We start from the raw sequence: 57,671 nt of genomic DNA, 5'->3' as shown, positions 1-57,671 counted from the left end.
GCTCGCAGCGGAACCTGCGCCGCCTTGATGACTTGCTGGTAGTGCTGAGACCATGGAATGGTGCCCCGTGCGTCGCCGATCTGGTCGGCCGAACGCTACTCACCTAGGAATCAACCCTCTCCACATGCTGGCAGCCGCGCGATGACCCGCCGCGCCTGGGGCGAACTCTTGCTGTTATCGGTTTTGTGGGGAGCGGTGTATCTGCTGATTGAGATCACCTTGCGGGAGCTGTCACCTGTCGTGGTGGTTCTGGGCCGTGTGGCTACTGCTGCGGCGATGCTGACCCCTTTGGCCCTGCGCTACGGAGCATTGCAGCCGCTCCTCCAGCATCCCCGTGTAGTTCTGCAGACCGTTCTTGTGCAGTCGACGATCCCGTTGGTACTGCTCACTGTTGGGCAGCAGTACGTCTCGTCGGGAACGGCCGGCATCCTCATTGGTGCGCAACCGCTGGTCGTTGCCATCCTGACGATCCGGTTCGCCGTCGATGAGCGACCTCACGGCTGGCCGGGCATCCTCGGTATCCTGCTCGGCCTGGTAGGACTACTCCTGCTGTTCGGAGTCGATCTTCGCGGTGGTGGCCTGGAGCTATTCGGCGGTTTGCTCGTCTTGGGTGCTGCGGTCTGTTATGCGGCCGGGGCGGTCATGATTCACCGCCGCCTCGCCCACGCCGCACCTCTCGGGGTGGCGACATCCTCCATGCTGGTCACAACCGCTGTGCTGCTCGTCCCCGGACTCTATGCATTGCCTACTGATACGCCAAGCCTTCCGGTGATCGGCGCTTTGCTGATCTTGGGAGTCGTCTGCACCGGTGGCACCCTGGTGCTGTTCTACGCGTTGATCAGCAAAGCCGGACCGTCTCGTGCTGCGCTGGCCTTTTATCTGTCGCCAGCATTCGCGGTAGGCTTCGGAGGCGTGCTGCTAGGGGAACCGATCTCGGCTCCTCAGATCGCTGGGCTCACGGCGATTTTAATCGGTGCCGCCCTTGCGGGAAGATCTCAAAGAGAGTCGGCGGTCTGAAGGGCAGCCATGTGCTTGTAGGACCTTGCGGGAATCGCTTGATTCCGGGTCGAGCAACGCCAGTACTTCATGGACAGGGCGCTCACGCTGTTGGTGAGAGGCCACGGAGATTCCGGACAGCCGCCCTATGGGCGTAGTCTATGCGGCTATTTGGGGTGAAAAGGGACTCGGGGAGAACCTCAGGGAGTGGCCGATAGCCGAGCGCAGAGTGCAGGCGCTACATCGGATGCGTCGTTTGGACTGGACGCTACGCCCTATCTTCCGGTGAGCAGGAGATCGATGATGATCGACGCCAAACAGGGTCTGCGAAGGCCGGTTTTGTATGTGATCGCGTGTGGTGGCCGTCCGGCGGGCGAATTGCCGGATCTGGTGAGCTCGTTGCAGGCCGAGGGCTGGATGGTATGCGTGGTCACCACGCTGTCGGGTCAGAAGTTCGTCGATGCCGACAGGCTGGCGAAGCTGACAGGCCATCCGGTCCGGCAGGACTACAAGCGGCCGGAGGAGCCAGATGTGCTGCCACCGGCCGATGCGATGGCGGTGGTTCCGGCGACGTTCAACACGATCAACAAGTGGGCGAGCGGGATTTCCGACACGCTGGCCCTTGGGTTACTGAATGAGGCGATCGGTTTGGAGTTGCCGCTGGTGGCAGTGCCGTGGCCGAACGTGGCGCTGGCCCGTCATCCCGCCTTCTCCCTCAGCGTGGAGCGGTTGACTTCCTGGGGCATCTCGATAGTGCTGGACCGGGCACGCCTGCCGCAGCCTTCCTCTGGCCTACCGGGCGCGGCCACGTTTCCTTGGGCAGAGCTGAAGGCTGAACTGTCTCGGATCTACCGCGAGTGCGCTCAGCGCATCGCGACTGGCTGACGCCGCAGGTCCGGCGGGGGGAGTGCTGGACAGACCGAGCTGCCGGGTGGGGCTCACTCTGGTTGGTGTTGGTTTTGGCGCGGGTGGCGAGCCGAGGACCAAGCTCGACGTCAGTGACGCCGAGCACTGCGGCGAGTTCGCGCCGGGCCGCCTGGGATGGTCCTCACCGGTGGGCGTCGCGGGTAGCGGTGGTTCGCGGGTCGGCCAGGATAGAGCGCGTGGTCGAGCGCGGGCCGTGTTCGCTGCCGCTGGTGAACCAGCTGACCAGTCTGCCGTGGGCGATGAGTCGGGCGTTGGGGGCGGCGATATCGCTCTCACTCCGCCAGGCGAACGGGACGAACACGCGCTCGGCCGGTCGGAGCGGGGGTCGCTAACTAAGAGGGATCGCCGGCTGACAGACGCCATTTGACATGTCCGGCTGATGGACGGGCGCAAATGGTCTGTGGTCGGTAGGGTGCCTGCACTGGTGAGCGTGGATGGGCAGAAGTTTCACCAGTTCTCATCAGCGGAAGGTGTCCGATGCCCGGCATTCAGCATGACTCGCGGCGAGTTGTTCGAGACCTGGTGCAGGCCGTTGTCCCGTATGACGATCGAGAGGCATCCGATCAGCAGTGGATGCGCGATTGGATCGATGCCGGTCATCCGCTGTTTCGCGTGGCCAAGCCGGCGACTCCGCACCGTCATCTAGCGGTGTATGCCGCGCTGTTGGATGAGGCGGAGCGAAGCCTAATGCTCGTCGATCACGCGAAGGCGAAGGCCTGGCTCATGCCCGGTGGGCATGTGGACCCTGATGAGGATCCGCGGGTCACGGTGGTACGGGAGTTGGATGAGGAGTTGAAGATCGCTCCCCCCTTCCATCCGCAGTTCGGGTCGGAGCCGTTCTTCCTGACGGTCACCGAGACTCGGCCGCCACACCCACACACCGATGTGACGCTTTGGTTCGTCTTTTCCGCCGACCAGGGCCAGGAGATCGTCCCCGATCCGGCTGAGTTCTCCGCGTGCCGCTGGTTCGGTCTGGACGACACTGAAGCGTGGGTGGGCGAGTTCGATCCACAGATGTTCCGGTTCATGGCCAAGCTCACCGGCGCGCTGGAACTGGCTCCCGTCAGCTAGTCAGCTGGCTGTGCACAGCGATGAGCGGCCCCGAAGCCCGGTCATGAAGCGGTCGGTGGCGTGAACCTCAACCCTGTCGTTGATCTTCGGGTAGTCGTCCACGTACAGGGTCCTGGTGGCGGCCAGATAGCCGAAGTAGGGCACCGTGAGGGAGCTTACGCGGGGACGCCCAAGGTAAAGGTAGCGAGCAGGGCAGCGTGGTCGGTGATGCGGCTGGTGCGGGGGGTGTGGTCGTAGGCGCAGCTCACCAGCGTGCCGGTGGCCGGGGTGGCGAACAGGTGGTCCAGGCGCTGCGCGCCGTACCGGTCGCTGATCCAGCTGTGCTCGTGCAGGGCAGGGTGGGCTTGGCGGAAGGCGTCGACCAGGCCGAGGCGCTGCAGGCCGGTGTAGAAGGCGTAGTCGTGCTCTTCGAAGGAGGCCATGGGCGGCTGGTGACCGGGCTCGACGATGTTGAGGTCTCCGGCCAGCAGGAGTTTCGGGCGGCGGATGGTGTGGAGGTATTCGAGGAACGTCTTTTGGAAGGCGCGGCGCCGGTCGCTGCTGTCGGTGGTCATGCCGTTGGTAGGCCCGTACAGGCCGACGATTCTGATCTGTTCGCCGTCGTGCTCGACGTCGACAGCGACAGCGCGGGGATCGCCTGGCCCGGCCACCGATGTCTGGGGCAGGCCACGGGTGGCCACCGCAGTGAAGTAGGACCCTCCCGCCCAGCTCGGCGGAAGGCAGACCTCGAAGCCCTCGGCGGTCAGCCCGCTGATGACGAGCTTGGTGCCGTCGGAGGGTTTGAGCTCGGTCAGAATCAGCACGTTGCTGCGGTTGGCCAGCAACCATGACAGGGTCTGCTGAGCGCGCTGCATGCTCGGGTTGTTGATGTTGAGGGCGCACACGCGCAGCTCGCCCGGTGCTGGTGCAGAGGTGGCGGGCTCGTCGTCGAGGCTGCCGAACAGCGCCTCTTGGATGAGGTCGTCGGGCATCTACTGCTCCTGGCTGTTGGTGAGGCCGGTCAGGTGCTCAACGCGGCGGATGGTGTCGGTGAGCTGGCCGGGGTGCATTTGTTTGGCCGCTCGCTGCTCGGGTGTTTCATTGGCCGCGCCGTACACCCAGAAGGAGGTTCCGTTCTCGGTGTCGAGGATGAGGAAACGGTCGCGGGTGGCAGGGCCGCGTACCAGGATGGAGATGGTGTCGGCGTCGGCTTGGACGGTGTGGACGGTGGTGTGGTCCAGGGCGTAGCTGGATCCGGGGCGTTCGCGGCGTACCAGGATCGGGGTGAGGGTGCGGGGGTCGGTGTGCTCGCCGAAGTCGGTGTCGGCTCCGAAGATCCGGTGGAGATATTGGCCTCGGTAGATGCCGGAGAAGAACGACCAGCGGTGGTGGTGTGGCCGGTCGTAGTAGCCGGGCCGGTACAGGTGCAGCCGGATTCGGATGTCGCCGTCGGCGTACAGGACGAGTTTGTCGAGGAAGTCATAGCGTTCGCACATGCCGGCCAGGGTGGGGTCGCCGGGAATCGCGTTCAACAAGGCCCCCAGCAGGCCGGGCTCGGTGGTGATGACTTCGTACACGGGCTGGCAGCCGTCCAGAATGGCGCCGGGGTCGTTCCAGTCGAGGTCGGCCAGGCCGCGAAAAATGGGGTGCGCAGTGGTGATCATCGCTGGTCTCCCGTTCCGTAGGGGGATGCGTTCATGATGCGCTTTAGGTGAGGATGCAGCCGATAGAACTGCCTGGCCAGGTGCGGGGCTTGGGGCTGGCCCTCGGGCAGGTGGCCGGTCGTAGCGGTGTGGGCGGTGATGGCAGCCAGCAGGGTGAGCTGGGTGGATTTCACCCGTTGGCGCAGGGTCGGCATCGGGACGAGGGAGACAGGTTGGGTGAGCAGGACGGGGCCGGTGTCGACGCCAACGTCTACCTGGTGAACGGTACAGATGATCGGGTCGTTGTTGAGCAAGGCCCAGGCGACGGCGTCCATGCCGCGGTAGGTGGGCAGCGCCCCGTTGTGCGCGTTGAGGGTGCCCAAAGTGGGGATGGTCAGGATCTCGCGCGGAACGATCGGCATGCCGAGCAGGATGAGCAGGTCCGGCTGCCACCGTGCCAGGACGACCGTGACGTCCTCCCAGGCGGTGACGTGCGCCTGCGTGGCCGGTAGGTTGGGGGCCGGGCTGGGTCGATGCGACGGGGCGGGCGGGTACCAGGCGCTGTCGTAGGCCGAGCTCACCGTCTGCTGGGGCGGTGAGCCGTACCAGCACACTGCGGCGGCCTCGACACCGAGGCCGCGCGCGTAGGCGAGGAAGGCCGATGGGCTACTGGAGCCGGCCCCGGCCAGGATGACGGTCTTCATCGTCCCAGCGGCCGGAACGTCGGTGGGATCAACGACCGGCGAAAAGACGGCCGGCTTGGGCTCGGCCGGTGCAGGCATGGGTGGCAGCGAGCGACGAGAGAGGCGATCGGCCAGCTCGGCGCAGGCGTCGTCAACCAGGGCGGCGGTGGCCTGGATGTTCGGCAGGAGATCCGGCGTGCTCCACCGGTCGGCGTGCCGCCGCATCCAGACGGTGCCCAGGAGCTTGCAGGCGGCGTTGAGGAAACGCAGGTCGCCGCTGGCGGCATTGACGCCGAGCCAGTGGTCGGCGAGCAGCAGCCACGCCTTCGCCATGGCGGGAGTGAGGGCATGGGTGTGGGCTTGGACCGGCGGCCGCCACAGGCGGGCGGTCTCGAAGCGGTGCAGCAGGTCGGCGTCGCAGCCGCCGGGTGATGCCACCGCCGTCTCAGCGGTCGTGTTCTCTACCGCCGCCCTATCGCCTGCCATATCGGTCGCAGTGCCGGGCGGCGCGCTGAGTGGCGTGCCGGGCGCGGCGCCGCCTGGTATGGCAGGCGGGGTGGGGCCGGGCTGCCACCAGCGGCCGGCCAGGGCCGCTTCGGCCACCTCCGCGATCGGTTCCGGCGCTAGGAAACGGACGACTCGGGGGAACCCAGCGAGAATGTGCGCGGGAGTGAAGTCGGCGTCGACCGCCTCCGGCGCCGACAGGTGGCTGCCCGTGGCGGTACCGATGCCCGTGCTGGTGCCGACTTGGGAGTGGGCGGTCATCGGGCCACGTGCTCGCTGACCTTGGCCAGCGCGGCCAGGTAACCGTCCAGCAGTTCCTCATCGCCGGAGTATCCCCAAGCTGGGATCTTGATGAAGGCGTCCTGGAAGGCGGACACGCCGGGCAAGTCGACCGGGTGAATGGGGGCGGGTGTCCAGCTGGCGTGCGGGTCTCGGCGTGCGAACAGCGGCTCGGCGGAGATGTCGCGGGTGGAGCCGGGCGCATCGACGTCCAGCGCGCCTTCGGCGACGCACAGCCGGACGAACTCATCTCGGGTCACGCTGGCTTGGTCTGGGTTGAAACGCAAGCCGAGGACGTACAGGCCGTGGGTACCACGCTCGGGCGCGACGATGGGGGCGATGACGGGGTTGCCGTCCAGCGCTTTGGTGAAGGTGTCGAGGTTGTGGCGGCGGTGGGCCTCGATATGGGCGGCGCGGGCGAGCTGGTGGACGCCGATGGCGGCGCCGAGTGTGGTCATCCGCTCTTTGAGGCCCATGCCGGTGAAGGCGAACGGGAAGTGCGCGGAGCTGGGGGCGATCTCGGCGCGGGAGCGTTTGTTGTAGTGGGCGAACAGGACGGCCAGCTCACGCAGACGCGGGTCGCGGGCCACCAACATGCCACCTTCCCCGGTGGTGATGGCCTTCTGGTTGGTGGAGAAGACCGCCAGGTCGCCCCAGGTGCCGACGGGCCGGTCGTCCCATCGGGCGAAGTGGGCGTGGGAGCAGTCCTCCAGCAGGGCCAGGTCGTGCTCGGCGCAGAAGGCGGCGATCTCGTCCATCGGGCATGGGATGCCCCACATGTGAGTGACGATCACCGCTTTCACGTTCGGCTGCATCCGATCGGCCAGGCTCTGCGCGCTCACGTTCCCGGTGGTGGGGTCTGCGTCACAGAAGACGACCTCGATGCCTTCGAAGGCGAACGGGGAAGCGGTGGCCAGGAAGGTGTAGGCGGGGGCGAGGATCGCATCGCCGGGGCGCAGGCCGAGGATGTGGCCCGTGGCGTGGATGGCGGCGGTCCCGGAGGCCATCGACACGACCTGGCCGGGCTGCAGGCCGAGAAAGGCGGCGAAGGCCTGCTCGTACTCGCCGATGATGCCGGTGGCGTCGCGATCGGACAAAGAGCGGTGAGCTTGGTCGAGGATCGCCTTTTCCAGGGAGGCGTCGATGATGGGCCACTGGTAGTGCGGCCTGGGCGCCTCCAGGGTCATGGGTCCGCCGTGTGCGGCCAGCGCGGTCATCACAGGGGCTCTCCTTCGGGTCGTCGCAGGGGGGCGATCAGGGGCCGCAGCAGGTCGAGGGTGTCGGCAACCGAGGCGGCCGCGTCCAGGTCGAGGACGGCCCAGCGGTGTTGGTCGGCGTAAGCGAGCAGGTTCTTCAGCCCGTCGTGCTGGTAGGTGATGAACGCCTGGCGGCCGTAGTCGCTGACTCCGGCGTGCATGCCCATCTCGCGAGGCTGGAAATCACCGCGCCGGTCATACAGGGCACCGAGGTCGGCGGTAAGCACGATCACCGCGTCCGGGCCCGCCACCCTGCCGAAGATCACATCGAGGTCCGGTTGAGTCCAGCCTTGCAACAGGAGCTTGGAGAAGAACTTGAACCACCAACCGTCCATGATCACGTCATGGCCGACGGCGAGGACGGGGTCAACCACGCTGGTGCGCAGCGCGCTGTACCAGGAGGCCTGCAAGTGCACCCAGAAGTCGTCGGTCAGATCGGGGGCATCGCCCGAGTGCCACAGCATGGTGGCCAGCCGGGTCATCAGAGTGCGGGCGTAGGGGGAGGTCTGGCTGATCTGCCGTCGCGGCACGAACACCAGCTGCGCCCCGACTGCGGGCGTGCCGGGGACGGCGTCGGAGTAGATCGTGTCGGCCAGGGCTTGCGCAAGGGTCGTCTTGCCGATCCCGTCTGGGCCTTCCAGGACGATCAGCCGTCCTCGCTGCGCCTGCCGTATGGCCACGGTGGTCGTGCCTCCTTCGTCCGCCGGGTCTGATGGTGCTGGCTCGATCCTCACCCGGCCCCGATGCGTTCGTCCGGCTTTTGCGGTGAGACCGACAGCCGGTCAGGCGCCGCAGGCGTCGGCGGCGTTGATGAGCCGCCAACCGGTACCGGCGAGCCAGCGCCGGTGCTCGGCACGCAAGAGCTGGGCGTTCTCGGGCGACAACAGCGGTAAAGCCTGGCTGATGGGACGGCTGAGGGCCTCTTGGAGGTGGCGCAGTTGCTCATCCATCAGCGCGCGCAGCGCCTGCTCGCTCAGCTCAGAGGAGGGGGCGGTGTGCTCGATGAGGGCGAGCATGGCGGTGAACACCGTGTAGGCGGCCGCGCGGATCGTGACCCGCGCGGCGTGCAGGACGGCCCGCTGCGTCCCGTCCACGATCTTCTCCAGGCTCTTCAGGGTGTAGTCGAGGGCGAAGGTGCGATCCACCCACATCTGCGCGTGCACCGAGCAGGCGCCGATGCGCTGATCGGCGAAGCGCGCCTCGATGCGGCCCATGCTGGGATCGATCGCGCCACTCAGCCCGTGCGCGGCGACCGCGCGGGTGTAAGCCGCCCCGATCAGGCACTCCATCGAGACCAACATGTAGGAGATACCGGCATGGAAGGGACGGCCCGACGTGTGCGCGGCGACCCAGACCGGGTCACGGACGCCGTCGACGATCTCCTCTACGCTCAGGTGCGGCTGCGGGGCCAGCAGCAGATCGGTCCGCCCCTGGAAGGCGTGCGTGGCGCGCAGCTCGGTCAAGCTCATCAGCTGGTCGAAGGTGATGTAGGTGAAGCGCGTCGGCACGCCCAGCGCACTCAGCGTGCGGATCGCCAGAGCGTTCTGCTCGCCAGTGGCGTCCTTGTTGAACCGAGTCAGGATGGAGTCGACGCCGGACTCCACGCCGAACAACATCCGGCGCAGCCCGAGCCCGTTCAGGCGCCGCCACATCCGGGCCCGCTCCACGTGCCAGTCCCGATCCTGCTCCGGACTGACGACCTGATCGACGCGGCAGGAGGACTCCCACGCGAAACCGGCGCCGTGCAGCAGGCCCGCCAGCTCCAGGCCACGGGCCACGGCGCCCTGGTCGCGGCCGAAGAACTCCTCATCCACCAGGTAGAGGGTCTTGGAGATGTCCGGGTGCCGATCGAAGGTGCGGGTGAGCTCAGGCAGCACGACGGCGAGCTGCTGGGCCGAGCCCGCAGCCCATAGCCCCTTGTGACCGCGCGGGCAGAAACCGCACGCCGAGGTACAGCCGCGCGAGGCCTCCACCTGGGCCACTCCATGGCACTCCAGAGTGCGCTCCAGCAGGTCGAGTTCAGGCAGAAAGTCAACCAGGCGGGCGTTGGGCACCTTGGCGGTGCGCCGACGCGGGTGTACCGCCATGCCGCCACCGCGCGCGGCGCCGGCGTAGCCCAGACCCGGGATCGCGGCCAGTGGCAGGTCCCCGTGATAGTGGCTGAGCGTGTCGGCGATCGTGGTCTCCCCGGCGCCACGGGCGATCAGCAGTTCGGGGTAGCTGTCGAGCAGGAGCGCTTCGTTGCGGACGGTGAGGCTGCCCCCGGCCAGAACCAGCGGCGGTGCGGGCAAAGCGTACAGGTGGTCCAGCAGGGCGATCATCAGGTCGTGCTGGCCGAACGTCGCCGACACTCCGACGATGTCGGGCTCGTCGGCGGCGACCGCCGCGAGCAGGTCGGCGAAGCTGACCTTCAGCTGCATGTCCACCAGGGTGATCTGGCCGAGCAGTGTACGGCGGGCGGCCCGCGCCAAATCGGAAATCGCCAACGGGAAGCGCGGCAGCGGGAACCACTCCGGGTGATATAGAGAGGCCAACAGCACTCGCGGCCGTTGCAGCCGCTCAGCGCCCTCCACGCTGACCTGGCCTCCGGACAGCCACTCCTCCGGCTGGTCGATCATGAGATGCCCGTTCGTCCACTCGGGCCAGTCCCGCGCGGCGTGCGGACGCCCCTCCAGATCGGCGAAGGTCCACCCGCCCAGGTTCCGCGCACGTTCGGCTACCACCAGCCGCTGCTCGAGAGTCCCGGTCACGCTGACCTTTCCCGGCATGACCCCAGTGAGGGCGTGGCACAGTACGTTCGGCTGGCCGGCCGGAATCCGCAGTAGCACCTCACGCCGGTCCTGGTTCAGCCGATGACCGGTGGCGTGCTCGACCGCGGCGATCAGCCGACTGCCCCACGCCTCGTCGACGACTGCCGTGCGCTGGTGTGCCGTGGTCGTGGTCATCGGCCTCGCTCCTGTCGCCTCGGGCTCTGAGGCCAGCACACGCGATCACAGGAAGGCCGCCAAGAGGCGCGGACGGACCCGGACTCATCCATGCCAGGTCACAGCCGCTCACCTGCGAATCAGCCCTGTGGCGAACGATCGCATCGCTACACTGCACGGACAGTTTCGGACAGCTGGACGCCGTCGATCAGGAGTCTCGTGCCGCTCCCCGAAGAACTGGATCCCACCCAGGCGCACACCGTGGCCGACCTCGCGGTATGTCTGCGCCGCGCCCAGCTTCTCGCGGGCAATCCCTCTTTGCGGGAGCTGGAACAGCGCGCCCGCCGCCAGGGACGCAGCCTTCCCCGCAGCAGCACCGGAGACATGCTCGGTGGCAAGCGCCTGCCGCGCAAGACAATGATGCTCACCTTTCTGCAGGCGTGCGGGATCAATCCCGGCGAGGACCCTCGCTGGCTGGTGGCCTGGAACCGGCTGGCCGCCTTCGCCACCGCGACACCGGATCACCGGCCGCTGAGCGAGGACATCCTGGCCGATGTTCGAACCGCCGGCCTGACCAGGATCGGCACGACCTACCTCACCGACATGCAATGGAGCGCCCTGTTCGCCGATGTCCGGGAGCTGGACATCTACATGGCCTACGGACAGACGTGGGCGCGGATGCACGCCCGCGACCTGTCCCGCCTGGCCGCGCGGCCCGGCGCTCGCATCCGCGTGGTGCTGGCCGACCCCGACGACGAGCGCACCGTCGCCGTGCTGGCCGCCCGCTTCGACCTCACCGTCGCCGAACTCCGGCGTCGCATCACCGACACCCGGGCCGACTACGCCGCGCTGCGCAGCCAGATGGGCGCGACCATCGAGATCTACTACCGGGCCGGTGATCGCATGTTCTCCTTCTACCGGCTTGATGACACCGCTGTGCTCGGCTTCTACAGCCACGCCCGCACCCGGGCCGCCAGCGTCCCCGTCTTCGTGTGCGAACGACCCGGTGAGCTGTACGACTTCATCCTCGAGGAGTGGCAGGCCGTCATCGGCGACAGCCGGCCCGCCTGAACCGGCCAGCGTCCGGGGTAAACACTGCCCTGATGCAGCTTCCAGCGCTCATGATGGGGTTCCGCCCCCAGCGAGAGGCTCCCTGGCGATGACCGCGCACCCGCTTGCCCACCGGACACTCGGACGGACCGGCATCATCGTCCCGGCCCTCGGCGTCGGCTGCTGGGCGATCGGTGGCCCCGATCACAATCTCGGCATGCCGATGGGGTGGTCCACCGGTGCCGATGAAGGGGCCGCTCGCGCCGGTCTGGAGACCGCGTGGGAGCTGGGCGTCCGGCTTTATGACACCGCCGATGTCTATGGTCATGGCCTGTCCGAACGGCGGCTGGGACATCTGCTCACCCAGGTCCCGCGCGGGCAGATCGTCGTGTCCTCCAAAGTCGGATACTTCGCCGGTACGGCCGCGCACGGCTTCGACCCTGCCCATATGCGCCGCCAGCTCGGCCAGAGTCTCGACAACCTCGGCACTGATCACCTCGACATCTATGGGCTGCACCACCATGACTTCGGCGAAGGCGACCGCTGGCTCCAGCCCGCGATCGAGGCTATGCACACCTTCAAGGCCGAAGGCCTCATCCGGGCGATCAGCCTGCGTGGCCCGCACCGCTTCGCTCCCGACCGGCTGTCGACCGTGGCCGCTCTGCGTGGTGACAAGATCGCCCGGTTCATGGCGTTGTTCGACCATGTGCGACCGGACATTCTCGCCGTGCGCGACAACCTGCTCACTCCCGCCACCAGCACCGAAGGGATCTTCGCTTTCGCCGACCAGCACGACTGCGGGGTCCTCATCAACAAGCCCTTGGGCCAGGGGCTTTTGACCCGCTCCTACCGGCCCGAGCAGCCGCCCAGCTTCACCGACGGCGACCACCGGGCCCGCAAACGATGGTTCACCGCGCCCGCGCTGGCCGTCCTCGACGAGGCTCTCGGCCACCTGCAGGACAGGATCGCCCCCGACCGTCACGATCTGCTGGCCCTCGCCTTGTGGTCCTGTCTGAATCGCACTGGCAACGGCGTCGTCCTGGCGGGCTTCACCAACCCCGATCAGGTCCGCGCGAACGTCACCGCGATCAGCCGCCGACCTTCCGCCGCGCATATCGCGCACGCTCGGACGATCATCTCCGCCGCGCAACAGCGGCTCGACGCCGACGGCCAGGTGTTCCTCGACGAATGAACCACCCAGCCTGCCGGGATCGTCATCGGGAGTCGGGCCAGAGACACCACCTGATTACGTGAGGTCATCAGGGCCGCCCCCGCTGAACGGAGGTAACGCTCGCGGCGGCTGACCGTCTATGTAGTGACACCTCGGTGGCGAGGGTGCCTGCCTGGAGCGGCTGAAGGGAAGGTGATCGATCATGAACCTGGCGATTGCCGATTCACGAACGGGCCAGTGGTGCGGGAAGGTCAGCCACCCGAGCAGATCGTCTGCCGCGCGCTCTGCCCAGAAGCACCTCGCGCGGGTGGGCGGGCGGCTGCGGGTGTACGGCTGTCCTGTCGGCAGGGGCTGGCATCTGACCTCCGTCCGCCCACACCGGGGGACGCATCCGGGAGGTCGGCGTGGACGATGAGTTAGATCCTCCTGTTGGTCTTTCGACGGTGTCGCAGGCGGTGTCCGTCGTGGACTTCTCGGAGTTCTACGACCGGGAAATGGCGTCGTTGGTGTACTTCGTCATGGCGCTGGGCGCTGATGGGGAGACCGCTGCAGACGTGGCGCAAAGCGCCTTCGTCAAGGCCTTCGGAGTATGGGACAGCCTGCGTCACCCCAAGGCGTGGTTGCGCCGGGTGGCGCAGAACGACCTCAGCGACCGATGGCGGGCCCGGCAGCGGGAAACCTTGAGCGATCAATTGCCCGAGCGGACGGATCCACTGTCAACGGCGCTGGCCGTGGAGCTGCGTGCCGAGGAGCGCGAGGTGGTCGCGGCGCTGAGGATGCTGCCTGTCAAGCAACGGCAAGCGCTGGCGTGGTGTGTGGACGGGTTCTCCCCGGCGGAGATCGCTGAGGCGCTGGGGGTGCGACCGGCAGCGGTCCGGCAGAACTTGTTCAAGGCCAAGCGCGCCCTGAAGGCGGCGTTGGAATCGACTTGGAGGCAGGCGCGATGAGCAGGCGATGGAGGGACTGGCTGAACCCTGACGACAGTGAGGGTGAGGAGGAGCTTGATGCTCTGCTGGCTCAGACCCGGGCCTCGACCGTCGCGGCGATCGAGGGCGTACTGGATCTGCGGGCTGGCAAGGAGGCCATCTTCGCGCTGCACGGCGTCACGCGGCCGGATCCTGTCGCAGCTATCACAGAGCCGCCTACGGGCGTTCTGGCCGAGGTGTGTGAGGACATCGCGATGCTGCTGGTGGTGTTGCAGGTGGAGAACGAGCCCGGTCGCAGTGTCGCCCAGACCTCCGCCATTCCTTATCTGTACACCGCCCGCCAGTTGCTGATTCAGTTGCGTGTCGGACTGCTCAAACGCGCCGTGGCCAGGGCCGAGGCCGAGCGACTGCTGGCCAGTGTCGAGCACGCCCTCACCCAAGCGCGCAAGCGGCTTCTGCAGGTGCTACCCGTGCGGCAGCAAGAGGCCGATTCCGACCCGACCGCTGACCTGTTGGAAGCGGTGCAAGATCTGCTCGGGCAGTTGCACCCCCTGGGCGAAAAGATCGTCTGGCTTTTCGATGACGCCGACCAGAGCACCTGTCCGATCCCCACTCCGCACGTGTAGCGCGCGGACGCATCCCCCCTTCGAGGAGCAGGCTATGGGAACGGCCAAGCAGACCAGAAACCAGAGGCGAAAGCAGGCGGGCGGCCCTGCAGGTGGCCGCGTCATCACCACGCTGGCCGATATCGAGCAGGCCGGGGAGGAGTTCATGAACGAGACCTCTTGCCGCCTCACCTATCTCAACGACCCGGTGATCGGTAGCGGACAGCCGGTAAGTGGCCTCGGCCCGGATGGGCAGCTGCTGATCGACGACAGCGGCACCGTCGAGCCGATCCCGGCAGTGCTGTTCGAGCCCAGCCGTGCCATCGTCAGAACCGATCGCGAGACGGGCCTGATACTGGGCGAGAACAGGACCGAGGCCATCGTGGCCAGCGGATTCCACCCTCTGCCGCCGGGGCCGATTTGGGTGGCCTGGCCCGCCTTGGGCTGGGGCGCCTACCGCACCAATGACGGAGTGGTACTGCGCGATGCCAACGGGGTGATCTGGGCCTCTGGCGCACTTACCCTGGATCCGGCGTGGGTATCGGCGGCCACCAGCTACGGGCATGTGGTGGCCTTCTACGGACCCAAGCTCGGCGTCCGGACCCCGCCTGGACTCGCCGAGCGCGCCTACACCACCGCCAAGCGGCGCGCGGAATTTCTTCAAGGCCGGGCTCAGGGTCTGACCACGGTGGCGACGGTGACCTGGCACGGCGCGGCCGAAGAGGATCTGGAATGGGTGGTGGGTGAGGCGGGCAGCTACGGCCAACCGTTGCCGGTGGTGTTCGCTCCGGCCGCCGACTTCCGGATGCACGGCGGCCCGGACATGTTCGGTCTTACCCCGGTGCAGCTGGGCGGGTCGGTGCCCACGGCCCCGACCTCGAACCTGATCGCCCATATCAGCCGTACCGACGTCGACCTGATCTGCCCCACCGAGCCGGAGGCGACCAGCTACGTCGCTGGCGTGCACTACGGGGAGGGCCTCACCCGAACCTTTCGACGCGCCGCTGCCCAGCGCGGCGCCGTGCTGCTGCTGACCGGTCCCCGGTTGCCGGGCAAACGCGGGGTCGCCCCTGAGCAGAGCTGGCAGGACGTCTGGGGCGCCGTGGTCAAAGTGGAGATGCGATGAGCACCGACCTGTGTCGCCACGCCGTTGACCGATCGGCGATCCACGACTTGGGCGGTTGTGCGCGGCTGCTCGGCCAGCCGCGGTCGCTGCTGTGGTGGCTGACCAGACGAGGACGGTTCGCCGCCCCTGTCGACCACCTGGACGGGCGGCCGCGCTGGCGGGAGCGCGAGGTCTATGAGTGGGCGGTCGCTCGCGCGCCCGACGTGCTGGCCAATCGGATTCCGCTGGCCTACTGGCCGCAGGCGACATCTCCGGCGCCCTATTGGGGAAGCCTCCGGAGCGGGCATGCCACGCTCTTGAGCTGGCAGACCCCGGTGGGCACGTTGTGGCTGGTCTGGCCCGATCCGGAATGGCCTTATGAGCGAGTGCTGGTCCGAGCCCATGAGGAACTCGGCGCCGGCCCGGCGGCGATCGTGGCCGTGGGCGGCGACTTCGGCCCCCGTGGTCCCGCTGTCCACGCGATCGTGCCCGCGACCGGTGCCACCTATGAACCGTCCTGGCCTCAGCTGGCTCGCGTGCTCGGCCAACCGGTGCCCTACTGGCCCTACAGCCTGCGCATCCCTGATCTGCTCACCGCGTGGCGGCCGGGCGCCGCCCAGGCGGTCGCGGCCACCATCCCCGATCTGGACACCGCATCGCTGCTGCGCCTGGCGGCCGTGTTCGACGACGACGTGCCCGCCCAGCAGGTACTGGTGAACCTGGCCCGGATCGCCCAGCACCGCACCACCGACTCGGCCCTCAACGACCTGAAGATCCTGGCCGATTATGTCGAGCCGGGCACCATCGAGGTCGCCGCAATACCGATGAGCATGCCCGAAGACGAACGCGGCGACCTGGATGAAGCGGTGCGCCGAGTCGGATGGCTGGAGATCCTCGGCCGCGCCGACACCCTGGCCATCAGCTGCGTGCAGGAGGCGATGAAATGGGACGGAGGTGACGACTTTCCCTACAGCAATCCCGAAGTCGTCGACACCCGCACCCCGTGCGGAGCCGAATGGGCCAAGCGCCTGCTATCCAGCAGACGCACCGCCGCCTTCGAGATCATGGACAACGGCGGCTGGCCGGACGGCGAGGCCGGATGCCTGATCGACCCGGAGACCGACGCGCCGGTCGCCACCACCGATGCCGACGACAAACTGTCCACGGCCATCCCTCGCCGCCTGCCCGCCACCAGCCCCCTGGCCGAGATCATCCTGGATCAGACCATCTGGGTGCGCACCCAAGACGGCACTCTCTACCCCGCCCCCAAGCACTCCTACTACGGGCTCAGCTGGGGGTACCCCGGGACGGGACCCGGCACACTGGCCCTTCTGATCCACCGGCTACTGGACGACATCAACGCCCCTGGAGCCGACGGCGCTACCTCTGCCCCTGAGGGATTGGAGGCCCTCACTGAAATCGACTGGCCCCATGGCACAGTGTTGAGCCGCGCCCAGCTTGAAGCCGCCCGCGAAGACCGCCCTCCTGGCGCAGGAGGGAGGTGAGCCCGCTCCGCTGCTGCTGGGCAGGTCGGTCACGATGACCGCGGCCGAGGTCGGGCAGCGACAGTGCCGCGTTCTTCGAGCCGTCCACCGCGACCGTGCTCGACAACCGCCTTACGCCCGTCATGGTCAGAAGACATGGCGGGTCGCCGGCCGGGACTGAGCCGGTGGGCGCGCACGGGGCGCTGGGTCGTGTTCGGAACCGAGCAGGGGAACCAGGAAGCGTGTTCACGCTCTGGCGACGCCGTCTGCGATCTCATCGGGGCGGCTGACAGCCTGCGAGGTAGTCGGCCAGTACCTGGGCCGAGGGCGCGCTCATCAGCACCGGCTGGCCGCCTGGACCGCCATTGTGCAGTAGTGCCCACCATTGAAGCGTCGTGCGGCCGAACCATGCGCGGATACCGGGAAAACGGCGCTGCAGATCGTGCTGATCGGCGACGATCGCGCGTTCCCAGGCGCAGCATGCCGCCGTTGCCTGGCCGGGCATCGCGGGCCAGCGCACCTCCGCCCATACGAGGCGCCCACGTGCGTCACCGGCCATGCCCGTCCGCTCCGACAGCTCCCGGACCAGGTGCAGGCCACGGCCATGCTCAGCCGTCGCATCGCTCACCAGATGCGGCACGTCGGCCGATCCACCATCGGCGATGGCGATCCGGACCACGCCGCTGCACCAGGTCACCTCGACGATGAACCAGCCTCCGTCACCACTGGCAGTGTGCGCGATGGCGTTGGCGGCGAGTTCCACTGCGATCAGCTGTGCCTCGTCGCGAGCGGGACAGGCGGGTAGGAGGGACTCCAGCCAGCGTCGCAGCGGGCGAAGTTGGGCCTGGTCGCCGGGGAACACCGCCCGCCAGCGGGCGGGGGCCAGAGGCCAGGGCGTAGAAGACGGCAGGGTGGGTGGGGCGGGTGTGCCCGATGCGATCGGCATGTTGCGTCACCTCTACGGCGGTCGGCACTGAGCGACGACGTGATCAGACCGTCAGGTTGTACAGTACAGAATCTGAAAACATCCTCAGTATGGGTCCGCACGGATCACCTGACAACCCGTTTCCGACTTTCCGTCACCTCTTCGTCACTCTTATGAACGCCGACGGGGCCGGCCCCACCTAGAGGTGGAGGCCGGCCCCGTCGTCTGAGCCGTGGCCGTTCGATGACGCAGCTTTACATCGGGTCGAAGCCGCCGTCCTTGACCCCGCCGATGAACGCCTGCCACTCGGCGGGTGCGAACTCCAGGCGCGGCCCCGAGCGGTTCTTGGAATCGCGGACGCCGACCACGCCGTCGGAGGCGAAGGCGACCTCGACGCAGTTTCCGTCACCGCCGCTGCGCGACGACGTACGCCAGGTGGTGAACTTGTCCGGGTCGGCGGGAGAGGTGTTCATAGTGTTCCCTCGTCAAATGTCGGCCAGCCGGTCGGCGGCCTGGGCGATCATATGGAGACTGTCCGGCTCCGGCAGCGCCGCAGCACGGATCCGGTCGTACATCTGCAAGTACGGCATGACCTGCTCGTCGCCGGTGAGGACCACGTCAGAGGTGACCGCCTCCACCCCGACAACCACGGGGTCGCCTGGGTCGGCGTAGCGGTAGATGGAGAAGGTGGAGGGCGCGAAGGCGTACCCCTCGATGTCGGCCTCCACCGGCAGTACCCGGACGGTGATCTTCTCCGTGCGCGCCTTGTCCACCATGTGCAGTAGCTGAGCGCGCAAGACCGCAGGCGGGGCCAGCCGCCGTAGCAACACGACCTCATCCACGATGACCTCATACATCGGGCCGCCGGGGCGGGCCAGCATGCGCTGCCGCCCGGCACGCCCCTTGACGATGCCGTCGGCGTTCATCGCGGCCTCGCCACCGACACCTACAGGACGGTGGAACCAATCGGCGGCCACTCGCACCCGGGTAAACTCCGCGGTCTGCATCAGGCCCGGAAAGAACGTCTGCTGGTACTCGCAGATCGAGGTCGCGCCAGCCTCCAGGTTGGCGAACAACGGCTGTCGCGCACCCATCGCCTTGTTGGACTCCCACCAGCCCCTCTCAGCGGCCTCGCGGGCGATCGTCAGCAACTGCGTCCATTGCTCGCCCTCGACACCGAGCGCGTCCAGGATCGTGATGATGTCGTCCTGGTCGGGAGGGACATGGCTGTTCTCAAGCCGGGAAATCTGCGCGCGTGAGGCACCGATCTTCTTGGCCAGTTGTTCATGGGTCAGCCCGGCCCTTGTACGCAGGGCGCGCAGCTCGGCCGCAAGACGCAGCCGACGTACGTAGGGGCTAATCATCCGCGATCTCCCGCAGCACAAGAACTCGTACAGTCACGGCCAGCCTACCCGTGCAAGCCGGGAAACACCTGCCGGATGCGAGCACGCCCGCCTCGCTTCAGGCAGGCCCCTTCCGCGCAAAATCGAGAGCGGCGCGAAGCTCATGGTCACGGTCCATCCTTCTACGCACACACGCCCAGTGCCAGCGCGGATACTCCCCGGTATAGCGGATCCGCTGCACTGCCCGCGCCCTTGGTCCCCGGGGCCTGCTGGATCACATCGCGCACGGTGTCCTCATGCGCGGCGACCAGCCGCGCGATCGCCAGAGCGGGAGTACCGGACGCCGACGCCATGATGATCATCGCCTGGCGCATCCGGATCGATCCGTGCTTGCCCCGCCGCACGATCTGCTGTAGCCGGCGGCCTTCGTCCTCGGTCAATCGCCGTGCCCTGACCGGCTTCGCCATTCACGCACCTCGCCCTCGACGACACAACATGTGTGCATCGAGCGTGGCCGATCACCGGGTCGTCCGTACCCGAAACGGCGCACCCCTCCGGACCCGGTGAACGCTCATGGACACCCCACTAGGCGGCATCCTGAACAACTTGCACGGTGCCCTCTACGTCAACCACCCGGCAGCGGTAACCCGCGCCGACTTCAAGCCCGCCCAATTACAGAGGTTCGCCGAGCTCGGCCTTGCGATCCCGCCGACCCTGGTCACCAACGATGTCCAGGCGGCCCGCAAGTTCGCCGCCGAACACGGCCCCATCATCTACAAGACGTTCCGTGGCCTGCCCCGGGACGAAGACGGGCATACCGGCGCGATCTGGGCCCAGCGCATTGATCCGGAGACCTTCGACGAATCTCTCGCGGTGATGCCGCACCTGTTCCAGGCCGAGATTCCCAAGACCGGGGACGTGCGGGTCACCGTGGTCGGCCGCCGTGTCTTCGCCCAGCAGATCGCCGCCCCAGACGGCGCCCTGGACTGGCGCCGCGGCAACTGGGACGACCTGATCCACGCCCCCATCACCGTGCCGGCCTCCATCCAGGCCGCGCTGCACAGCTACCTGGCCTCGTTCGGCCTGGTCTTCGGCTGCTTCGACTTCGCCCTGACCGGCGACCCAGATGCCCCGGAACACTGGACGGCGATCGAGTGCAACAGCAACGGACAGTGAGGCTGGCTGCCCGAGGCACCGGCCATCACCGAGGCGTTCGCCGACATCCTGAGCAGGAAGGAGGCAGCACTATGACGCCCGCCAACCTTGAGACCGACTCCGTCCGCCTGCGCGAGGCGATGACCAAGGGCCTGTGCGCCTACGGCGATCTCGCCGATCCGGCCTGGCGACAGGCGGTTTCGGTGGTGCCCCGGCACCGGTTCGTGCCGGGCTTCTACCTGCCCGCCGACGAGCGCGACGGGAACGGGCTGACGGTGTGGGAGCCGGTGACCGCCGAACTCGACTACGGCCGGTGGCTGGCCACGGCGTACTGCGACGCCACACTGATCACGCAGTTCGACGGCGACGAACCGGACTGGAAGCAGTCCGCCGTCCGGCACGGCGGGGCGCCGACCTCATCGTCCACGCTGCCCTCGCTCGTCGTGCGCATGTGGTCAGACGCCGAGGTCACCGAGGGGCACACGGTGCTGGAGATCGGCACCGGCTACTCGACCGCGCTCGCCTGTGAACGGCTCGGCTCCGCCGATGTCACGAGCATCGAGGTCGACCCCCACCGGCTGGAGACGGCGGCAAGCGCGCTGTACGGCTGCGGCTACACCCCGACCCTGGCCGTGGCCGACGGGCTGTACGGTTACTGGCCCGAGGCATCGTTCGACCGGATCGTGGCTGCCTGCTCGTTCCGCGCGGTGCCCTCGGCCCTGCTCGCCCAAACCCGGCCGGGCGGGAAGATCCTGCTCACCCTGTCGGGCTGGCTGTACGGATACGCCCGCGTCCTGCTGACCGTCGCCAAGGACGGCACCGCCGAGGGCCGGCTGCTTCCCGGCACGGTGTCGTTCATGTCGGCCCGCACCCACGCGGCACCGGCGTTCGGCAACCCGGCCCACTGGGCCGCGGGCCTTCCCGAGAAGGCCCGGACCACGCGGATCAGCCCCGAGCGGATCACCGCCGCGACCGAGGAAGCGTTCCACCTGCGCTTCCTCGCCCAAAGCACTGTCCCGCACGCGCAGTTGATCACCATCGACCAAGTGGTGCATCTGGTCGACGTCCACGCCGGCTCGGCCGCCACCCTCACCCCGATCGACAGCGGTTGGCAGGTGAGGGAAGGCGGCCCGGTCCGGCTGTGGGAGCGGATCGAGCGGGTCCTGGACGCCTACGACGCGGCCGGTGCCCCGGGACCGGAGACGTTCACCCTGCACGTCTACGACGGCGGGCAGCACCTGCGCCACCCGCAGATGCCCGACCTGCCCCTGCCCAGGCCCTGACAGAGCCCGTACATGCCAGGCGCCCAGGCGGGGACAGGGATGGCCCTCGCCCGGGCGCTTGCCATGTTCACCGCATCCAGCGGGCCGGGAAGCCGCTGGCCGATACCACTGGCCCATCTCCAGCACGAGGGCGTACGCGGCTGTCGGCCCGATACCGGACGCGTCCGGGCGGGGGCCGCTCCGGGGCCGTGTGGCCATTCGGGCCTTCCAGAGTGCTATCGCAGATAAGCGCCGGGAGTCGCGCCGGTACGGCTGCGCCTGCTGTCGATGATCGGCTCCCAGAGCAAGCTGCCTGCGTCCTGGTAGCAAGGCGAAGTAGGCATTTTGTACGCCTGGCAGGGTGGTACCGATCGGCGTGAAGGCGAAGCGGCCCAGGGGATACCGAGCAGCGCGACAAGGCCTGGATCGGGCCTCCGTTCGTCAGTCAACTAGGTAGTGGGCTTCGATGTAGGCGACGGTGGAATCATAAGGCTCCCCTACCGGCTTCAGCATGTAACGGCGGAAGACAGCGGCGGTGGCGCGACGGACGCCTCGATTGCGGGCGTCGGCGTTGTCCCATGACCGGGCGAGGGTGCGGGTGACCACCTGGTCGATCTCCTCGGCCAGGTTTCTCTCCGTGATTGTGAGTCCGGATGGTGCGTGGTCGTGGATGATCCGCGTCAGGACACCCACGTGATCGTCGTCCAGCACGACGGCTTCGTCGGGGTGCTTCCCGGCGTTCACGATGGCGCGAGCGATCCGGAGTGCTTCGGACAGGAACTCCAGGGCGTCCTGGGAGTTCTGGATGATCCGGTCCCGTAGCCGCCTTATCCGCTCTGCGAGGGCGGTGTACTTCGCGGACCCCGGTTCGACGCCCCTTTCGAGGGCGGCCTTGATGTGGTCCAAGATCTCCGCCGCGGACGGCGGCCTCTTGTCCTCGCTGTCGCCCTTGCCGGGCCTGGGGCGGACAAGGGCCAGCACTTCCTTGAGTATGGCGATGCCCTGGGCGTCAAGGACGAGCGCCTCCTCCTGGGAGGCGACCACGGAGAAGGAGTGGACGTGGGCATTGATGATCTCCAGGACCATCGGCCCCAGCTCACTCAGCCGTTCCTTTCTCTCGTCGTCGGATGACTTCTTGAACAGGGTCGTGTACACGGACCCGAACAGCCCGAAACCGTCTCGGTACTTGGCAACCCGCCTGTCGGTATGGATGAGCGGGTACAGGCGGGCCAGGAGCCGGTAGTCCTTGGTGAACACCTCGGCGGTGCCGGGGTTGGCGTCCAGGAAGGCATTGATAGCCCGCACGGACTCGTAGCCGTGGACCGTGAGGTCCAGGCCGTCCACATCTACAAGAAGGTCTTCGATGCGGGCGAAGGTGGTACGGAACTCGGCGACCAGTTCGGACAGGTCGGTGACGAACCCGCCGCCCTTGTCAGCCTCTGACGCGGTGGGGTCAACGACGGCCCGCTGGACCTCTTCGGCCAGGCCGATGTAGTCCACGATCACGCCGGAGGTCTTCACGAATCCGGTCGGGGACACCCAGGGGCGGTTCGGGCGGGTGATCGTCTGGAAGAGGGTGTGGGCCTTCAGTGGCTTGTCCAGGTAGAGGATGCCCTCGTTGGGGGCGTCAAACCCGGTCATCAGCTTCGCGGTTACGACCAGGAAGCAGAGTGGGTCGTCCGGGGTGAGGAACCGCCGCTTCTGGTCCTCCTCCTCGGCCTCGGAGAGCTGGAACGGTCGCATGGCGGGGTCTTCGCCCTTGGCGTCGGAGACAGAGATGTTCACCTCGGCGGTGATCCGGTCATGCTTTCCGACCTCGGCGAGCACCTGTGACGCCTCGAAGCCGGCGAGGATCTCGTTGATCTTGTCGGTGTAGGCCACGGCCAGCTCGCGGTTGTAGGCGACGACCTGGGCCTTGAGGGCGTTGCGGTAGGCGCCGGCCAGGTAGTGGTCCACGATGTCCTGGCAGACAGCGTGGATGCGCTCGGGGTTGGCGAACACCGAGGTGAGGCGCCCGAACTTGCGGGACAGGAGCTCACGGTCGGGATCGTCGAGGTCGAAGTCGTCGGCGAACTGGTCGAATTCAGCCTGCAACGCTTGGTCGTCTAAATCGAAGGCAACCGGGTGCGGGTCCAGCATGACCGGAACGGTGGCCCCGTCCAGCAGAGACCGGGAGACGGAGTACCGGTGCAGAACCCTGCCCGGGTCGGTCTCTTCGCCGAAGAGGGCGAAGGTGTCGGTGGCAAGGTTCCTGACGGGCGTGCCGGTCATGCCGAAGAACTTCGCATGCGGCAACGCTGCGCGCATCTGCCCGGCCAGGGACTTCGACCTGGCGGACTGGGTGCGGTGTGCCTCATCGACCAGCACGATGATGTTGTCCCGGCCCGATAGGTTCTTGCCGGCGTCGGCGAACTTGTGCACGGTCGTGGAGATGACGCCGCGCACGTCGTCGGCCAGCAGGGAACGCAATTCCTGACTAGTGGCGGGCTGGTGGAAGTAGGCGCTCCCCATGGCGGAGGTGAACACCCCAGAGGTCTGGCGGACGAGTTGGGTTCGGTCCGAGAGCAGGATGATCGTGGGCGACTCGGTGCGGGTGTCGGCCAGCAGCAGCGAGGCGGCGAACACCATCAGCAGCGTCTTCCCGCTGCCTTGGTGGTGCCAGATCAGACCCTTCTGGCCGCCAGCTAGGACTCGCTCGTGGATGAGGTGCGCCGCCTCCAACTGCGGGTAGCGGGGCAGGTATTTCGTGTCCACCCCACCCCCGGAGGTGTCGAACAAGGCGAAGTTCGCCAGCATGTCCAGGACCGTGGCAGGGTTGAGCAGCAATTCGATGGAGCGCTGCACCTCGGCCTGCCCGGACAGGTTCTCGTCGTCGGCAGTGGACCGGAACGGCTGCCACAGGTTCGTGGGGGCACCGGCGGCACCGAACCGCACCTTCAGGCCGTCGGACGCGACGGCGAAGACGTTGGGGGTAAAGAACCACGGGTACTCGGTGGCGTACACGTCGTTGATCTCGCGAGCGGCGTCCGCCCAACCAGAATTCGCGGTTGGCGACTTCACCTCGACCACGACCAGGGGCAGGCCGTTGACCCAGTACACGAGGTCGAACCGGCGGGAGGTCTTGCCAGGGACGGTGATGGTCACCTCGTCCGACACAACCAGCGTGTTGGCAGTCGGGTACTCGAAGTCGATGACCTTCACGGTGTGCCACACGCCATCGGTGTCCCGGAACTCCTTGTGCCCGCGTAGCAGGCGCAGCACCTGCTCGTTGGCCCGCACCAGCCCGCCTTCGACGGCGTTGACTGTGGCGACGATCTCTGCGACCACCGCGTCCACGTCGAACCCGTCGATCACCTCGGGGTTTAACCGGACGATGGCGTCCCGCAGCTGGTCTACGACCACCGTCTGTGTCGTCTCACGCGACAGCGATCTGCCCGCTGTGAAGGCCCAGCCCATAGGGAGGGACCACTGGATCATCAGGTTCTGGAACTCACGTTCTCGAATGCCCTTCACCACGGCTCAGTCCTTCAGCTCGGCGACCTCGATATCGATGGTGCGATCCAGCAGCCCCGACAGCAGCCGCGCTCGGACCTGGCGAAGCCGGGTGACTTCAGCGCGTAGAGCTCTCAGTGTCGCCTCCATCACATCAAGCTCGGCTACAACCTCGTGCTGTCGATCTATGGAAGGTAGGCGGACGGCCATGCCCTTCGAGCGTTTGGCGCTGATGTGCTTGATGCTGGTTCCGCCCGCGACGTCGAGGAACGCTCCAGACTCGTAGGCCCACATGCTCCAGTGGAACGCGAACTCAGGGATGCAGATGCCTTCGAGTGCGCGGAGCCGGAGCAGGGTCATTTGGGTGCAGACCGGCGCGGGGAGTTCGTCCCGCCACATGGCGGGCATCCCGACCGCTTTTGCGCTTGCGCTGCCCTCAGACACCACGACGTCGCCGTATCGGAGTCCGAACTTCTCGCGCTCTGCCGGGTCGTAGTTCATCTCCAACACGTCGGACAGGTCGAGCGTCCCGTATCCGACGTTTGCGGAGCGGAGGTACGGCGTCATGTATGGCCCGCTAGCACGGTCAGGGGTACGGCGAACCCCAGTCGAGAAGTCAAAAGCGTGCTCGGCTCTCACCTGCTCCACTGACTTATCGGTCATGTGGTCGGCTCGGCGACGACATAGCACCGGTGACAGCGACTCGGCCTCGGTGTTGAGTGCGGTGAGCTGGTCATCGATCGCGCTGATGACCTCAACGATCCGCTCCTGCGTATGCAGGGGTGGGAGAAGGAACTCGAAAGACGGAACCTCCCGTGTACGCAGGTGCAGCACCTTCATTCCGGGGGCGTGCTCAGCCATGAATCGTCGCGCGTTCGGCCCCTGGAGAACACAGTTGAGGAAGGCTGTAGACACTACCTCCGATCTGGGCTTGACCTTCACGAGGTCCATGCTGAAGGTCGCACCGGTTCCATCCAGCGCCTCAGGTACGAGCGCGGAAGCGCCGATGAGCGTGTAGTCTCGCGTCTGCTCAGTGACCGCAATCACCAAGTCGCCCGATGCGAGAACACGGTCAGGCTTCACTGTGCCCGTGAAAGTCTTGTACACGCCCTGAAATCCGCCGCCGGGGGCCACCGACTTCAGGCTCAGGAATGGCACCCCCTCTCCGGCTTCTCCGAGTTCGGACGATTTATAGGTGACACCGCGCACGAGTTCCGCGACGTCTCCGAGAGTCGTCTCTTCCCACTCTTCACGCTCGCGCGAGGTTGCGTCGCCTGCCTGCTGGCGTTCACTCATCGAAACCCTCGATCCCTGCAGCGGCGAGAACGTCGAGCATCTGCTGCTCGGTCTTCTGGCGCTCTGTTCGGGCGATGTTGTAGGCCGTGATAAGGGTGCCGAGGTCTTCCTGCTCGGCGACGGCCTGCTTGATGTACCGCCCAATGTTCAGGTCGTATCCGTTCGCCACGATCTCCGCGGCAGGGACGAATCGCGCCGCGAGTCCGCCGTCGCCGTCGGAGTCCACCGGTTTGCCGTCGGCATCGAATTTCGAATGGTAGGCGGTCACAATGTCAGCGATGTCGGCATCAGTGAGAATATTGCGATTCTTGGCCTTGGTGAACCGCTTGGAGGCGTCGACGAACAGCACGCCACCCTTCCGCTCCGGAGCCTTGGTGCCAGGTGCACGGAACACCAGAATCGCCGTGGGGATACTGGTGTTATAGAAGAGGTTGACAGGCAGGCCGATGACCGCTTCGAGCAGGTCGTCGTCCAGGACACGCTGGCGGATGGCTGCTTCCTGGCCGCCTCGGAAGAGGACGCCGTGCGGCAGGACGACGCCGGCGCGCCCCTTCTTCGGGCCCATGCTGGCGATCATGTGCTGCACGAACGCCCAGTCCGCCGACGACTGCGGAGCGACCCCGCCGAGGGCGCGCGGGTCCGTGGTCCAGGGCTTCCACTTCAGGCTGTAGGGCGGGTTGGCGACGATAACGTCGAACTGCGCGACGGACCCGTCAGGCTTCTTGAAGCACGGCTCCTTCAGGGTGTCGCCGACCTCGACCTTGAACTGAGTGAGGTTGTGCATGAAGAGGTTCATGCGGGCCACACCTGCGGTGTCCGGTACGGCCTCCTGCCCGTACAACTTGAGTGTGTAGCCACGCCCTCCGCGGACCTTCAGAAGGTTCGCGGAGGCGATGAGCATGCCGCCCGATCCGCAGGTCGGGTCGTACACCGACTCGTAGCCCTTGGGGTCCAGGACCTCGACGATCAGCTCGACAACCTCGCGGGAGGTGAAGAACTGGCCGGCGCGGGTACCGGACCCGTCGGAGAACCGCTTCAGCAGGTACTCGTACGCCCCACCGAGGACGTCGTGGGACATGTTGCCCTCGTGCATCTTCGGGGTGCGGTCCATCGTCTGCATGACCGCCGCCAGCACCTCCCTCGACAGCACCTCTTCGGAGGTCCAGGTCATGGACCCGAACAGACGGGAGAACTTGTCAGGGTTGGCCGTCTCGATGGCCTGCAGGGAGGCGCGGACGCGCTGGCCGAGGCCGGGCTGAGTGATGGTGGCGAGGATGGACGTCCATGAGGCGCGACGCTGCCGCACGGTACCGGGGTGGATGAACGGGATCTCGAACGACTGGTAGTCGCGATACTCGATCTCGTGGGCTTCCTCGGCGGACAGGTCGTCCAGGCCCCCGTTGTCGGCCAGGAACTCCTGGTGCTGATGCTCCCAGGTATCCGACAGGTACTTCCAAAACATCAGCGGGAAGATGACGGAGGAGTATTGCGCTTCGGCCATCGCCACGCGTAGCTCGTCGGCGGCATCCCACAAGCGGTTCTCAATCTCCTGCTGGGTCACTGCCATCAGTCGGGGTGTCCTTGCTTCGTCAAAGGTTGCGGCCCGAAGGCCGTGAAGTTCCTGCTGGTAGCCAATTTGGGGCCGCGCCCGGCATGTACACGTCGAGCGTGTCCTACAAGGTGAACACACGCGAGGCGTCGTGCCGCTGCGCGGGCGATCCACCAACGATATCCTTCCCGAGGACACAGAAGTCGGCCAATGGCCCCGAACAAACGACGCACCCAACAGTGGCCACACACGTGGTGGTTGACCTTCCGACTCCAACAGACAGCCCGCCTGAGCCGCTCCGTCGAACCTCGCTGCAACCAGCCGCTCACGCGTCAAGTTTTGGCAGGCAGATTGGGATCAAGCGAAACCAAAGTCGCCGAGTCGGCGGGCGAGTGCAGCTGCTCCCGCCGGCCGCTGGCTATCGAGGTAACGATGGAAGTTCCATAACGTTCCCCCCAAAACCTATAGAGACTAACGAGCCTCTGAATTTCCGCTGCCACTCGTTGCACTAGCATTTCGCGCAAATGAGCGCCTAGGGCCTCGGTCGGCACGCCAAGTCTCCGAAGATCGTCTTCGCGGATAGCCCACCATGAGGCAAAGACGCCAGCTAGCTGGTACCTGTCGAGAACCCCAACGGGTCGGAGATCTGCGGCGAAGTCGGCCGTGAAGCGATCCCTTTCAGCGATAAGCTTCCCTGCGGCGCACAACGAAGCCATCTGTGGTGCGATCGATTCCCACCACAGTGCGCACTGCTGCAAGAGATCCTTCTCCCGGACCAATCCAAGCGCAGGAAGTCCGACTGCTGTGGCTTCCCACCCCTCTTCCAGAAAGTCATAGTACCGCATGTCTCTTTTACGGAAGAGACCTTCGATATCGATCCCGAGGTTGTGGAAGCGCTCAGCTTCTTCCTATACTTCTCTCTTGGGGACGCCACCGGAGAGCATAGCCATGACGTCGGGCAGTGGTACTGTGAGCTTCCCCGGTTCTGCGGATACTTGATCCGAGTTAACCGTGATCAACTTGAGAAGGAAGTATCTCGTGCCAGTTCCAGGATTCGCGCATCGTTGATAGCTTTGTGTTGCTTCGTCACCGCCCCTATTGCTTCAACTCTCCGTAACCGCCGAAAGAGATCCCGTTCTTACAGTCCCAAATCCGGACCTTCAGCACCAGGCTCAGATGTCTGCTTCTCCTCTCGAGGAGCCGTACGACGATACTGCGGATGATCGAGGTCCATCTGCCGGGCGGCATGCAGGGGAGCGGGGAAGCGGGAGCGGTCAGACCAGAAGAGGGTCTGGTGGCACAACTTCGCCGTGGCGACAGCGAGGTCTTCCTCCGGGACTCCATCGGCACATGACAGGGGGTAGATCTCGCTGGCCGTCATGGAGTACCAGTTCTGGGGCATCTCGCCCTTGCGACGCTCCTCCTTCTTCTCCGAGTAGACGGATCGCTTCGCGTCCCACCGCGTGTACTTCGCTCCCAACCGGCCGGCGCCATCGCCGTCGTAGGCACGGGGCACGTTGCACAGGATCCACACCGGCGTGCCGAAGTCCGTGGCGACTTTGTAGAGGGTGCGTGCGGTCTGCAGTTCTGTCGGCTCGCTGTCCCCGTCTTTGGCGATGCGGATGGCGCTGACCGGAGGCGGTACTTCATCGTCTTCGACGTTGATGCGGATGACGGCCCGGGGCCGCTCGTCCCGAGCCAACGTCATGCCGGGGAGCCAATATCTGCTCTTTCGGCCTTCCGGAGACGCCCCCTGATGCATGTTCTGCAGCCCGTCCCACATCCTACGGGAGGCGAGTTCGTTCACCGTCACGACATATGGAAGGCCGTCCAGTTCCTCGGCGAGGTCGCCGAGGGCGCGTTCGACGTTGTCGGCTGCGTCGTCCCATCGCTGGCGGTAATTCTTCTTGTCTCCGATACCTTCGGGGTAAGCGGTGGCGTGGAAGGCGGTTTGGGCAAGACGGTAGGGCTGCCACCCAGGCCGGGTGGAACTCCAGCCGAGCATCGTCCAGGTTCCGCCAACCGCGTCCGGCGGCACGAGAGCCACCGCAGTGATGACCACCTTGGGCTGACCCGATTCACCGTTCCGGCGGTTCTGCTGCCGGATGTGGATGCCGACATGGGCTATGCGGTCAACCGGGTAACCCGTCTTCTCTGGCTGGAGCGCGTTCGCGATGCGGTCGTCGATGACGCCGAGCGAGCGGTATAGATCGAGGAGTGCCATCTCCGCAGGGTGATCCTTCGCCTTGGGCTTGACGACGCCTTCGTCGTCCTTGCCCTTGAGGTACTGGGTGGGCACGTCGAGACCCGCGAGGATTCGCCTCGTCTGTTGCTTGCCGTCGAGGCCGTCGAGACTCGCTTCACTATCGTCCCGGCTGTCCTCGGCTACGGGGACCTCGGTCTCACACCAGGCTCCGACGAGCACACCGCACTGCGAATGAAGAGATGCCTTGGCCTCCTTGGTCAGAGACTCCTTGCGGCCCTCGGGATGCCCAAGCTTGAGAAAGTCAGGGACATGGTGGAACACCGCGGTGATCTGGTCACCGTGGAGGCTGAGCTCCTGCCCCTCCTGCGGATCGAGGCCGGCGAGGTCAAGGCCGTATGTCTTGCGGAGGGTATCGAGCATCCGCAGGCGGGTCTCGTCTCGGTACCACAGACAGGCGATGCGCAACTTCTGGAAGCCGGCTGCCTCGACGGAGGCGACGATGGAGTTCGGTTCTGGAAAGGGGGTCCCGCGTGGACGGAGCGGCTCCTTGCTGTCGTTCTTTCCCCGTTCCTCCTTGCGACGCTGGAGTTCCTGCTTCGAGACATTCTCCGAGTCGGTCGGCCTGTGCCGGAACCGCATGCGCACCTCGCGCATCACGAGCGGCTCGGCCGCCTTCTCGAACACCTCGTTGAAGTGCTGATAGAGCAGACGGAGATGCTGCATGCCGGTGCCCACGCCGATGGGAAAGGAGAAGTTCTTCGGCAGGATGGGCCAGATCCGGCCGGGATGCTCGCGAGGAAAGCGAGCGGTTTCCTTGTTCTCCCTGGCACGGGTGAGCAGGTCCTGCTCCCTCTTGGACCGCTCGGCGATCGCGTGCAGGATGGTGTAGTCCATCTCCAGGCGGCCAAGCGCTTCGAGGGCGAGGCGATTGACGGTGCGGGCACCTCCACGCCCGTTCAGCGACACCTCCAGCACCGGACGGCCTGCCCCGGGCTGCTCCGCGAGCGCGGTCGTGGAGAAGACCAGCGAGGAGGAGATCCGGGTCACTTTGGACGTCAGCAGCAGTACGGGGTTGATGACGTTCGGCAGTGTCTTCATCTGCAGCGTGGTCCGAGACAGAGCGTACCGGCCGCCCTGGTCGTTCTCCCAAGGGTCCTCCAGCCCGGCCAGGCCGCCGGTGGTGTCAGGCCGCAAGATGATCTTCCTGTCGCCTGAGATCGCCCAGGGGACGGCTGCCATCCTCTGTGCGAGGCCCCACGTAACCGTCCGGTAGACCCAGTTGGGCGCTGTGGGCTGCCTACCGGCGGAAGGTTCGAGGCGGTCGGCGAGCATGTACTCCCGTTCTGGAAGGTCTGCCATCCTCTTGGCCAGCTCTGGTGGTGCGGTGAGGTCGATGAGATCGATCTTCTCCCCGAGGGCGAGGGAGTACGTCAGGGTGAAGACGCGGCTCAGCAGCCTGCTGTCGATCGGGTGAAGCGAGGCGAGAAACGGAGCGCGGTAGTCCGGGTCGAAGTAGACGTATCCGCCGCCGAGCATGCTGAGCACGGTGGTGGCGATCGAGTAAGGTGCCTGCACCGACTCGTTCCCGTACTTGCGTTTGCATATCCGATCGAAGTCGTCCCAGAGCTTGAAGGTCGCCTCGTCGAGATGTCGTACGTACACAGCGGAGTCGCCGACCAAGCCGGGAGTGCACCGGAAGGCGAGTGTGTTCAGGTATTTGCCGGGCTCGCGGTCGTACTTGCTCATTTGTCCTCTTGTACTCAGGCGCCGGGCTGCCCGGGCTCGTGGGGGTCGATGCCGGCGTAGGAGAGGAAGGCGTTCAGCGCCTCTCCGTACAGGTTGTTCATCTGCTGCCGTATCTCCGGCGTCCACTTGGAGTGGATGCGGCGCAGAACGGTCTCCAGGTCGGCGCTCCAGGTGTCCTCGTGGAAGGCGTAGTCCACCATGTGCAGGACGGCTTCCGTGCCGCCGCGGCGAGCACGGCCGGCGAGCTGGATGAGGTCGACGATCATGCCCGCTACGACCTCCTCCTGGAGCGACTTGTGCATCGCCGTGAACTGGGGAGCCGTGCGTAGGAGGAGCGCCAGCCGCTCCCAGGCCGCATCGCGGGCATCGGCCAACGCCTGGAACGGGTTCGAGCTCCCACCTGTGGGCAGGGCGCGCAATCCGGCGGCGTTGATGCTTCCGTACATCTCGGCTGGTTCGTTGAGCAGCGCGAGGGGGCGTACACACAGGTAGACGGAGCGGACCGCCGAGCGGATTCCGACGACGATGTTGAGGCCCCTGGCGATGAGCGACAGAGGTACCACCAAGATCTTCCCGTGCTGTGGGAACTCCTCGAACTGCTCTGCGGTCAGCCGCGCGGCGATGTTCTCCCTGGGCAGTTCGGGATTGGCGCTGTGTCGTTCGCCAGCCCGAACCGCCACGCACAGTCCGCCGCTGTACCGGCCGGCCTGGGCGATGCCGCGTGCGAGCCAGGCGCACTGCTGGTAGGAGTTGGCCACGACGAGGACGTGGGCGCGGTCGGGATCCTTGACGGCCGTGCGTTCGAGTTCGCTGTGGATGTACTGGTCGTACAAGTTGCCGCCCAGTTCGATGAGCGCGTCCTTCTTACGGCTGGAATGGGTGCCGGAGACCTTGATGGGCTCACCGAAGAGGGGATGACCTTCCCCGTAGTCGATTCTGTGCTTTCTGGCTCGGATGGACTTGGCCTGTGCGTCGGTCATCCACCAGCGCACTGGAGCGTGGAGGTGTTCCCGTACGGCTTGGGGGAAGTAGGCGGTGGCCGAGAGGCCCATCACCGGTCGTTCGGTGCCTGCCAGTATCAGGGAGACGATACCGCCGAGCTCGGCGGTGAAGGTGTGCGGGTCGCCGGCGATGGTCTGGGCGACCAAGGCGGCGTTCTTTTCCCGGTCGTCAAGCCCGGTTACGCGGTAGCCGGTGATGGCGCGGCCGAGCGTACCGAGCGGAAGGACCGATGACACGGCTGTCGTCTGAAGGTTGTCCACGATTCTTTGGGCCGAGCGCAGGCCTGATGAGCGGTAGTCGTGGGCTTTTTCCCGCAGCTCCGATAATGCCTCGTCCAGTTCGATCATGGCGGTGCGGGTGACGAGGAGGTTGATGGCCTGAGCGCGCTGGTGCGGGTCTTTGACACTGTCCTCAAGAAGGCGGTGGAGTTCGAGTTTGACCGTATCCAGCAGGTGCTCGCCGCGCGGCGCCACCAGTGCGTCGAGTGCCTCCCGCACCTCGTTCCAGACAGGCTCAAGAAGGCTCACCTGGCCGGTCAGCGGGTCGAGGCGTTGATAGCGGGCGGGCATCAGGGCGTTGAGACGCTGAAACAGCTCGGCCGGGATGTCCGTCTCCTCCAACGGGTCTGCATCCGGCCAGAGCAGACGGATCAAAGTGCGGTCCCGGCCGCGGGCTAGATGCCAGCGGGTACTCGTCTGGTCGGGGATGCGGGCCTGGGCTCGGTCGTCCTCTGTGGCGTGCAGGCTGAGGGCGTTTTTGCAGATGTTCAGCAGCAGGAACTCGGCCATGAGGCGGACGTGGCTGACGGCGGGCAGCAGGTTGTGCTCGTCGTCGATGCGCAACCGCTTCGCGTCGGTGTCCATCTCCTGGGGTGCGGCCGACCAGTGGCGTCTGGAATGCAGGATGATCTCGCTGGCGCACTTGTCGACGGCCCGGGATTGGAATTGGTCGACCTCGTCGACGAGCACCGCATGGCAGGTTCTCAGTGCGAACTCGGCCGCTGTCAAGCTGCGGACCGGACGGCCGTCCTGGTTCATACCGATTCGGAGGTTGCCCTGCATGAACACGTAATGGTTCATGATGACGACGTTGGCTGTGGAAGCTTCATACACCGGGGCGAACTTTCCACAGGTGGGGATCCAAGGACAAGCCGCCGAACCCACACCCTGCTTGTGGAGCGACAGGCACGGCTCACGTGCCGGTGGGTAGTCTCCCGTCGCTTCCAGAAACGTCTTCTGCGCGCAGCCGTAGGCCAGCGGGTCCACATCACGCTCTGCTCGCTCTCCCCATTCACCTGGGGAATCGGGATCCTCATTAAGCAATAAAACGTTTTTCCGTGCACGCTCGTGCATCCCGGAGGAGGACATTAGGTGCGCGCACGTTGACTTATCGGCGACGACTCCCAAGCGGTGTAGATGGGCCAGATCCTCACGCACGTTCCAGGTCGCGGCAAGGCATGCCTTGATGTCCGGCAGGACGACGGCCACACGGAGGCCGTTGACGGCGAACCATGAGCCCATGACCCGGACCATGACGCTCTTACCAGTGCCGGTCGGCGCATGGAAGATCTCCATACCGCCCGCGGTCAACGTCAGCGCGTCCTTCGGCGACACCGTGTCGGTGGTCTGCAGCACATCGAAGAGTTGTCTGAGGGTGCGGTGCAGGTACCGCTTCTCCTCCGGGTAACGCAGATCGATCTTCTTTGCGAGGTCGAGCAGCTCGGATGTAGGAATCGGCAGATCTGCCAGGTACGGAGCGGTCGAGACATGAGGGAGTTGGTCATGGTTGAGCGGTTCGCGGAACTGAGGGTAGGCGGGGATCACAATACGTCCATGGACTTGGCCCACCTCCTTGACGAAGATTTCCCCTGTGGCCCATGTGCCCGGGCCGGCGAACTCTGGGGGCTTGGGACGAGCGCTCGGGCGCCGGAAACGTGCGAGCTGTCTGTCGACGTAGTGAAGCAGGTCACCCCCCACCCTCGGCAGGGCGGCATCGGCGGTGAACGGGGTATCACCGACAAGTTCGAACAGCGCTATGGGGGCGGTGCCATCGGGCACGTCCGTATTCAAGGGCGCGAGCAGGGAACGAGCCGCGACGGAGAACGTCCGGACGTCAGCCAGGTCACTGGAAGCGATCGAACAAACCGCGGCGATTCGCTGCTTCTCATCGTGGGGCAGGCTCTTCCAGCGGGCCCAGGCCTGGTACTTCCCTGAGACCAGGAAAGCCGCTTGGGCGAAGGGAGCGGCTCCGCGGACATCCCCCGCCACCTCCCGGGGAAAGTAATGGGCGGCCAGGGCGAGTGCCGCGAAAACCGCGGTCTCTCCGATCGGTGTGTCGCTCACGTCCAGTTCACCCCTGACTTCTCGCAGACCATCTCGCCGAACTCCGAGGCGGCGGCCACCCGCATCTCATACTTGGCGCACACTCCGGACAGCAGCGGAATCTGGCCAGCCCGATAATCCGGGACGACCAACCAATCAGCGCCGCCCCTGTCGCCTTCCTGGGCGTGGACGAGCTTCGCGAGTGTCGTAGCCGAGGTGTAATCCTTGACATCGACCTTGAACTTCTGTTTCTTGCCCCGCTTGGGGCCGACCTCGACCAGGAGGTCGTATGCGTCCAGCCCCGGCCACATCTCCACCTTCAACCCGCGCTCGGTCAGACGATCGCGCAGGGCCAGTTCGGGCAGCCCGGGAACGGTCGTATACCGCCAGATGCCCCGAACGAGGGCCTTGTGCCCATCTATGGGCCGGGCCTGCGGCACCTTCTTGACATCCGGGTAGAGCACGGCCTCGCGCCCATCAGGGCGTGGAGGAGACGGCTCAGGCAGCAACTCGGGCGCACTCAAATCCGTCGGTAGCCGGAACAGATAGGAGGCCCCCATATCGGCGTGTGGAGCATGCCAGCAGCGAGCCGTCCCCACCGGAACACCGATGTTCTTCCGGGCGACCAGGCGCATCGGCCAGGCGCAGATCGGGCAGGGGAACCACCAGCCACGGTAAACCGAGTCGTACGGGATCTCCTTGTAGAAGTCGACAACCATAGGAGGCAACCTCAGCTCACACAATTCGTCTTTGGAGCCGGCGGGACGCTTGATCAGGTCCGATCGGCCAGCCACGTACACAGCCTGGTCACCTCGTTTGCGTAGCAAGGTGTAGACCGTCTCTTGATCGATCTCGGCCTGAAGCTCCCGATCGCTCATCAGGCCTGCGGCTTTGTCGAGCTTGCGCAGGGTATGCAGCAGCATTCGCTGTTCAAGATCGAGATCGAAGGCGTCCTCAGTGACCTGGCCGTCCTGGTCGACGACCAGCGTCCCGTCCAAGTCCAAGGGCTTGATGCCGTCCGGCAGCAGGCCCCCCAGATCACCCTTTAGAGCCCGCCGGAACTCTCCGAACGGCAGTGGATTTCCGGGACCGCGAGCCGCCAACATCGTGCCGTGGCACTCCATCAAGGTCGTAAGGCGTTGCTCTGGTTCCAACCCCGGGGTGGTCATCGCCCTCGCCGCACGCAACGCGGCACGGGTTACGAGATAGCGGACCCTGACGTCATCGAGCATCTGTGCGTCGTCATCGATGGGGCTTGTCACAGGCACAGAGCGTAAACGGCGCCTCCCACAGAATCCCTGACGAACCAGGGAAAGTATTCAACTATGGCATATCACCTGCGAGAGCATCGAGTCCTATGGTAAGAGCGCGCGGGTAGAGCTGCCTGTAGACATCGAGGTACTCCGCCACATGCCGTCTGCCAAGTCGGGTGAGCCTCCATCTGTACTCGGCGACGTGTGTATCCCCCGGTGCCATGACGGGTACGGAATCCACGAAGCCACGGCTCGGTCGACCTCCGGATCTACCTCTATAGCCCACGCCAATGAAGAAGAGGGAGCGCCCCGCCAGTTGATCGTCTTCCAAGCCGATCGGCTCGGCGGCCGCGACACGGGCCAAGACTCCCCAGAGCCATTCTGACAGTAAATGGGCGGCCGGGTCAGGCTCGCGAGGCTCACCGAGCCCTGCCCGAGCAGCCGCACGACCGCGCCGGGTGATCTCCACAAGGACTCGGCCGACCTCGCCAACGGCGGGATGCTCCACCGTGTCCTCGGTGATCATCAGCAGCCTTCGCCGCTCCAATGCGTGCACCGTCTGCCCTGCTCCGGGATCATGCACTCCGGACCGGCGAAGACGCTCCTGCAGGCGGGTATAACCGACCACCGACGGCGCGGCCTTCAGCGTCAAAGGCACCTTGCGCCACTCGGCTGCTCTCGGTACGGGAAGCCGCTGGACCCGCCGCATCCACATCTCGGTCTCCGTCATGCGATCGTCACGCATGATCTCCCCCAGATAGATCTGCTGCCGCTCGTTCAACGACTCCCACGTCGCCAACGCGATCCGCGAGGGCTTCTGCCTTTGTTTGTTGCCCGGCACCGGCGCCGGCTCGTCCCCCCGGGTGCGCATCCAGGCGTCCAGCACCATTCGAATGGGAACGCCGTACGCCTTCGCCAGCGGAGCGAGCAGCCGTCCGGTCGCCTCCGGATCCTGCCAGTGCCGCCCTCGCACCGGTCGGCCGCACTCCAAAGCGGAAATCTTGGAGGCGGAGACGCACAGTTCCCTCCCCGCCTGCGAAGCACGCAGAAGCTCAGCTACTCGCTCCAAGGTCAGCCCTGCGGCATACCTCAGGTCGACCAGCGTCTCCTGCCCACGCCGAGTGCCGGTCAGAGCATCAACCTCACAACCGAGGGCAGCGGCCAGTTGCTCCAATCGCGCTGGCGTCGGGGTATGTCTTCCTTCCTCGTAGAAGGAGATCATGCGGGACGACACCCCGACTCGATCAGCCAGCTCCGCATGCGTGAGTCCCAGTTCGGCCCGCCGGGCGGCCAGCCGTGCCGGGTTAATGGTTCGCCGGGGAGGCGGCATGGCTCCATCGAAGTCGAAGGAAGACTTCATCGCAAGAGCGCCACTCGAGCCCGGGACTGAACGGGTCATCGGCTCAGTGCTTGGCCTGGCCGACACCGCCTGTACCAGGGTGCTAAACGGCCGTACATCTATTGGCTCCAGGGTCAACTCAGCGGAGGCCGGTTTGTCCGTGGTCATGAGTACTCTGCGATTTGTGGCATCGGGTAGGCGTAAGGACATCCGGACCCGGTTACGAACCGGCTGTTCGCGCTGTCCGGGAATCAGTGTGCGTTTCCTGGTTTTACAAACGCTGTGACACACCAGGTGGCTGCGGGCGACCAGCCGGTGACGCTGGCTCAGCGGGCGCACATCGTAGGCGTGGGGCGGCAGGGCCCGCGGTCGCGCGCGGTTCCAGGCCCAGTGGATTGAGGAGCTCCGAAGATTCCGGACAGTCGGCTATATAAGCTGACAGCCCATACCACAACCATTGGCTGCAAACTTCGGATGTTACGGGCTGTTCCTCGGAGCTCCACGCGGGCGAGTATGCCTCACGTTGAGAATAGTCGACGCTACTGCCGCCGTACGATCAGGGCTGCCAGGTCGTTCACCTTCTGCTGCAACTCGGTGACCCTGATAACCAGGGAGTCATCGGCGAAGGCGAGTAGGTCATCGGGGTCGATCGACTGGATGCTCTTGACGGTATTGTGCAATGTTTTGCTTAGCTTGGTACGCTGCTCGCGAATCAGGAGATCGGGGTCGGCTTGCACCACTTCGGCGATCAGGTTCTGCACGAACTCATATGACTCAGTGACGGCGTCGGCGCTGGCGTGCGAATCTTGAACGACCGCGAGATGGTTAGCGGCGTTCTCGCGTGCCTCGGGGCTGAGCTCGACCAACTGGCCGCCGGGAGATTTCGCCTTCCCCTCCGTCAAGACCCGCTGCACGTACTCGGCGCGCTCGGCCCGACGCGTCTCGACGGCGGCCTCTTTGCGTAGGACGGGATCGGCCAAGGCTTGGGCCATGACAGCGGCTCGGGCCTCCGGCCGCTCCAGGAGTGCGTCTCGTGCGGCTTCGGCGGTCTGTGGATCGCCGAGGATTGCCGCACGCATCGCCGGGCGGTTGGAGGTAATCTCCACCGCCTTCTTGTAGCTGGTGCCGATCGCCTCGGCCTCTGCCGCGAGTTGCTGGCGCTTGTCATTGCTAGTCTCGTAAAAAGTAAAATAGGCCGCCCATGTCTCCGGCGCTGGAAGGGCGACTTCCTGGCCGGGTCTTAGCTTGGCCGCAGGTGGCACGATGCCGGCCTGCGCCGCACGCTCCCATGCCTTGAAGTAGCGTGAAACACGCCCGACGTCGCATCCGGCCCGTTCGGCAAAGGCGGTGAACGACACCTTGCCCGATTCAGGAGTCGAAGGCCTTTCGGGTTGGTCGTTGGGGTCGCTAACAGGCGCGCCGGGGAGTGAACCGCCTCGGGCATTACGGGCGCTTCGGGCGACCATCAGGGCGAACAGCCAGCAGCCGTACTCGGCGTAGGCACCAAAACCCTGAGCGTCGCGAGTGATCGGGTCATGCTCGGGGTCGGGGCCGAGAAGTTCGGTTACTCGTCTCCGCATCCGCTCCATCCGTTCGCGGATGTGGGGGACACCCTCATTCGGGTGGCGCAACTGGAGCAAGGTACGCACGTGCTGAACTTGGGAGTCCAACCCGAAGGGCGGCTTGGCCTCGATGAAGTCGGAGAAGACGTCGAACGGCCGGTCATGATTGACCCCGGAAGGGATCTTCTGCCATGTGTTGTCCTCCACCACGGCCGCTAGCAGGTCCAAGAACCCCACGGGGGTGCCGCCGTTGCGTTCTAGGCTGACGCGGAGTTGGTAGACCTGCTTCTGCTCGTCGGTCAAGTAGCTGTTGGAGTCAACGCGCGTGGCCATGATGTTCGGTAGTCCTTCCCGCTGGGATGGAGTTAGGTGAGGCTGAGCGCAGCCTGCAACCTCCGGTTTGCCTTCTCTACCGTGTTGGCCTCATCTGCGCTGCACGAGGCACGCTTAACCTGAGCCATTGCTCTTGTCACGGCTTCTTGGTAACCGGGAGCATCCGGCGTGATTCCCTTCTTGGCGAGGTGACTCGTGACGGCGTCCCGCACCCTGCCTTTGATCTCCTCGATCTGCTCGCGTTCGGTTTTGGGGACCTCGAAGACCGGCGGAGGCCCAGGTTCAGGACACGGTTGCGGGACGGCGGTTTGGACTTTGAGGCGAAGCCCGGCTAGTTCGATCACCTGCTTCAGCTTGGTGACGGTCTCAGCGGACTCGACCTCGTGCTTGATCTGCTCGACGAGTACGACCTCGGCGACGTCCATGTCGACCTCGTTGCTGGAGGCTCGGGTGCCCGCAGCAACTGCGGACTCGACGTAGGACAGAGCCTCCTGTACCGAACCCTTCTCTGCGGCCTCGCGCTCGCGTTCCTCGACGAGCCTCAGGCCAGCCTCGCTCTCATCACGCAACAGTTCCAGAAAACCTTGCATCTTTGGGTCATCCGGGGCAATGATCACACATGACTGGGCGCGGGGGGCCATTTCCTTCCACACTCGCAGTCCGCGGCCGACCAGCTGCATGAGATGACCGCCGTCGCGGTAGTGCGTCAGGACACCAACGACCGTGATCTGCGGGCAGTCATAGCCAATGAACGCCATCCGGACGGTGACCAGAACGTCCTGCTCCTGAAACTTGAAGTCCGCGAGCGCCTGGGGTGCCTCTGTGTCGGAGGACACCGCTAGCTTGACCTTCAGACTTGGGTAGGTGGCTTGCAGGTACTCAGTGACCCTCCGTGCCTCCTTCTGCCCCATGCAGGAAATTAGTCCTCGGTACTGCCGGTTGAACACCTGTTTGTCGCGCACCGCCGACACCACCCGGTCGACGAGTGGCTTCCAGGTCTTTTCATCTCGCAGTACTGGTACCAATTCACTGCCGTCATCAGACAGGTTGTACTCCACCAGGCTCTCACCAGTGCCGTCCTGACCATTCAGCGTTCGCTTGGATACGCGCGAGTCCGTACGGTTAAGCTCGAACTTGCGTAGATACCCCTCCGCGATGCCGTCGGCGTAGCTGGCCTCAGCGTGGTGGACGAGCTTGCGGCGTTTGGGGTTGGCCGGGTCAGGCTCATAGTCGGCAAGGATTAGCGGCTGGTTATCGGCCCGGTAAGGCGTCCCGGTCAGCAGGAGCGTATGCCTGGCGTAGTCGTGCATCCTTTTGATGAGCTCTCCGGCGCGGGTTCCTCCGTTGTCCGCATCATTGGTGTCTCCGCAGAACTGCGCCTCATCAGCGATCAACAAGAACCGGTCTTGATTGACCGTCGCCCAGTTGAGGAAGACCGCCTCGTTAGTGACTAGTGCGCTGTAAGTGGATACGAAGCCGCTACCGGGCTGGCTCTGGACTGTGAGGGGTGTCTCGTTGACCTTGTGTCGGATCATCCCCAGCCGCTTGGTTCCATCGAACAACAGGCAGAGCCCGCGAATCTCGCCGTTGGCGGTCTTGTTCATCCAACTGGTCTCGCACTGCTGCGCAAGCGCGGTGCGGGGCACAAACACCGCTATGTTGGTGATCAGGTCTTCGCGGTACAGGCGGGTCGCAAGCGACTGGTAGGCGAGGGTCTTGCCTGATCCCGGTGAGGCCAGGACGACCGTGCGGTCCAGGTTGGCGCGCAGTCGGCCGAGCACCTGGTTGATGACTTCCTCTTGAAAGGGGCGGGGGGCGAAGTCGTCGCGGAACTGCATCTGGCGTCCTTTGCGGTGATTGCATGCATCACACAGCGCTTGACCGTTCTCGATCGTGGTGTGACCACCGTCAGCCCAGGGAATGCGATGGTCGGCGTGCCACCTTTCCAACAGCTCTGCACTGCACCACTGACACCGCCCCTCGGCTGCTGTGAACAGCATCTGTCGCTGAGAGGCACTGAAGAACCGTTGCGGATCGAGTTCCACCACGGTAGCCACATCCTTCCGCCCTGTTGAGCTCGGGAGCCCCGACGCTACCCCAGGGGGCTGACATTCTGTGGGTGTTCGCTCACGTCAGATAGATCATCACATCGCCTTTCGTTGGTGTCCCCGATGCGCCCCTACCGTCTGCGTGCGGCTACGCGGGCCTGCTCCCGCGCTTATCTGACTCATAGAAAGGTACGCGGCCGTCTGAGCACACTCCAGCAGCATGCGGATGGCCTTGTCCTTGGACTCAGGCAAGGACTGGTTGCGCCGTTTTATCGCGTACCAACCTATTCCAGACTTTGGTCACCTTATATTGCCGACTGTCCGGAATCTGCTAGGTACGCGCGTTGCCCGCCACGACCTGACCGCCGACGGGTAGACCGCCGTGCCTTGAAGCCAGCAGCCCCAAGACACGGCGAACCGGAGACTCACAGACAACGGGCCCACCTTGCCGATCCCGGCCCGATCAGTCGCCGGCGCAGCCGGGATACCTGTCCCCCACCCCACAGCGTCTGTACTGCTCAGGCCGGACCTCCACCTCCCCCGATTGCCCGATGGTCAGCCAGTACCGCGTAGGCACATACCGCCTCATGCGGACACATCCGTCGATCCGGCGGCCAGCGATCTGCCTACGGTCACAGTCCCAGCCTCTGGAATCGACTTCGGGCTGTATCCGCCGGGCGGTGACCGATCCGTGCGGCTCACTCCGGCACGCGACCACCAGCGCGAGCAGCCCGAACAGGCACATCACCCTGACGAGCACCGGCAGCCCAGCCGCCAGTATCCGGGCGGTGCGCCCGGAAACGCGAACCGCCCCGGCATCGCCGGGGCGGTTCTGGAGAGATCGAATCAGCAAGCGACCTCGCCAACGACGACGCCCATCATGATCGCCCGACCTCCATCTCCGACGGCCTGCACCCACCCACCGCAGCCCGACACCGGCACCCCGCGGCGTACCTCCCCGGGCGTGGCATCGCGCAGGAAGCCGGCCACGTCGCCGACCTCGACCACCGGGCCGGTGAGCGCATCGCCGACCGTGATCCGGCATCCGTACCGCCCTTCCCGCCCCGCAGCCGTTGTCCGTTTGACGGTTCCGCCCCACCTCGCGCGTACTCTGACCGGTCATGTTTCCCTCCTGATATGGGTTTGGTGATGTGAGAAGCGAGAACCGGCGTCGATGACACCGAGTTCTTCTGTTCGCCGTGGCGGCCTCGATGAATACGGCCAGCAGATGGTGAACGTCCGGCGCGACCAGCACAGGATGCTCTGCCCATGCGCAGCGGGGCTGCGGTGACCTGCCCGCAGGAGGCCGGACCGAAATCGGAACGTGGCGCACATCGGCCTTCCTGGACGACGCTTGTCGGATGACGAGCGATCAATAACAGGCCGGGCCGGCCCGTTCCCTGTTCGGGCCGAGTTCACCTGCAAGGCCGGCTCGTTTGATCCTGCGCCCCCGCCGAGCACTGCGCCGGAACCGCTCAGCGATCGCCCTGCCGGACGGCAGCGCCCCATCGGGCAGGCGATTGGCCCGCGCCCACTGCCACGCGGCCTGCCGCAGATCGACCCACTCACCGATCTCCACGCCCTAGACATCCGTCGTACCCGCTCCGCCTGCCCCGGGCCATGCGAGCACCACCGCGTCGCCCGGTACGGGCACCTCCCCATCGGCGGCGACGGCATCGCGTCCGGCGGGCCGTTGCGATCACACTCCAAGCCCTTCGAGGCGAGCTTCGGCTGTATCCGCTTGGCAGTGACAGGGCCCGTGCGGCGTGCTCTTGCACGCCGCCAACGGGGCGAGAAGCCCGATCACGCACTGAGCTCTGGTGATCTTCGGCAGCGACGACATGGTCATCTGAATCCCTTCTGAGGACAGCACAGGACCGCCCCGGCATCGCCGGAGCGGTCCTGTGTCGTGTGTCTGATCTGGCTAGTAACCGATGGGCGCGTTCGCCGCGTTCCAAGGGCGGCGGCCGTCCATCGGATAAGGTCAGCCGAACCTCCCCTCGAGTCCCGCTCGCTTGATCCAGCGGCCCCACCGCGGGCTCCGCCGGAACCGCACTGCGATGGCCCTGCCCGACGGCAACGTCCCATCGGGCAGGCGATTCGCCAGAGCCCACTGCCAGGCAGCCTGTCGCAGCTCAGCATGAGTGTGGCCTTCGACGCCACAGGGAGGCGAGGACGCTTCCATTGGAGAGAGTGACCTTTCGCCAGCGGTCACGGTCATGCTCGCGGGGTAAGGCCGCCGGATCTGGGTCATAAGAAGCTCGTAACTTCCGATTAGCGCAGCGCTCGGCCAGGCTGCGATGATTCGGCCGATCAGACCCGGTTCCGCGACGGCGACGTTCGCGCCCAGACTGGCCAAGCTTCCGGCCACGAGCAACGTCCACGCCAAGGGACTCCCTCGCGAGCCGTACCTGCTGGACAGCAAGATGGTCATGGACGCCACCACGATCAGGCCGTCCACGGCAAGTGGGATGAGTACGGCTGCCAATCGGTCTTCGCCGTGCCGCATGCACAATTCGTGCATGTGGCGGTAGGACACCACGGCTGCGATCAGGGCGATGAGGCCGACACTGGCGATTGTCGTGCTTCGGATACGTCGCAAGCCCTTGTTACTGCACGTCACCATCGCGCCTCTTGCATCAGTTCCGTCCAGCTGCGTTATCTCCGTTCTGACCGATTCCGGATCTTCGAGAATGCGTCCAGCGCAGTCTCGTCCGCGTCATCCAGCGTGTGCAGATACTTTTCTGTGGTGGCGATCGAGGCGTGGCCAAGCCGTTCCTTGACCACCTGCAGATCCGCGCCGCCAGCGAGCAACCAGGAGGCGTGGGCATGTCGCATGTCGTGGATTCGCACGTTGATGCCCAGTTCGGCTTCCTGGAGCGCGGGCTTCCAGATCTGACGCCGAAACCAGTCAGCCGGGATGTGGCCGTCGGTTGCCCGCAGCCTCGGTTCACGCGGACGGTCCTTGCCAGAGGACCTCCGGCCAGCACGGTAGATGGCGAACGCGGCACGACAATGTTCGCAACGACACCTACCGGCGGTGTAGGCGCTCAACGTGCCATGGCGGTAGCTCCTCCCTTCTTCATTCGGCTCAGTGAGGCCCAGTTCGCAAGGATCAGGGACGAGGCGGAGCACCGGTTTGGCCCTGGATTCCCGCTTCCACGTGAACAACAGATCGTCCCGATCGAGCTTTTCTGCTTCGATATGCGCTTCGACCTTTGCCGTGATCTGTGCTGTGAGCTTGAAGCGCCGGAACTCTCTGTCCTTTGGGTATTCTTTGACAATGAACCGTTCACCATCGGGATGGAACTTCGGGTTCACCTCGACTACCGCGCGGGAAACGGTGAGCATTCTCGACCTCTGTGCCAGATCTTTGACTCGCAGCTCGGTCAGTTCTCCCCACCTCAGCCCCGTCTCGATCGCCAACTCAATGAGAAGCCGGGAGTCGGCATCCGGAAGCGCCCGATAGAGCACGTCGAACTGCTCAGGAGTGATGATCGTCCGCGGCTTTCTCGGCACCGGGGGCGTTTTCACGCCTCGGCAGGGATGCAGATACGTCACCTGGTCATTCAGCGCCGTCGTACAGATCGCACTCAGCAGCACCTTGGCATACTTGATGGTGGCGGGGCCGACACCATTCTTCTTCATCGTCGCGACCCAGGCGCGGACATGCTCGGGAAGGATGTCGATCATCCGCATCGCACCGAACTCGGGAATCAGATGCCGGTGGATCGTGTACGTGTAGCTTTGCCGGGTGGTGGCTTCGATCTCGTGGTTCGGTAGCCACGTGTCGAGGACGTATCGCTCGAAGGACTGCCGCCCTCTCCGCGGGTCCCCCACTCGTCCCTGCGCGACGAGGCTCTCAGCGTCCCGCCACGCCCTGTCGGCCTCCTTCTTGCTGGAGAACGTCCCTGCAGACTTCTCCATCCCCTTGAGATCGAGGTAGTAGGCCGTGTACCGCGGCTTGCCGTCGCGGCCGGAGCGCTTCCGTGAGAATCCCAACCTGTCGATCACCTCCTTGATCGTTTGACCGTTGTTTGACCGTGAGACCTGCTGTCACAGATGGGCACCCGCAGGCACGGATGGGCCCAGAGAACCGCTATCTACCTGGGAGTTTACCCAAATACGCGCTGCCATCACGGCTCTATGTGAACGTGTGATCACCGTTCGGGACGAAGAGGCCGTGGGTTCAAATCCCGCCACCCCGACCCGCGTGAAAGGCCACTTCCGGCAATCGGAAGTGGCCCTTTTGCTTCCCGTACAGCTACGAAGTACAGCAGCCGATCAGTCCTCCCCTAGCGTCCGGCCCAGCTTCCTCAGCGCCTCTTGGGTCGCGTCGTCGGTCGCCTCGGTGTAGACCTCCGTCGTCACTGCGATGTTGCTATGCCGGAGAATCCGCATCGCGACGCGGGGGTGCACATCAAGTGCGGCAAGCAGTGTCGCGCACGTCCCCCGCGTGCCATGCACCGTGATCCGGCGAACACCTGCCTGCGATACGCGGTAGTCGAATCTCCGGTTGAAGTTCCGCGCGGTTCGATGGGTGTCCCGTATCGCGTCGTGAAGACCAGTGGTCATGTCCGGCTCCTTGGGACGGTCGTCGTGGTCGGGGCAATCGCGGAGAGGCTGCGGCGGGCCTTCCCCGACCGGCTGGACGACACGCTGGCGTCCGCGACGGCCGGGGCCGTGGTCGGTGCGATGGTCGGGACGGCAGTGGGCGGCATCGAGCGAGGTGACTCACCGGACGAGCTGCGCGAGCAGGTGCGGCGTGCCCTCGATCTTCTGGAGCATGGGCTGCGCACCCTCGAATGAGCGCCGTGGCCACCCCGGGCCTTCGGGATCGGCGGTCTGTGATCTACGGTCTGCCCGAATTGCCGGACTCTCGTGTTTAACGCGCAGTTGCTGACTAAGTTGGTTCCGTGGCTGATTACGCTGGACCACGAGTGGTCGCCGACCGGTACCAGGTGCTGGACCGGATTGGTGCGGGCGGTATGGGAACCGTATGGCGCGCGAACGACCAGCTGCTGAATCGCATGGTCGCGATAAAAGAGATGCACCTTCAGGCCATGGGCAAGGAGCGGGCCAAGAAGGCGGCCAGGGCCCGGCGGGAAGCGCACACAATCGCCCGGATATCGCATCCGAACGTGGTCAACGTCTACGACCTCGTCAGCGAGGACGGGCGGTTGTGGCTGGTGATGGAGTACGTGGACGGGCCCTCGCTGCAGCAGCATGTGGCGGAGAGCGGGCCGATGAGTCCCGCCGCCGTGGCGGAGGTGGGGCTGCAGGTGCTCTCGGCGCTTTCGGCGGTGCACGCGGCCGGGGCGTTGCATCGGGACATAAAACCGGACAACCTGCTGCTGCGCCCCGACGAGCGGGTGATCCTGTGCGACTTCGGCATCGCGGCGCTGTCCAGGACCGATCCGATCACGGCCACCGGGGCGGTGATGGGGTCGTTCGGCTACATCGCGCCGGAGCGGCTGACCGACGAGCCGGCGGGGCCGCCCAGTGACCTGTTCTCACTGGGGGTCACGCTGTGCGTGCTGGTCACGGGGCGTTCGCCGTTCGATCGTCCGGAGGCGGTGGCCGTGCTGAACGCCGTGCTCCGGGAGGAGCCGAACATTCCCGACACCGCCGGGCCGCTGCGGTCCGTGATCGAGGCGCTGGTCCGGAAGGATCCCGCCGATCGCCCGACCATCGCCCAGGCGACCGAGATGCTGCGCCCGTTGACCACGCGGATCCTCACCACGGAGGCGCAGACGGTCACCCCGCCGCCGCGTCGCCGCCGGCTGCTCGGGCTGGCGGCGGCGGCGTCCGCCGCCGTGCTGGTCGCGGTGACCGGAACCGTGATCGTGCTGACGAATTCGCCGGACCAGGAGGCGGCCACCGGGGCGGTGAGCCTGACCAAGCCGTCCACCGGGCACCCTTCGATCGCGAACACGAACCCGACTCGCATTGATGAGGTAATGCCGGTTCCGGATGACCCGATGGTCAATGCCCCGGAGAGTTACTGGATGTTCTCCGGCGACCGCTACATTCGGGTGCGCCTCTCGGAGTCGGGCTATCCGATTCGGGAAGTGTTGCGACCGCCCTCGGCGATGCGAGCGTGGAAGAACACATTATCGAAATATCCGGGGTTTCGTACCAAAGTAGACGCGGTCCTACGCGTTCCCGGCAATAGCCATGAGTACTGGGTCTTCTCCGGAAAGCAGTACCTCCGTCTGAAGCTCGCCGGCGCGGCCCAGGGCTACCAGGACAGCCTGGTGGCCGGTCCGAAGCCGCTGAGCGACTGGAAGAACGCCCTCGGCGATCTCGCCGACAACCCCATCGACGCGGTGATGCGGACCCCGGACGACCCGCGGCAGTACTGGTTCTTCCAGGACGGCCGGTACGTGCGCACCACGCTGAACGACGAAGGACCCGAGGGTCACGTCAGCTACGGCCCGGCGCCGGTCGCCGGATGGCCCGGCACCTTCGACAAGTTCCCCGCGTTCCGGGAGGGGATCGACGCCGCCTTTCCCGTGCCGGGCGAGTGGAACTACTACTGGGTGTTCGCCGGCACGCAGTACATGAAGATCCGCGTCACCGACGACGCCTACGAGGACACGGTGACCGAGGGGCCGGAGACCCTGCGGAACTGGGCCGAGCTCGGCTGAGCGGCCGCGCCGGTCTTGGGGCCGCAGGTCACCTCCTTGGTGGCCGGTGGGCACGACACGCTCCAGTCGGGGGTGGTCACCAGGACGCCGACACCGGGCGGCACGCTCAGCGTGTAGCCGGTACGGCAGGCGGGGTCGGCCGTCCACGGCTCCTTGGGGCAGGTCACCTCGACCCGCAGCGTCTTCCCGCGCTCCCAGGTCTCGTGCAGCGAGGGCGCCCCGCCACGCCAGACGGTCTCCCGCTTGACGGTGAGCCGCCCCGCGACCCCGGGAGCGACCCGCACGGTGGCACCGCCCTGCACGTCCACGATGATCTGCGGCGTGGTGACGGCGTAGGTCACCGTTCTCGTCTCGGTCATCCGCTCGTCGAGGACCGACGACTCGAAGGAGCCGGGGAAGGAGAAGTCGTAGCCCCGGGGGACCCGGATTCCCGACCACGCCGCGGCTGCGATGCCCAGCACCGCGACCGCCGTCAGCGCCGCGCCGATGGCGATCCACCAGGTTCGCACCGCTTTTCGCATCATGCCGCCCCTCACACCTTCAGAAATCGCAGTACGGCCAGCACCCGGCGATGGTCCTTGTCGGCACCGGAGAGCCCGAGCTTGGCGAAGATGTTGTTGATGTGCTTGCCGACCGCGCTCTCCGACACCACCAACGCCTCGGCGATGCCACCGTTGGAGCGCCCTTCCGCGATCAGCGCCAGCACCTCGTACTCCCTGGGGGTGAGCAGGTCGAGCGGATCGCTGCGCCCGCGCAGCAGCAACTGGGCGACCACCTCGGGGTCGAGCGCGGTGCCGCCCGCCGCGACCCGCCGCAGCGAGTCGAGGAACTCGGCGACGTCGGCCACGCGGTCCTTGAGCAGGTAGCCGATGCCGGTCGTCGCGCTGGACAGCAGCCGGGTGGCGTAGCGCTCCTCGACGTACTGCGAGAGCACCAGGATCGGCAGTTCCGGCCACCGGTGCCGGAGCAGCAGCGCGGCGCGCAGCCCCTCGTCGGTGTGCGAGGGCGGCATCCGCACGTCGGTGACCACGAGGTCGGGCTGGTGTTCCTCCACCGCGCGCAGCAGGCCCTCGGCGTCGGCCACCGCGGCGACGACCTGCATGCCGCCGGAGCCGAGGACCCAGACCAGGCCCTCTCTGAGCAGTACGGAGTCTTCCGCGAGGACTACGCGCACGGCAGGACCGCCTCGATCGTCGTCGGGCCGCCGTGGGGGCTTTCGACGCGCAGCGTGCCGTCCACCGAGCCCGCGCGCTGCGCGAGGCCGCGCAGGCCCGACCCCTTGGCGGCGTCGGCGCCGCCCCGGCCGTCGTCGCGTACGGCGAGGCGCAGCACGCCGTCCTCCCGCCGCACGGTGACCTCGGCCCCGGAGGCCCCCGCGTGCTTGGCCACGTTTGTCAGCGCCTCGGAGACGACGAAGAACGCCACCGCCTCGACCACGGGTGGGACGCGCTCCGGCGTCTCGACGCTGAGCCGCACCGGGAAGGGGGCGCGGGCCGCGAGGCCGGACAGCGCCGCGTCGAGGCCCTGGTCGTTGAGCACGGCGGGGTGCAGCCCCTGTACGACGTCGCGCAGTTCCTTCAAGGCCTGCTTGGCCTCCTCGTGGGAGCGCACGATCAGCTCGCGCGCGGGCTCGGGCAGTTCGGTGAAGGTGGCGCGGGCCATGCCGAGGTTCAGCGCGAGCGACACGAGCCGCTGCTGGGTGCCGTCGTGCAGGTCGCGTTCGATCCGGCGGCGTTCGGCGTCGGCGGCCTCGACCACCTCCGTGCGGCTCACCCGGAGGGTCTCGACCCGGCGGGCCAGTTCGTCCTTCACGCTGGGGCCGAGCAGCGCGCGGGCGGTGGCGGTGTCGAGCGCGGTGATCCCGGCGAGCAGCCACGGCACCACCACGAACAGCGCGAGCGCGCCCGCCGCGGGGGCCAGGGCGACCCACCCGGCGCCGGCCAGCCGGAGCTGCACCGCGACGACGGCCGCGACCAGGCAGGCCGACCAGGTGGCGACCCCGGCTATGAACCCGGCCACGCCGAGCAGCGGCCCGGCCAGCAGGTGGTAGAGGAGCTGCTTCCACAGCGTGGCCGACCGCAGGTCGGACAGCAGCCGCCGCAGCCTGCCCCGGTCTCGGGACGGGCGCGGCAGCGGGGGGATCTCACGGTCGAGGAAGGCGGCGAACCGGGCTCGCTGCAGCCAGGTGAGCGGCGGCGCCACCCGGGTGAGGATCAGCAGCGCGACGACCGGCCCCACGATGGTCCACCACAGCACGATGGACAGCGCGACCAGGCCGGCGAACACTCCCAGCGAGACGAGCGCGATCGGGACGCCCGTCATCACGTGGAGGGTGCGGAGCCAGGTGCGCGCCGACCAGTGAGCGCGGATCCGGTCCCAGGGGGTGGTCATGGGTCAACCCTAGAATCGGCGCCGCCCGGCCGACATGAGCCGGGCCTCCGACAATAAGGTGTGGAAAACCACACCCCCCGCCCCACAAGATCACTCGACCGTGGGCACCACCATCGGCGTGCCGGTGACCGGGTCGGGGACGACCACGCAGGGCAGGCCGAAGACGTCCTCGACCAGCGCCGCGTCCACGATCCGCTCGGGCGGGCCCTCGGCCACGATCCGGCCGTCCTTCATCGCCACGAGATGGTCGGCGTAGCGGCACGCCTGGTTGATGTCGTGCAGCACGGCCACGATCGTGCGGCCCCGGTCGCGCAGCCGAGCGAGCAGGGCCAGCAACTGGTACTGGTGGGCGATGTCGAGGAACGTCGTCGGCTCGTCCAGCAGCAGGTGCCCCGTCTCCTGGGCCAGCACCATCGCCATCCAGACCCGCTGCCGCTGACCGCCGGACAGCTCCGCCACCGGGCGGTCGGCCAGGTCCGCGACCCCGGCCGCGTCCATCGCCTCCGCCACCGCCCGCTCGTCGCCGGCCGACCAGGTGGACAGTGGCGACTGGTGCGGGTAGCGCCCGCGCGCCACCAGGCGCCTGGTCACCATCTCCTCCGGCGCGACCAGGTTCTGCGGCAGGAACCCGACCTCCTTGGCGATCTTCTTGGAGCGGAGTTCGCGCACGTCCCGGCCGTCCAGCAGGACGGCCCCGCCCGACGGCCGCACCAGCCGGACCAGGGCGCGCAGCAGTGTCGACTTGCCGGAGGCGTTCGCGCCCACCACGGCGGTGAACGCGCCGTCCGGTACGCCCAGGCTCAGCCCCGCCGACACCACGCGCTCGTCGTACGCGAGGGTGATGTCCCGGGCGGAAAGCCGCGTCCGCGCAGCCGTCACTTGTACCTCACTTCGCGGTAGAGCAGCCAGATCAGGTAGCAGCCGCCGATGACCGTGGTGACCACGCCCACCGGCAGCGCGATCGGCGCGAACAGGAGCTGCGCGCCCAGGTCGGCGGACTGCAGGAGCACCGCCCCGGTCAGCGCGGCGGGCAGCAGGGGGATGCCGGGGGCCGCCACGAGCCTGCGCCCGATCTGCGGCGCGGCGAGCGCGATGAACACGATCGGGCCCGCCACGGCGGTGACCGTGGCGGTGCACCCGACCCCGGCGAGCACGAGCAGCAACCGCAGCCGTCCCAGGGCCACCCCGGACGTGATCGCCGGTTCGTCGCCGAGCGCGGCCTGCCGTACGGTGTGCGCCAGCGCCGGCGTGGCCGCCATCAGCACGCCGATGACGGCGAAGGCCGGCAGCAGGTCCTCCCAGTCCACGCCGTTCAGCGACCCCGCGCTCCACCCGGTCGCCGCGATGGCCACCTCCAGCTCGGAGCGCAGCACGATCCAGGAGTTCAGCGCGGTCAGGATGGCGTTGACGGCGATCCCGATCACGATCAGTCGCAGCCCGCCGGAACGCCGGTGCAGCGACAGCGCGTAGACCACGGCGGCGGCCAGCAGCCCGCCCAGCACCGACCCGGCGGCGAGCTGGGCGGCGGTGCCGCCGAGCACGGTGATCACGATCAGCGCGCCGGTGTACGCGCCCGCGTCCAGGCCGATCACGTCGGGGCTGCCGAGCGGATTGCGGGTGAGATTCTGGAAGAACGCCCCGGCCAGACCCAGCGCCGCGCCGAACACCAGCGCCGCGGCCACCCTCGGCAGCCGCCACTGGGTGATCACCACGACGGCGTCCCCGCGCCCGGCCATCGCCTCGGCGATCTCTCCGGGAGTGGCCCACGTGGGGCCGTGGCTGAGTCCGGCCAGTCCGAGCGCGAGCGCCGCCGCCAGGAGCGCCGCCGAGGTGACGGCCGTGCGCACCTCGACGGCGGCCGAGAACGGCCCGGCACGCAGCACTAGGGCCCTCATGCCCTTGGTGTCCCTCATCACGTCACCAGGTCCTGACGGCGGACCGCCCAGATCAGCGCCGGGCCGCCGAGGAACGCGGTCACCACCGCCACCGGCACCTCGCCGGTGGGGAGCAGCACCCGCGCCGCGACGTCGGCCGCCACCAGCAGCACCGCCCCGAGCAGCATGGTGAGCACGACCAGCCAGGCCACCGACCCGCGCGCGGCCCGGCGGGCCAGGTGCGGCACGATCAGCCCGGCGAACGCGATCGGCCCGGCCACCGCCGTCGCGGCCCCGGCCAGCGCGGTCACCAGCAGCAGGACGACCACACGCGTGCGCACGACGTGCCCGCCCAGGGTCTGCGCCACCTGCTCGCCCAGCGCGAGCGCGCCCAGCGGACGGCTCACCGCCAGCGCGCCCAGCAGCGCGATCGCGATCACCAGCAGCGGCAGGAACACCGGCGCCTGCTCGCGCCCGGCCAGCGAGCCCACGGCCCAGAAGCGGTACTCGTCGAAGACGTCCGGCATCAGCAGCCGCAGCCCGAGCGCCGCGCCGGACAGCACCGAGCTGAGCGCGACGCCGGTCAGCACCAGGCGCAGTGGCGAGCTGCGGCCGACGCCGTAGACCAGCGCCGCGACCAGCAGCGCCCCCACCGCGGCGAGCACGAGCTGCGCGGGCTGCGACCCGCCCATGCCCAGGGCCCCGCCCACGGTGATCGCGAACCCGGCCCCTGAGGTCACGCCGAGGATGCCCGGCTCGGCCAGCGGGTTGCGGGTCATCACCTGGATCAGCGCGCCGGAGACGCCGAGCGCGGCGCCGACGGCGATTCCCATGACGGTGCGCGGGATCCGCACGTCGCGGACGATCAGGTGATCGCCGGTGCCCGCGTATGCCGTCAGCGCCCGCCACACCTCATCGAGTGGGATGTGACGGGCCCCTACGGCGATCCCTGTCAGGGCCGCGACGACCAGTAGTACGACGGATCCCACCAGGAACGCGACCCGGCGTGGAACCGCACTGGGTTCAGTCGACAAGCCCGGCGACTCCCCGCTTCCAGTAGCCGGTGATCAGCGCGTCCGTCCGGCGGAGGGCGCGCAACGGTTTGATGTCGGTGGCCTCACCGGCGGCGAAGAGGAAGGAGCGCCCGGGGAGGGGGTCCAACTCGGCGACAACCTCGGCGACGGTATCGGCGAGGGCGGAGCGGTCGCCGACACGTACCAGCCGGACGATGCACACGCCGTCCGGGAGGTCGGGCAGCGGGTAGTCGTGCTCGACCGGATCGTCGCACTCGACCACTACCTGAGCGGACACCGCGGGCGGGGCTTCGGCGAGCCAGCGCGCCACGGCGGGCAGGCCGGTCGCGTCCACCGCGAAGACGTAGGAATCGTAGGTGTGCGGGAAGGCCAGCGCGCCGGGCGGCCCGGCGATGGTGACCTCCTCGCCCACCGTCGCGGCGGCGGCCCAGGAGGAGGCGACGCCGCCGTCGTGCAGCACGAAGTCGAGGTCCAGCTCGCGGGCGGCGGCGTCGTAGCGGCGGATGGTGTACTTGCGCGTGGTCGGCATCGGCCGGGGCCAGTCGAGCATCTGGTGGTCGTTGGGGACGGGGGCGCGGAGCGTGCCGTCCGGGTCGGGGAACACGATCTTGACGTGGTCGTCGGCCTGGTAGGTGTGCAGGCCGTCCAGGGCCGGGCCGCCGAGCGTCAGGCGCAGCATGCGCGGGGTCAGCTCGTGCCGGGCCACGACGGAGACCGTGCGGGCGCCGATCGGGTACGGCACGCGCACGTTCCCCTCCCCCGCCCGGTGATGCGCCGCGACCTTCGGCCCGGGATCCGACCGGTCGGGGCCGGGTCCGTGGGAGTGGCCGGCGTGATCGGCGTGGTCCGCGTGGCCGCTCATCGGGTCAGCAGCGGCGCGAGCGCCTGGTCGATGGAGCCGAGGGCCGCCAGCGCCGACTCGTACGTCGCCGCCTCGGTAAGGCGCAACGGGATGGCCTTCCCGGCCTTGACGGCGGGCAGCGCCTGCCACAGCTTGGAGTCCAGCACGTGCTGCACGGACTTGGCGGGCGAGCCGTCCGGCCGCACCGAGTAGGTGATCGCGTCGGCCTCGCCGAGGCTCTGCGGAAGTTCCTCCGTCGAGGGGTACTCCGACACGGCCTGGCTGCCGGGCCCCGGCTTCTTCACCTTGCCGTAGTAGGTCACGCCGATGTCCTCGGCGATGTTGGTGCCCCAGGAGCGGGAGAACTCGCGCTGGAAGGTGCCGCTCGCGGCTTCGCCGTAGGAGCCGACGTGGCCGAACTTCATGCCGCCGAGCACGTCACGGTACTTGGCGGACAGTTCAGCCGCCTTCTTCTCGTAGGCGGCCTTGGCGCTCTGGTGGTAGTCGCTGCGACCGGCGGCGTCGGCTTGGCGGCGGGACAGCTCGCGCCAGGCGTCCGGCGTGGTCGGTCCGATGGCGACGGTCGGCGCGATGGAGGTGAGCCGCTTCATGTCGATCTGGGCGAGCACCGGCGCGGGCACGCCGATCACGATCAGGTCCGGCTTGGCGGCGGCGACGGCCTCGTAGTTGGTCTCGGCCGCGGTCTCGCCCGCCACCTTGGCCAGCTTGTCGTAGGTGGTGCGGTCCTCCTCGCTCATCATCGGCAGGCCGCGCTCCCAGGAGGAGATCCCGGCCAGGGCGGCCCCGGCCTCGATGAGCACCGGCACCGCGTAGCCGGTCGCGACGACGCGCTTGGGGTCGGCGGGGATGGTGATCTCACCGTTGTCGGCCTTGAAGATCCTGGTGGCCGGTTTGGCGTCGGTCGCGGCGGACTCCGAGGAACCGGTGGAACCGGACGAACCGGCGGAGCCGCAGCCCGCCACCAAGGCGAGGGTGAGAACCAGCACACCGCCGAGGCGGCGGGGCAATCGAGGGAACATCAGCGGAGTTTCCTTAACGAACGCGAGCAAGAGCACGTGTCACCTGCCCCTCAGGACAGCCGCACAGATATTTAGGCTAGCCTTACCTTATCTTCACGGAATATCGCTGAGAGGACATCCGATGTCGGTGGCGGGTCACTACGGGGCAGACCCGATCCGGTGCGAGGAGTACGGCTACGGCCTGGGCGATCGCAACGGGATCCTGGTGCTCAGGTACACCTCGGCCGCCCATCTGGAGTTCGGGAAGACCCGGCAGGACTTCCTGCACCAGTTCTACTGGTCGCCCGACGGCGTGCTGGCCGCCTGGCACGGCGGCGACGCCCGTTTCGTCGGGCCGCGCGAGGTGTACTGGGCGCACCAGGCGGTGACCCACGAGGTGCGGGCGGGCGACAGCCAGTCGGTGTACCGCGTCTTCCTCCGGGAGGTCCCGCCGTCGCTGGCGGGGCTGCGGGCGGGAGCCGTGCCGATCAACCCGGAGGCGGCCGGGCTCGTGCGCGAACTCACCGTCCCCGGGACCACCGTACGGCGGGCGCTGGCCGCACGCGCCCGCGTCATGAGCGGCCTCGGCCCTCCGGCCGACACCGAGCCCGCCTCCGGATCACGCGGCGCCGGCACCGGCACCGGCTACGCCATGCACGTCGCCAGGGCCCTGTCCGGCGACCTCTCCTCCCCGGACGGCCTCACGGAATGGGCCGAACGCCTGCACATCAGCGTCAAGACCCTGCAACGCGACTTCGTCCGCGAGTTCGGCATGCCGTACTCCCGCTGGCGCTCACTGCTCCGCCTGCGCGCCTCCCACCTGCTGCTGGAGACCCACTCCGTGGCCGAGGTCGCCCACCGCGTCGGGTACGCCACGCCGTCCGCCTTCATCACCGCCTTCACCCGCCAGTACGGCTGCACCCCAGGCCGCCGCCGATCCGTCGCGAGCACGGGCGGAGTCTTTTCGGATTCGCTCCGTTCGCATGGGGTGCGGGGGGTTACACCGTAGATGGGCACCTCGGGGAAGAGGGGATGGAGATGCCACAGTTCGGTTTCTATATGGCGGGGGCGAGCGTCGTCACCGTGGGACGGCTCGGGCTGCTGATCGCGTGGGATCCCTTCGACAAGGGACCCGCCGGTGCGGATGAGCTGGATCTATCCGGGATTCACCTCTACTCGTGGGTGGGGCCGCTGTCGTCGGTGGCGCCGCAGGTGTGCAAGGTCAAGTCGAAGTCGCCGATCACGCTGCCGCCCGCCGGTTGCCCCGAGACCCTGGACGGCGGGCCGCAGGGCGACTTCTTCATCCGGTTCGGGATCAAGGCCGGGGGCACCGGGGGAAGCACCATCGTGGACGGCTGGCTGGAGGTCTTCGACGCCAACGGCCCGACCCGCCTGTACGGGTTGGTGGATCCCCCCGCGCTGACCCAGAAGATCGAGTTGGCCGAGGGCAGCGCGGCCTCGGGCGCGCCCGAGTTCTCCATGCAGGACCGGGTCGTGGACCAGGCTCTGGAGGACCCGCTGGAGGGCTGGGCCGTTCTGCTGGGCGGCGACATCGCGGCCATCGACCTCTGGCGCGAGCTGCTGACGCCGGACGCGCCGCTGAAGTGGAGCCCGATCTAGGAGTCTCCGGCAGGGGCCTCCGGGGCGGTTCTTCGGATCGGTTTCTCGTCGAGGAAGCGGGCGCCGCGCGGGAGGCGTTGCATGCCGTCATATATTCCGCTGGCGAGGCTGTCGGCCTTCTCTTTCTGGAGCGCGGCGATGGCCCCCATATCGGCGCAATAAATCTGGATATAGTAGGCACCTGGCGTGGTCACCAGGACCTCCTGGGGATTGTTCGGGTCCTCATCGGAACGCCATGTGCCGTCGGAGGCGACATTCACCGCCTTGACCGGATACCACAGCCTTTCCACGCCCGCCCGTACCACGATCCACACCTCGGATCCCGCCGGGATGTCACTGGCCTCGCCCGCCACGTACAGGGCGTCACGGGTCAGGACCAGGTTGTCCTGGACGCTGGTGATCGTGCCGCTCGGCGGGACGCTCTTGGCCGTGCGGTCGGCGAGCCACAGCCCGACCGTGACGACGGCGGTGATCACCATCGCGCAGACGGCGATCTTGTCGCCCCGGCTCCAGCGAGATTTCCGACGAGAAGGATTCTTCCGACTTAGTGCATTCATGTCATGACACCGCCCTTCCAATGGCGCCATCGCCCGGCCGTTCTTCGCTTCTCCGCCGATGGTAAATGCGCAACATTAGAATCACGGCAGCCAGCCTTTAAGTCAGAAATTGAACCTTTCGCAGAGAGCTGTTGCTATATCACTGAATCGTGCGCACACGCCCCGCAGCGCGGGCTAGTGGTGCATCACGCAACCTTGGTGGGGTAACTGGTCCATGATCGAATCGGGGAGCTTGCGGCGAAGCTGACCT

Annotated in this window: 47 protein-coding genes and 2 pseudogenes (1 of these 49 running past the window's edge); 16 read left to right on the top strand and 33 right to left on the bottom strand. The window is 66.8% G+C overall.

The window, feature by feature from the left end; translation table 11 throughout:
• The 4 genes from P3X83_RS37950 to P3X83_RS37935 all read left to right on the top strand — a co-directional run.
• Positions 1 to 107, top strand: the end of a protein-coding gene (locus P3X83_RS37950) for a hypothetical protein (RefSeq protein WP_277310222.1). Its footprint begins 1,246 nt before the window's first position; 107 of the gene's 1,353 nt are visible here — the last part of the coding sequence; its start codon lies beyond the left edge, outside the window; it ends in the stop codon at positions 105 to 107.
• 34 nt (positions 108 to 141) lie between these two features.
• On the top strand, positions 142 to 1,017 hold the full coding sequence (locus P3X83_RS37945) for a DMT family transporter (protein ID WP_277310221.1): 876 nt from the start codon (positions 142 to 144) through the stop codon (positions 1,015 to 1,017).
• A gap of 279 nt (positions 1,018 to 1,296) precedes the next feature.
• Positions 1,297 to 1,881 carry a flavoprotein gene (locus P3X83_RS37940; protein WP_277310220.1) on the top strand — a complete coding sequence of 195 codons (585 nt, stop codon included), beginning with the start codon at positions 1,297 to 1,299 and terminating at the stop codon, positions 1,879 to 1,881.
• Positions 1,882 to 2,400: 519 nt separating this feature from the next.
• Entirely contained in the window at positions 2,401 to 2,994 is a 594-nt protein-coding gene (locus tag P3X83_RS37935; protein ID WP_277310219.1) for an NUDIX hydrolase, read from the top strand.
• On the opposite strand, the gene P3X83_RS37930 is transcribed toward P3X83_RS37935, so the two are convergent.
• The 7 genes from P3X83_RS37930 to P3X83_RS37900 all read right to left on the bottom strand — a co-directional run bounded on the left by P3X83_RS37930 (position 2,995) and on the right by P3X83_RS37900 (position 10,283).
• Positions 2,995 to 3,138: a hypothetical protein gene (locus P3X83_RS37930; RefSeq protein WP_277310218.1), complete on the bottom strand. Its 144-nt coding sequence runs from the start codon at positions 3,136 to 3,138 to the stop codon at positions 2,995 to 2,997.
• Positions 3,139 to 3,149: 11 nt separating this feature from the next.
• Entirely contained in the window at positions 3,150 to 3,965 is an 816-nt protein-coding gene (locus tag P3X83_RS37925) for an endonuclease/exonuclease/phosphatase family protein (RefSeq protein WP_277310217.1), read from the bottom strand.
• A complete protein-coding gene (locus tag P3X83_RS37920; RefSeq protein ID WP_277310216.1) occupies positions 3,966 to 4,637 on the bottom strand; it encodes a hypothetical protein in 672 nt (223 codons plus the stop codon). It abuts the gene before it with no gap.
• The gene (locus tag P3X83_RS37915) at positions 4,634 to 6,064 is read right to left on the bottom strand and encodes a formyltransferase family protein (protein ID WP_277310215.1); all 1,431 of its coding nucleotides are present in this window, start codon (positions 6,062 to 6,064) and stop codon (positions 4,634 to 4,636) included. Before P3X83_RS37915 ends, P3X83_RS37920 begins: the two co-directional genes overlap by 4 nt.
• Positions 6,061 to 7,299 (bottom strand): aminotransferase class I/II-fold pyridoxal phosphate-dependent enzyme, encoded by a 1,239-nt coding sequence (locus P3X83_RS37910; RefSeq protein WP_277310214.1) that lies wholly within the window; start codon positions 7,297 to 7,299, stop codon positions 6,061 to 6,063. The genes P3X83_RS37915 and P3X83_RS37910 overlap by 4 nt, the downstream gene beginning before the upstream one ends.
• A complete protein-coding gene (locus P3X83_RS37905; protein WP_277310213.1) occupies positions 7,299 to 8,018 on the bottom strand; it encodes an NACHT domain-containing protein in 720 nt (239 codons plus the stop codon). The genes P3X83_RS37910 and P3X83_RS37905 overlap by 1 nt, the downstream gene beginning before the upstream one ends.
• 102 nt (positions 8,019 to 8,120) lie before the next feature.
• A complete protein-coding gene (locus P3X83_RS37900; protein ID WP_277310212.1) occupies positions 8,121 to 10,283 on the bottom strand; it encodes a hypothetical protein in 2,163 nt (720 codons plus the stop codon).
• Positions 10,284 to 10,481: 198 nt separating this feature from the next.
• On the opposite strand from P3X83_RS37900, the gene P3X83_RS37895 reads away from it, so the two are divergent.
• From P3X83_RS37895 to P3X83_RS37870, 6 genes are all read left to right on the top strand, one after another.
• Entirely contained in the window at positions 10,482 to 11,333 is an 852-nt protein-coding gene (locus P3X83_RS37895) for a hypothetical protein (RefSeq protein ID WP_277310211.1), read from the top strand.
• A gap of 88 nt (positions 11,334 to 11,421) precedes the next feature.
• Positions 11,422 to 12,504 (top strand): aldo/keto reductase, encoded by a 1,083-nt coding sequence (locus tag P3X83_RS37890; protein WP_277310210.1) that lies wholly within the window; start codon positions 11,422 to 11,424, stop codon positions 12,502 to 12,504.
• Between the two features lie 383 nt (positions 12,505 to 12,887).
• Complete coding sequence (locus tag P3X83_RS37885; RefSeq protein WP_277310209.1) at positions 12,888 to 13,430, top strand: sigma-70 family RNA polymerase sigma factor; 543 nt, start codon at positions 12,888 to 12,890, stop codon at positions 13,428 to 13,430.
• Positions 13,427 to 14,035, top strand: coding sequence for a hypothetical protein (locus P3X83_RS37880; protein ID WP_277310208.1), 609 nt, complete (start codon positions 13,427 to 13,429; stop codon positions 14,033 to 14,035). The genes P3X83_RS37885 and P3X83_RS37880 overlap by 4 nt, the downstream gene beginning before the upstream one ends.
• A 34-nt stretch (positions 14,036 to 14,069) precedes the next feature.
• Positions 14,070 to 15,140, top strand: a complete 1,071-nt coding sequence (locus tag P3X83_RS37875; RefSeq protein WP_277310207.1) for a hypothetical protein — start codon at positions 14,070 to 14,072, stop codon at positions 15,138 to 15,140.
• Positions 15,137 to 16,624 (top strand): hypothetical protein, encoded by a 1,488-nt coding sequence (locus P3X83_RS37870; RefSeq protein WP_277310206.1) that lies wholly within the window; start codon positions 15,137 to 15,139, stop codon positions 16,622 to 16,624. Before P3X83_RS37875 ends, P3X83_RS37870 begins: the two co-directional genes overlap by 4 nt.
• 253 nt (positions 16,625 to 16,877) lie before the next feature.
• On the opposite strand, the gene P3X83_RS37865 is transcribed toward P3X83_RS37870, so the two are convergent.
• The 4 genes from P3X83_RS37865 to P3X83_RS37850 all read right to left on the bottom strand — a co-directional run bounded on the left by P3X83_RS37865 (position 16,878) and on the right by P3X83_RS37850 (position 19,338).
• The gene (locus tag P3X83_RS37865; protein WP_277310205.1) at positions 16,878 to 17,549 is read right to left on the bottom strand and encodes an ATP-binding protein; all 672 of its coding nucleotides are present in this window, start codon (positions 17,547 to 17,549) and stop codon (positions 16,878 to 16,880) included.
• 233 nt (positions 17,550 to 17,782) lie between these two features.
• Positions 17,783 to 18,001, bottom strand: coding sequence for a DUF397 domain-containing protein (locus P3X83_RS37860; RefSeq protein WP_277310204.1), 219 nt, complete (start codon positions 17,999 to 18,001; stop codon positions 17,783 to 17,785).
• A gap of 12 nt (positions 18,002 to 18,013) precedes the next feature.
• Positions 18,014 to 18,892 (bottom strand): helix-turn-helix transcriptional regulator, encoded by an 879-nt coding sequence (locus tag P3X83_RS37855; RefSeq protein ID WP_277310203.1) that lies wholly within the window; start codon positions 18,890 to 18,892, stop codon positions 18,014 to 18,016.
• A 161-nt stretch (positions 18,893 to 19,053) separates the two neighbouring features.
• Positions 19,054 to 19,338, bottom strand: a complete 285-nt coding sequence (locus P3X83_RS37850; RefSeq protein WP_277310202.1) for a hypothetical protein — start codon at positions 19,336 to 19,338, stop codon at positions 19,054 to 19,056.
• Positions 19,339 to 19,444: 106 nt separating this feature from the next.
• Between P3X83_RS37850 and P3X83_RS37845 the strand changes: the two genes are divergently transcribed.
• Together P3X83_RS37845 and tgmC are read left to right on the top strand one after the other, a co-directional pair.
• Positions 19,445 to 20,047, top strand: coding sequence for a hypothetical protein (locus tag P3X83_RS37845; protein WP_277310201.1), 603 nt, complete (start codon positions 19,445 to 19,447; stop codon positions 20,045 to 20,047).
• A gap of 71 nt (positions 20,048 to 20,118) precedes the next feature.
• Positions 20,119 to 21,309: an ATP-grasp peptide maturase system methyltransferase gene (gene tgmC / locus P3X83_RS37840; protein WP_277310200.1), complete on the top strand. Its 1,191-nt coding sequence runs from the start codon at positions 20,119 to 20,121 to the stop codon at positions 21,307 to 21,309.
• A gap of 420 nt (positions 21,310 to 21,729) precedes the next feature.
• Here tgmC and P3X83_RS37835 read toward each other — a convergent pair whose 3' ends face one another.
• The 13 genes and pseudogenes from P3X83_RS37835 to P3X83_RS37775 all read right to left on the bottom strand — a co-directional run bounded on the left by P3X83_RS37835 (position 21,730) and on the right by P3X83_RS37775 (position 46,010).
• Positions 21,730 to 24,801, bottom strand: a complete 3,072-nt coding sequence (locus P3X83_RS37835; RefSeq protein ID WP_277310199.1) for an HsdR family type I site-specific deoxyribonuclease — start codon at positions 24,799 to 24,801, stop codon at positions 21,730 to 21,732.
• Positions 24,802 to 24,807: 6 nt separating this feature from the next.
• Positions 24,808 to 26,076, bottom strand: coding sequence for a restriction endonuclease subunit S (locus P3X83_RS37830; RefSeq protein ID WP_277310198.1), 1,269 nt, complete (start codon positions 26,074 to 26,076; stop codon positions 24,808 to 24,810).
• Entirely contained in the window at positions 26,069 to 27,643 is a 1,575-nt protein-coding gene (locus P3X83_RS37825; protein ID WP_277310197.1) for a type I restriction-modification system subunit M, read from the bottom strand. Before P3X83_RS37825 ends, P3X83_RS37830 begins: the two co-directional genes overlap by 8 nt.
• Positions 27,644 to 28,763: 1,120 nt before the next feature.
• Positions 28,764 to 31,577, bottom strand: a complete 2,814-nt coding sequence (locus P3X83_RS37820) for an RNaseH domain-containing protein (protein WP_277310196.1) — start codon at positions 31,575 to 31,577, stop codon at positions 28,764 to 28,766.
• A 14-nt stretch (positions 31,578 to 31,591) separates the two neighbouring features.
• Positions 31,592 to 34,921, bottom strand: coding sequence for a hypothetical protein (locus P3X83_RS37815; RefSeq protein WP_277310195.1), 3,330 nt, complete (start codon positions 34,919 to 34,921; stop codon positions 31,592 to 31,594).
• Positions 34,918 to 36,162, bottom strand: a complete 1,245-nt coding sequence (locus P3X83_RS37810) for a hypothetical protein (RefSeq protein WP_277310194.1) — start codon at positions 36,160 to 36,162, stop codon at positions 34,918 to 34,920. The genes P3X83_RS37815 and P3X83_RS37810 overlap by 4 nt, the downstream gene beginning before the upstream one ends.
• Before the next feature lie 61 nt (positions 36,163 to 36,223).
• On the bottom strand, positions 36,224 to 37,513 hold the full coding sequence (locus P3X83_RS37805) for a helix-turn-helix transcriptional regulator (protein ID WP_277310193.1): 1,290 nt from the start codon (positions 37,511 to 37,513) through the stop codon (positions 36,224 to 36,226).
• 518 nt (positions 37,514 to 38,031) lie between these two features.
• Positions 38,032 to 39,387, bottom strand: a complete 1,356-nt coding sequence (locus tag P3X83_RS37800; RefSeq protein ID WP_277310192.1) for a hypothetical protein — start codon at positions 39,385 to 39,387, stop codon at positions 38,032 to 38,034.
• A 32-nt stretch (positions 39,388 to 39,419) separates the two neighbouring features.
• A complete protein-coding gene (locus P3X83_RS37795) occupies positions 39,420 to 41,435 on the bottom strand; it encodes an HNH endonuclease (RefSeq protein ID WP_277310191.1) in 2,016 nt (671 codons plus the stop codon).
• Positions 41,436 to 43,419: 1,984 nt separating this feature from the next.
• Complete coding sequence (locus P3X83_RS37790) at positions 43,420 to 44,061, bottom strand: DUF2637 domain-containing protein (protein WP_277310190.1); 642 nt, start codon at positions 44,059 to 44,061, stop codon at positions 43,420 to 43,422.
• A 104-nt stretch (positions 44,062 to 44,165) separates the two neighbouring features.
• Positions 44,166 to 44,292, bottom strand: a pseudogene (locus P3X83_RS37785) (tyrosine-type recombinase/integrase); the annotation flags it as partial.
• Positions 44,293 to 44,591: 299 nt separating this feature from the next.
• A pseudogene (locus P3X83_RS37780) lies at positions 44,592 to 45,362 on the bottom strand (site-specific integrase); the annotation flags it as partial.
• Positions 45,363 to 45,719: 357 nt separating this feature from the next.
• Complete coding sequence (locus P3X83_RS37775; protein WP_277310189.1) at positions 45,720 to 46,010, bottom strand: tyrosine-type recombinase/integrase; 291 nt, start codon at positions 46,008 to 46,010, stop codon at positions 45,720 to 45,722.
• Positions 46,011 to 46,034: 24 nt separating this feature from the next.
• Between P3X83_RS37775 and P3X83_RS37770 the strand changes: the two genes are divergently transcribed.
• Both P3X83_RS37770 and P3X83_RS37765 read left to right on the top strand, forming a co-directional pair.
• Entirely contained in the window at positions 46,035 to 46,244 is a 210-nt protein-coding gene (locus tag P3X83_RS37770) for a hypothetical protein (RefSeq protein WP_277310188.1), read from the top strand.
• A gap of 107 nt (positions 46,245 to 46,351) precedes the next feature.
• Entirely contained in the window at positions 46,352 to 48,085 is a 1,734-nt protein-coding gene (locus P3X83_RS37765) for a protein kinase (protein ID WP_346742782.1), read from the top strand.
• Here the strand turns inward: P3X83_RS37765 and P3X83_RS37760 are convergent.
• From P3X83_RS37760 to P3X83_RS37725, 8 genes are all read right to left on the bottom strand, one after another.
• Positions 48,025 to 48,609, bottom strand: a complete 585-nt coding sequence (locus tag P3X83_RS37760) for a hypothetical protein (protein ID WP_277310187.1) — start codon at positions 48,607 to 48,609, stop codon at positions 48,025 to 48,027. The two genes, P3X83_RS37765 and P3X83_RS37760, sit on opposite strands and share 61 nt — an antisense overlap.
• A gap of 8 nt (positions 48,610 to 48,617) precedes the next feature.
• On the bottom strand, positions 48,618 to 49,259 hold the full coding sequence (locus P3X83_RS37755; RefSeq protein ID WP_277310186.1) for a response regulator transcription factor: 642 nt from the start codon (positions 49,257 to 49,259) through the stop codon (positions 48,618 to 48,620).
• Positions 49,250 to 50,476 (bottom strand): histidine kinase, encoded by a 1,227-nt coding sequence (locus P3X83_RS37750; RefSeq protein ID WP_277310185.1) that lies wholly within the window; start codon positions 50,474 to 50,476, stop codon positions 49,250 to 49,252. Before P3X83_RS37750 ends, P3X83_RS37755 begins: the two co-directional genes overlap by 10 nt.
• Before the next feature lie 90 nt (positions 50,477 to 50,566).
• The gene (locus tag P3X83_RS37745) at positions 50,567 to 51,355 is read right to left on the bottom strand and encodes an ABC transporter ATP-binding protein (RefSeq protein WP_277310183.1); all 789 of its coding nucleotides are present in this window, start codon (positions 51,353 to 51,355) and stop codon (positions 50,567 to 50,569) included.
• Complete coding sequence (locus P3X83_RS37740) at positions 51,352 to 52,371, bottom strand: iron chelate uptake ABC transporter family permease subunit (RefSeq protein WP_277310182.1); 1,020 nt, start codon at positions 52,369 to 52,371, stop codon at positions 51,352 to 51,354. The genes P3X83_RS37745 and P3X83_RS37740 overlap by 4 nt, the downstream gene beginning before the upstream one ends.
• Positions 52,372 to 52,388: 17 nt before the next feature.
• Complete coding sequence (locus tag P3X83_RS37735; RefSeq protein ID WP_277310181.1) at positions 52,389 to 53,384, bottom strand: iron chelate uptake ABC transporter family permease subunit; 996 nt, start codon at positions 53,382 to 53,384, stop codon at positions 52,389 to 52,391.
• Positions 53,374 to 54,246: a siderophore-interacting protein gene (locus P3X83_RS37730; protein WP_277310180.1), complete on the bottom strand. Its 873-nt coding sequence runs from the start codon at positions 54,244 to 54,246 to the stop codon at positions 53,374 to 53,376. Before P3X83_RS37730 ends, P3X83_RS37735 begins: the two co-directional genes overlap by 11 nt.
• Entirely contained in the window at positions 54,243 to 55,265 is a 1,023-nt protein-coding gene (locus P3X83_RS37725; protein ID WP_277310179.1) for an ABC transporter substrate-binding protein, read from the bottom strand. Before P3X83_RS37725 ends, P3X83_RS37730 begins: the two co-directional genes overlap by 4 nt.
• A gap of 121 nt (positions 55,266 to 55,386) precedes the next feature.
• Between P3X83_RS37725 and P3X83_RS37720 the strand changes: the two genes are divergently transcribed.
• Both P3X83_RS37720 and P3X83_RS37715 read left to right on the top strand, forming a co-directional pair.
• The gene (locus tag P3X83_RS37720; RefSeq protein ID WP_277310178.1) at positions 55,387 to 56,253 is read left to right on the top strand and encodes an AraC family transcriptional regulator; all 867 of its coding nucleotides are present in this window, start codon (positions 55,387 to 55,389) and stop codon (positions 56,251 to 56,253) included.
• A gap of 29 nt (positions 56,254 to 56,282) precedes the next feature.
• Positions 56,283 to 56,864: a hypothetical protein gene (locus tag P3X83_RS37715; RefSeq protein ID WP_277310177.1), complete on the top strand. Its 582-nt coding sequence runs from the start codon at positions 56,283 to 56,285 to the stop codon at positions 56,862 to 56,864.
• Here P3X83_RS37715 and P3X83_RS37710 read toward each other — a convergent pair.
• The gene (locus P3X83_RS37710; RefSeq protein ID WP_277310176.1) at positions 56,861 to 57,343 is read right to left on the bottom strand and encodes a hypothetical protein; all 483 of its coding nucleotides are present in this window, start codon (positions 57,341 to 57,343) and stop codon (positions 56,861 to 56,863) included. The genes P3X83_RS37715 and P3X83_RS37710 overlap by 4 nt on opposite strands.
• Between the last annotated feature and the right edge of the window lie 328 nt (positions 57,344 to 57,671).

The organism is Spongiactinospora sp. TRM90649 (assembly GCF_029382225.1).
In the GTDB taxonomy this organism is placed as follows: Bacteria; Actinomycetota; Actinomycetes; order Streptosporangiales; family Streptosporangiaceae; genus Spongiactinospora.
This window is presented reverse-complemented; position numbering and strand designations above follow the sequence as displayed.

Coding starts and splice junctions, on each gene's coding strand:
- P3X83_RS37945 (WP_277310221.1), top strand. CDS start 142: ATGACCCGCCGCGCCTGGGGCGAACTCTTGCTGTTATCGGTTTTGTGG.
- P3X83_RS37940 (WP_277310220.1), top strand. CDS start 1,297: ATGATGATCGACGCCAAACAGGGTCTGCGAAGGCCGGTTTTGTATGTG.
- P3X83_RS37935 (WP_277310219.1), top strand. CDS start 2,401: ATGCCCGGCATTCAGCATGACTCGCGGCGAGTTGTTCGAGACCTGGTG.
- P3X83_RS37925 (WP_277310217.1), bottom strand. CDS start 3,965: ATGCCCGACGACCTCATCCAAGAGGCGCTGTTCGGCAGCCTCGACGAC.
- P3X83_RS37920 (WP_277310216.1), bottom strand. CDS start 4,637: ATGATCACCACTGCGCACCCCATTTTTCGCGGCCTGGCCGACCTCGAC.
- P3X83_RS37915 (WP_277310215.1), bottom strand. CDS start 6,064: ATGACCGCCCACTCCCAAGTCGGCACCAGCACGGGCATCGGTACCGCC.
- P3X83_RS37910 (WP_277310214.1), bottom strand. CDS start 7,299: ATGACCGCGCTGGCCGCACACGGCGGACCCATGACCCTGGAGGCGCCC.
- P3X83_RS37900 (WP_277310212.1), bottom strand. CDS start 10,283: ATGACCACGACCACGGCACACCAGCGCACGGCAGTCGTCGACGAGGCG.
- P3X83_RS37890 (WP_277310210.1), top strand. CDS start 11,422: ATGACCGCGCACCCGCTTGCCCACCGGACACTCGGACGGACCGGCATC.
- P3X83_RS37880 (WP_277310208.1), top strand. CDS start 13,427: ATGAGCAGGCGATGGAGGGACTGGCTGAACCCTGACGACAGTGAGGGT.
- P3X83_RS37875 (WP_277310207.1), top strand. CDS start 14,070: ATGGGAACGGCCAAGCAGACCAGAAACCAGAGGCGAAAGCAGGCGGGC.
- P3X83_RS37870 (WP_277310206.1), top strand. CDS start 15,137: ATGAGCACCGACCTGTGTCGCCACGCCGTTGACCGATCGGCGATCCAC.
- P3X83_RS37865 (WP_277310205.1), bottom strand. CDS start 17,549: ATGCCGATCGCATCGGGCACACCCGCCCCACCCACCCTGCCGTCTTCT.
- P3X83_RS37860 (WP_277310204.1), bottom strand. CDS start 18,001: ATGAACACCTCTCCCGCCGACCCGGACAAGTTCACCACCTGGCGTACG.
- P3X83_RS37855 (WP_277310203.1), bottom strand. CDS start 18,892: ATGATTAGCCCCTACGTACGTCGGCTGCGTCTTGCGGCCGAGCTGCGC.
- P3X83_RS37850 (WP_277310202.1), bottom strand. CDS start 19,338: ATGGCGAAGCCGGTCAGGGCACGGCGATTGACCGAGGACGAAGGCCGC.
- P3X83_RS37845 (WP_277310201.1), top strand. CDS start 19,445: ATGGACACCCCACTAGGCGGCATCCTGAACAACTTGCACGGTGCCCTC.
- tgmC (WP_277310200.1), top strand. CDS start 20,119: ATGACGCCCGCCAACCTTGAGACCGACTCCGTCCGCCTGCGCGAGGCG.
- P3X83_RS37830 (WP_277310198.1), bottom strand. CDS start 26,076: ATGAGTGAACGCCAGCAGGCAGGCGACGCAACCTCGCGCGAGCGTGAA.
- P3X83_RS37825 (WP_277310197.1), bottom strand. CDS start 27,643: ATGGCAGTGACCCAGCAGGAGATTGAGAACCGCTTGTGGGATGCCGCC.
- P3X83_RS37820 (WP_277310196.1), bottom strand. CDS start 31,577: ATGAGCAAGTACGACCGCGAGCCCGGCAAATACCTGAACACACTCGCC.
- P3X83_RS37805 (WP_277310193.1), bottom strand. CDS start 37,513: ATGAAGTCTTCCTTCGACTTCGATGGAGCCATGCCGCCTCCCCGGCGA.
- P3X83_RS37800 (WP_277310192.1), bottom strand. CDS start 39,387: ATGGCCACGCGCGTTGACTCCAACAGCTACTTGACCGACGAGCAGAAG.
- P3X83_RS37790 (WP_277310190.1), bottom strand. CDS start 44,061: ATGGTGACGTGCAGTAACAAGGGCTTGCGACGTATCCGAAGCACGACA.
- P3X83_RS37775 (WP_277310189.1), bottom strand. CDS start 46,010: ATGACCACTGGTCTTCACGACGCGATACGGGACACCCATCGAACCGCG.
- P3X83_RS37760 (WP_277310187.1), bottom strand. CDS start 48,609: ATGATGCGAAAAGCGGTGCGAACCTGGTGGATCGCCATCGGCGCGGCG.
- P3X83_RS37750 (WP_277310185.1), bottom strand. CDS start 50,476: ATGACCACCCCCTGGGACCGGATCCGCGCTCACTGGTCGGCGCGCACC.
- P3X83_RS37740 (WP_277310182.1), bottom strand. CDS start 52,371: ATGAGGGCCCTAGTGCTGCGTGCCGGGCCGTTCTCGGCCGCCGTCGAG.
- P3X83_RS37730 (WP_277310180.1), bottom strand. CDS start 54,246: ATGAGCGGCCACGCGGACCACGCCGATCACGCCGGCCACTCCCACGGA.
- P3X83_RS37725 (WP_277310179.1), bottom strand. CDS start 55,265: ATGTTCCCTCGATTGCCCCGCCGCCTCGGCGGTGTGCTGGTTCTCACC.
- P3X83_RS37720 (WP_277310178.1), top strand. CDS start 55,387: ATGTCGGTGGCGGGTCACTACGGGGCAGACCCGATCCGGTGCGAGGAG.
- P3X83_RS37715 (WP_277310177.1), top strand. CDS start 56,283: ATGCCACAGTTCGGTTTCTATATGGCGGGGGCGAGCGTCGTCACCGTG.
- P3X83_RS37710 (WP_277310176.1), bottom strand. CDS start 57,343: ATGGTGATCACCGCCGTCGTCACGGTCGGGCTGTGGCTCGCCGACCGC.